The organism is Brevundimonas sp. FG8, from assembly GCF_057808845.1.
Window position 1 is genome coordinate 165486 of sequence record NZ_JBMDIU010000004.1, and the last position, 54055, is coordinate 219540.

A 54055-nucleotide genomic window follows, 5' to 3' on the forward strand; every position below is an offset into this window, starting at 1 on the left:
TCGGAAGAGACGCCCCTGACCGGCCGGCTGATGGCTGAGTGCTTCGAAGCGGCCGACCTGCCGCGCGGGGTCTTTAACATGATCCAGGGCGGTCGCGACAGCGGCGCGGACCTGCTGAACAACGGCATCGACGCCCTGATGTTCACCGGCTCGGGCGCGGCGGGCGCCCACTTCCGGCGCAAGTTCGCGGACGATCCACACGTCATTCTCGCGCTGGAGCTGGGCGGCAACAATCCGCTGGTCGTCTGGGACGCCGCTGACGCCGAAGCCGTCGCGGGCATCGCCGTCCAGTCCGCCTTCATCACCACCGGCCAGCGCTGCTCCTGCGCCCGTCGTCTGATCGTGCCGGAAGGCCCGCAGGGCGATGCCATCGTGGACGCCATCGCCGCCCTCAGCGACCGCCTGATCTTCGCCCCCTGGAACAGCCCGACCGAGCCCTACGCCGGGCCGCTGATCTCCGAGAAGGCCGCCGCCGCCGCCCTTGCCGCCCTTCAGGAGCGCATCGACGCGGGCGCTCGGGTGATCCGCGCCTCCGGTCCGGTCGGCAACCTTCCCGGCGCCTTCGTCAAGCCCGCCATCATCGACGTCACCGGCGTCAGCGTCCCCGACGAGGAGATGTTCGCCCCCTTCCTGTCGGTGACCCGCGTCTCGTCCTTCGACGCCGCCATCGCTGAAGCCAACGCCACCCGCTACGGCCTCAGCGCCGGTCTGGTCAGCGATGATCCCGCGAACTGGCAGACCTTCATCCGCCGCATCCGCGCGGGCGTGGTCAACTTCAACCGCCCGACCACCGGCGCCGCCGGCGACATGCCCTTCGGCGGCCTCGGCGCCAGCGGCAACCACCGACCCTCCGCCTGGTACGCCGCCGACTACTGCGCCTACCCGGTCGCCAGCTTCGAGGCCGATGCGGTGAAGAATATCGAAAGCGAGATCAAGGGGTTGAGCTGATGGAGTTTGATCGCTTCTCAAAAACGGAACGGATCAAGGCCGGGGGACGTGAACGCGCCCGTCGCCTGCGAAACGACCCAACCTGGACGGAAGCCAAACTCTGGGAACGCTTGCGGCTCCTGCCGATCCGCGTCCGACGACAGGCGCCCATCGGTCCCTACGTCGTGGACTTCGCTTGCCTTCCAGCAAAGCTGATCATTGAGGTCGATGGCGGCATCCATGGTCAGACAGGTGTCGCCCTGCGTGATCTCAAACGGGATGAATGGCTAAGCGGCCAAGACTACCGCGTCCTGAGGATCGACAGCCGCCGCATCCCGGATGACCTCGACGCCGTCGTTGCTGAAATCGTTATGGCGATCCGCCAGACTTCTCCCCTTCCCCTCGAGGGGGAAGGGGCCGGGGGATGGGGTGCGCGCTCAATGTATGACGGACTGGCGCAAAAGGCGGGATCGGGCCCTTCGCGCCGCACCGGCCAACAGCCTGCCTCCACCCCTCCCAACCCTCCCCCTCGAGGGGAGGGCTTTTAATGAGCGCCATCGAAGCCAACGCCGACGGTCTGATCGGGCCGACCCATTCCTACGCCGGGCTCAGCCCCGGCAACCTCGCCTCCAGCCGTAACGAGGGGCAGGCGTCCAACCCGCGCGCCGCCGTCCTGCAGGGCCTCGACAAGATGAAGCGGCTGGCCGACCTCGGCCTGCCCCAGTTCGTCCTGCCGCCGCACGAGCGGCCCAACCTGCCCTTCCTGCGCAGCCTGGGCTTCTCCGGCACGGACGCCCAAGTGCTCGAGCGCGCCTGGAAGGACGCCCCCACCTTCGCCGCCGCTGCCTGCTCGGCCTCGCCCATGTGGGCCGCCAACGCCGCGACGGTGACCCCGTCCGCCGACAGCGCCGACGGCCGGGTCCACTTCACCCCCGCCAACCTCGTCACCAACCTGCACCGCTCGCTGGAGCATCAGCAGACCAAGCGCGCGCTCGACGCCCTCTTCCCCGATCCCGCGCGCTTCGCCGTCCACGACGCCCTGCCCTCCGTCGCCCATCTGGCCGACGAGGGCGCCGCCAACCATGTCCGCCTGTGCGCCGAGCATGGCGCGGAGGGCATCAACCTGCTGGTCTGGGGCCGCGAGGCTTGGGAACCGTGGACCGGCCCCTTCCCCGCCCGCCAGACGCGCGAGGCCTCCGAAGCTCTCGCCCGCCGCCACGGGGCGTCCGGCGCGGTTCTGGCCCGCCAGTCGAAGGCCGCCATCGCCGGCGGGACCTTCCACAATGACGTCGTCTGCGTCGGCGCGCTCGACACCCTGTTCCACCATCAACTGGCCTTCGAGGACACCGCCGGAACCCACGCCGCCATCCGCGCGGCCGCGAAAGGCTTCGAGCCCATCTTCGTTGAGGTGTCCGAGGCCGACCTCCCCCTCGCTGACGCCATCTCCAGCTATTTGTTCAACTCCATGCTGGTGCAGATCCCGGGCGAGGATCGCCTGACCCTGATCTGCCCGACCGAGACCCGGGACAACGCCCGCGCCCATGCGGTCGCCGAGGCTGTCGCCTCGTCCAACGGTCCCATCGGTCGGGTCGAGTACGTCGACGTGCGCCAGTCGATGCGCAACGGCGGCGGCCCCGCCTGCTTGCGTCTGCGCGTGGTGCTGAACGAGGCCGAGCTGGCCGCCACCAATCCGGACATGCGCCTGACCGACGACCTCCACGGCGCCCTCAGCGTCTGGGGCGCGACCTGGTATCGGGACGAGCTGAAGGTCGCTGACCTCGCCGACCCGGCCCTGCTGGACGAAAGCCGGGGCGCCCTGGACGAACTCACTTCAATCCTCGGCCTGGGATCGGACTTCTATCCGTTCCAGCGGGACTGAGATGCGCGCGCTCGCTCTCGCCTGCGCGATCCTCAGCCTGCTGATCCTCGCCGGCGTCACCCTGGGCGCCGGGGCCGCCTATCCCGGCTACGACCACCTGCGCCAGTTCATCAGCGAGCTGGGCGCCGACGGCGCCCTGACCGGCCCGAATGTCAGCCTTGCCTTCATCGTCTCCGGGGCCCTGCTGACCGTCTTCTGGCTGCTGTGCGCGGTCCTGTTTCCCCGCACGCCCCTGTTCCTGATCGGCTTCGGGCTCAGCGCCCTGAACGGGCTGGGCCTGATGTTCGGCGGCGTCTTCCCCTGCGATTTCGAGTGCGTGCCGGGCGGCGTCACCCTGTCAGGCCTGTTGCACGAGATTCTGGGCGGCATCGGCTATCTGGCGGGGGTGGTCGGGGTCTTCCTGATCGGTCTGGCCGCCCGCAAGCATCCCGCCCTGCGCGGCCTGTTCACCCTCGGCCTGATCTGTGGCGTTCCGGCCCTCGCCGTGGTCTGGTTCGTCCAGCCGTGGTTCCACTGGCTGGGCGTGGCCCAGCGCATTCTCGAGACCGCCTTCGCCGTCTGGGCCGTGGGCGTCGCCCTCAGCCTTCGCCGCCTCCCGGAGACCGCCCGATGACCGCCATCCCGTCGACAGAGAGCATGTCCCCCGCCCGCCGCCTGCGGAACATCATCGGCGGCTCGGCGGGCAATCTGGTCGAGTGGTTCGACTGGTACGCCTATGCGGCCTTCACCCTGTATTTCGCCCCGGTCTTCTTCCCCAAGGGCGACACCACCGCCCAGCTGCTGTCCAGCGCCGCCATATTCGCCGTCGGCTTCCTCATGCGCCCGGTCGGGGCGTGGATCATGGGCGTCTATGCCGACCGCAAGGGTCGCAAGGCGGGCCTGACGCTGTCCGTCAGCCTGATGTGCGGCGGCAGCCTGATCATCGCCTGCACGCCCGGCTACGCTACCATCGGCCTCGCCGCCCCGGCGCTTCTGCTGCTCGCCCGCCTGATGCAGGGCCTCAGCGTCGGCGGCGAATACGGCTCCTCCGCCACCTACCTGTCCGAGATGGCGGCCAAGGCCCATCGGGGCTTCTGGTCCAGCTTCCAGTACGTGACCCTGATCTCGGGCCAGCTTCTGGCCCTGCTGCTGCTCATCGTGCTGCAGAACACCCTCAGCGAGGGCGACCTCGCCTCCTGGGGCTGGCGCATCCCCTTCTTCGTCGGCGCGGCGCTGGCGGTTATCGTCTTCTGGCTGCGCCGCCGTCTGGATGAGACCCGCGCCTTCATCGCCTCGGACACGCAGGAAGCCCCGAAATCCAGCGCCCTGCTGCTGTTCGTGAAGCATCCGAAGGAGGCGTTTCTGGTCATGGGCCTGACCGCCGGGGGCACGCTGGCCTTCTACACCTACACGACCTACCTCCAGAAATTCCTGGTCAACACCAGCGGCTTCTCCAAGGACTCCGCCACCGAGATCAGCGCCGCGGCCCTGTTCCTCTTCATGTGCCTCCAGCCCGCCGTCGGCGCCCTGTCGGACCGCATCGGCCGCAAGCCGGTGATGGTCGCGTTCGGCGTTCTGGGTCTGCTGTTCACCGTGCCGATCATGACCCTGCTGGCCTCGGTCGATAATCCGTTCGTCGCCTTCGCCCTGGCCCTCGCGGCTCTGGTGATCGTCAGCGGCTATACGGCCATCAACGCCGTGGTGAAGGCCGAGCTGTTCCCCGCCCACATCCGCGCACTGGGCGTCGCCCTGCCCTACGCCATCGCCAACGCGGCCTTCGGCGGCACGGCCGAATACGTCGCCCTGTGGCTCAAGGGCGCCGGGATCGAAAGCGTCTATTTCTGGTACGTCACCGCCATGATCGGCGTGTCCCTGCTGGTCTACCTCTTCATGCGCGACACCAGGCATCACAGCCTGATCTCGCACGAGGATTGAGCCATCTTCCTTCTCTCCTCCGGGGGAGAAGGATCATCACGCCGCGAACCGCCCGCCCTTGGCCGCATAGGCCTGCGTGCCCTCGGTGAAGACCTCGTCCGTCGGCAGGATGGTCTCGATCGGAATGGCGTCCGCGCCCTTCAGCCGCTCATAGATCGGGCCGAAGTCCTTCAGGGTCTCGCCCTTCAGCGCCTCGATCGAGTCGATCACGAAATAGACCTGCTGGAAGTCGTCGATCCGGTAGAGGGTCTTCATCACCCGCTCCAGATCAAAGCCGATCCGGTTCGGCGACGGGTCTTCCAGCGCGAACACGCTCTCGGTCGCCGAGGACACGATCCCCGCGCCGTAGATGCGCAGCTGGTCGGCCTCCTTCATCAGGCCGAACTCGACCGTGTACCAGTACAGCCGCGCCAGATTGGGCAGCATGCCCAGCGCCGCCGCCCGCTGCCCGCCCTTGCCGTAGGCCTCCATATAGGCGGCGAAGTCCGGGTCGGTCAGCATCGGCACATGGCCGAACACATCGTGGAAGATGTCCGGCTCCTGCAGGTAGTCCAGCTGGTCCGGCTTCCGGATGAACTGGCCCGAGGGGAAGCGCCGGTTGGCCAGATGATCGAAGAACACCTCGTCCGGCACCAGCCCGGGAACACACACCACGGTCCAGCCGGTCAGGGCCTGCAGCTTGGGGTTCATCAGCGAGAAGTCCGGGATGCCGCCCGTGTTCAGGTCCAGCGACTCCAGACCCTTGAAGAAGACGTCGGCGGCGCGGCCGGGCAGGATCTTCATCTGCCGGGCGTACAGGGTGTCCCAGGTCTTGTGCTCGGTCTCGGTATAGGCGCGCCAGTCCTGCGGAATCGTCCAGTCCTCGGCGGCCCCTTCGGGCGGCTTGTCAAAGACGTGCTCGAAATCAGACATGGCGGCGCTCCTGGCACTTCGGGCTCTGACGGCCCCTTGTCTGTCAATCTAGAACCGCCCGCCCGGCCACGCCAGCACCGTTCAGTGGATCGCCTGCGCGCGCGGGGCGTGGTGGCCCTCGCCGTCCATGGTGAAGTACCGGCGCTCGGCGTCGCGGGTCAGGGTGGACAGCTCCGGGTCATGCTCCAGCATGTCCTCGGGCGCATAGGCCATGAAGCCGCCGTCGGTCCCCATAGCCAGCACCTGATAGAAGGGCTGGTCGGGCGAAATGTCTCCGGTCGCGCCGACGGGACCGGCGAACACGGGGTCGACGTCGATCACCACGCCGCGGAAGCCGGCATGTCTGTGTCGAACGATCTGGCCGAGGCCGAAGCGGGCGAAGGTGGATCGGGTCATGCTCCACAGCTACGCCTGTCAACCTGAGCCGCATCACCGCCTTCCCGTTCATTTTCGCGACAGACACGCTTGGCGCGGATCAGTTTCGCGGTCTACGCTATCGGGGACGGGCGCCGTTCCGGACCGCCCACCTTGAAAGATTCGGCCCATGCCGGAGACCGCAGGCGCGTCCTCGCGCCAACGGTCCCAGCCCCGGCGGCCTGACGGCAAGCGCGCCCGCGGCGGCGCGCCCGTCGCGGCGGGGGCGCCAGGTCGCGAGGGTGTCCTTTACGGGGCCCTTGATCTGGGGACCAACAATTGCCGCCTGCTCATCGCCCGACCGGCGAAGGACGGCTTTCGCGTCGTCGACTCCTTCAGTCGGATCGTGCGTCTGGGCGAGGGCCTGTCCCGCACCGGCCGCCTCGATGACGCCGCCATGGAGCGCGCCTACGAGGCCCTGATGCTGTGCAGCGAGCGTCTGGTCCGTCGCGGCGTCGATCCGTCCCGCCTGATGGCCGTCGCGACCCAGGCCTGCCGTCAGGCCGAAAACGGCGCCGCCTTCATCGAGCGCGTCCGTCAGGGCACGGGCCTGAAGCTGCGGATCATCGACCCGGCCGAGGAAGCCCGCCTGGCGGTGGAAGGCTGCCTCAACCTGTTCGATCCGACCGCCGAGGCCATTCTGGTGGTCGACGTCGGCGGCGGCTCGACCGAGCTGAACTGGCTGCGTCGCAAGGACGGGGCCTTTGTCCTGGAGGGCTGGATGTCCGCCCCCATCGGGGTCGTCACCCTGGCCGAGCGTCATCCCGAGCCCCTCAGTGGAGACCTCCATCCCTGGTACGAGGCCATGGTCGCCGACATGGGCGCCGCCATCGCCGACTCTCCGGTCGATCCGGCCCTGCGCGAGCTGTTTGTCGCCGGTCGCGCCCACATGGTCGGCACCTCCGGCGCCATCACCAGTCTGGCGGGCATCCACCTGGGCCTGCGCCGCTATCAGCGCAATCTTGTCGACGGGCTCTGGATGACCCGCGCCGATTGCGAGGCGGCGGCGGAAAGGCTTCAGGCCCTCGGCCCTGACGGTCGCGCCGCGGAAAGCTGCATCGGCCCCGACCGCGCCGATCTGGTCCTCGCCGGCGCCGCCATCATGGAGGCGGTCCAGCGCGCCTGGCCGTCAGAGCGCGTCCGCGTCGCCGACCGCGGCCTGCGCGAGGGCCTGCTGCTGGAACGCATGCGCGAAGACCGCAAACCCGCCCGCCGGAAACGGCGGAGGCGGCGGGCCGGCTCCACGAAAGGCGCTGGTCAGCCCGTCACCTGAACCGGCAGGGTCACGTCGCACACCGAGAAGTCCGCGCCCCGCGCGGTCCGCGCCGCGCCGACGATGCTCATGAAGCGCTCGGAGTTAGGCGACAGCACCTGCACCGTCGGGCGTTCGGCCTCCGGAATGTCCGAACCCACCCGCACCCGGGTCATGCGATCCGGCTGGACCGAGGCCATCATGCCGTTCTCACCGTCCCCGACCTGCAACGCCCGCACGACATCGAGACCCGACACCGTCATGCCCCAGATGGTGTAGCGCTTGTCCAGCGCCGGATAGGCCTGTCGCATGATGAAGAACTGGCTGTTGGCGGTGTCATTGCCCTCGTCGCGGGCCATGCCGACCACGCCGGGGCAGTAGACGCCCCAGCCGTGCACCTTGCCGTCGCCGGTCTGGGCGAAGGCGGCGTCGGGCTGGGTCTGGACCGGCAATGATCCCAGGAAGCCCACACGCGCGCCGGTCGGCTCGGCCACCGGGGCGAACGGCATCGCGGGATCACGTCGGAAGGTGAACTCGGCCTTCAGGTCGGGCCAGGCGCTCTGGCCCTCGCCGTTGCCCAGCGGATCGCCGGTCTGGGCCATGAACCAGTCGATCACCCGGTGCCAGGTCAGGTTGTCGAAGAAGCCGTTGCGGGCCAGTTGGCGCATCCGCGCCACATGCAGCGGCGCGATCTCGGGCGTCAGTTCGACGATGATCCGGCCCTTGGTGGTGTCGATGACCAGCAGGTTCTCCGGCGCGACCGTGCGCCAGTCGGTGGACCCGATCGTGGTTTGGGGCGTCGGCGCGGGCGGCGGCGGCGGCGGACCGCCGACCTCCTGCGCCATCACCGGGCCGGCCATCAGGGCCGCCGCGGCGACCAGGGCGAACGTCAGCTTCATCATCCCCTCCCCTTGTCCCGGCTCAGCCGCCGGTGACTTCGGCCGTCGGCTGGATCTCACAGACATTGAACCGTCGGCCCAGCCGGGTGCGGGTCGACGCGAGCAATTCGGTGAAGGCCGGGCTGTTGGTTGTCATCACCCGCGCCGTCGGCCGTTCGCCTTCCGGCAGGGCCGAGGCCGTGCGGACACGCGTCATCAGGTCCGGGTCGGTCACCCGACCACCCTGGCTTTGATCACCGGCCTTCAGCGCCCGCGCCGCGTCCAGCCCCGACAGCACGCGGCCGAAGGGGGTGTAGAGGCTGTTCAGCGCATCATTGGGGGCGGTCATCACGAAGAACTGGCTATTGGCGCTGTTCGGATCGCCCGCCCGCGCCATACCCAGAACCCCGGTGCAGAACAGGGCCAGGGCGTCGGTCTTGAAGTCCGCGGTGATCATCATCTGGGCGTCCGGCTGGGTCTCGACAGCCATCGACCCGATCACGCCCAGTTGGCTCGCCCCCGTGGCGCCCGGACCGGTGCTGACGAAACCGTCAGCGCGTCCACGACGGAAGCTGAACTCACCCTGCAGATCAGGCAGTTCGCTGCCGCCCTCGCCCGTGCCCAGCGGATCGCCGCCCTGGGCCATGAAGCCCTCGATCACCCGGTGCCACTTCAGGCCGTCATAGAAGCCCCGGTTCGCCAGAGTGCGAACACGCTCGACCGACTGCGGCGCCAGGCGCGGGTCCATCTCGGCGATGATCCGGCCCTTCGACGTGTCGATGACCAGCAGGTTCTCGGGCGCGATCGTCCGCCATCCGGCGGCGGGCGCGGGCGCCGTCTGCGACCGGGCCTCCGGTGCGGCGGCGGTCATGAGAACGGCGGCGGCCGCCGCGGCGATGATCGTGTTGAAGCGCATTCTATCCCTTGACCCTGTCCAGCACCGCGGCCGCGACCGCCGGGCTGACAAAACTGCCTATATTCCCGCCCAGCCGGGCGATTTCCTTGACCAGCCGCGAGGCGATCGCCTGATGCCGCGGGTCCGCCATCAGGAAGACGGTCTCGATGTCCGCATTGAGGCGCTGGTTCATCGCCGTCATCTGGAATTCGTACTCAAAATCGGCCACGGCGCGCAGGCCGCGCACGATCACCGTCGCGTCCAGCTCTTCCGCGAAATGCATCAGCAGGCTGGAGAAGGGGCGAACCTCGACCTGATCGCCGAAGACGGCCACCTCGGCGCGCACCATCTCGACCCGTTCGGCGGTCGTGAACAGCGGACCCTTGTCATCATTCTGGGCCACGCCGATGACCAGCCGGTCCACCAGCTTCACCGCGCGCTTGATGATGTCCAGATGCCCGTTGGTGATCGGGTCGAAGGTGCCCGGATACAGGCCAATACGCATCGAAGTCCTCCCCGACTTTTCATCGGTTTAGCAGGTGCGAAACGAGCGGCCTAGATCGTCTGCGGCGCGTTCGACGCCCAGGCGGCCTGAAGGCGGTCGATCAGGGCCGGATCGACGTCCAGCGCCTGCCCGTCGATATGCGCCACCGGACAGGCCGGGGTCGCGCTGTTGCAGATGAAGGCCGACCGGAACCCGGCCAGCGCCGCCCGGTCGATCAGCCGGCTCTCGCTGTCCAGTCCGACCAGATCCAGCCCGTTCTCCAGCAACCTCTGGCCCACGCCGCGCAACATCGGCGCCCGGGGCCATATGATCCGGCCGTCCTCGACGAAGCCGATGTTCCAGATCGAGCCCTCGGACACCACGCCGTCCGGGCCGACGAACAGGGCATCATCAAACCCCGCCGCCTTCGCGTTTCGGCGTGCGAGGGTCAGGCCGAAGGTGGCGTTGTGCTTCAGCTCGGGCATTTCCCGCGCATAGTCCTGCGTCTGCAGACGCAGGGGGTCGCACACCGGATTCGCCGGAGCCGACACCACCGTCAGCACGCCCGGCTCGCCCTTCGCCCAGGCCGTCCGCATCGTAACGGTTTCAAGAAACAGCTGGACCCGCAGGCTGTGCCGCCCGTTCAGCCCCTCCAGCGCCGCCCGCATCCGCTCGCGCAGCCGCGCCTCGGGCACGGCCACGCCGAACAGCGCCAGCGCCTCGTCCCGCAAACGATCCAAATGCAGGTCCAGCCCACGCACCGCCCCATCCTCGACCTGCATCGAGGTGAAGGCGCCGTAGTTGGACACGATGACGGGCGCCAGCGCCTCGATGGTCGCCGGCTCCCCGTCGATGTGGATCGCGTAGCTTGACATTCGGCTATATAACTTTATATAACTTAACAGTGATCAAGTGGAGCACACCTATGACCGTCTACCAACCCCTTCAGAACTATCTCAAGGATCGCTCCGAGCCCGCGGTCGTCATGTCGTATGAACAGATCGAGAAAATCCTGGGCCGCCCGCTTCCTCCGACGGCCTACGGAGACAAGAAGCGGCAATGGTGGGCGAACACGGAAACGCACAGCCAGGCCCTCGCATGGCTTCGCGCCAACCGCAAAGCCAAGCTGGACGTTCGCACTCAGCACGTCACATTTATTCAGTCAGAAGATGCGCCTGCAGCGACCACAGCAGTTCCGACCCCGCCTATGGACGGCCTGTCTCCCAGTGCAGTGCGGATGCTTGAAGACCTCTCCGAGGAGAAAAACATCAGCATCGCGCAAGCCGCGGCGGAACTCCTTAACGAGGTCGCCCGCCGCCGCCGCGCCGCGATCCTCGACTGGTTCGCGGGGAAATCGACCTTCTCTGAGACATCAAGCGTCGATCTGATCCGCGAAGACCGCGATGCCCGCTGACCGCTGGGTTATCGACGCCTCGGTGCTGGCAGCCGCCTTCTTCGAGGAAGCCGGCACCTTGGCCGCGCGCCAGTTCCTCAGCAAGGATGCGGAACTGACAGCGCCTTCCCTGCTGGCATTGGAAATCGCGAGCATCGCAGCCAAAAAAAGCTGGAAAGGCTTGGCCTCGGCAGAGACATGCGAACGCGCCGTGCTCGACACGCGCCGGATCGTCGCCCTTGTCGAGCCCGGTGCGGATCTGACGTTCACAGCATTCCGACTGGCTCGGGACCATCGGTTCTCGGCATACGACGCAAGCTATCTGGCGCTGGCTGACGCCCTCTCCTGCACGATGGTGACGCTCGATGAGCGTCTCATTGACCGTGCAAAAGGCGCCGGCCTGTCCAGACTCGTTGCGCTGTTGCCCGGCTTCCAGCCCGGACAGCCTTGATCAGCTTTCGCCGGTCCCGCCCGCGTCCTCGCCTTCATCGGCGCCGCCGTCTTCATCGCCGCCGCTGTCCGGCAGGCGCTCGACCGAGACGACCTTTTCGTCCTTGCCGGTCTTGAAGATGGTGACGCCCTGGCTGGAGCGGCTGACGATGCGGACCTGATCCATCGGAGTGCGGATCATCTGTCCGCCCGAGGTGACCATCAGCAGATCGTCGCTGTCCTCGACCGGGAAGGCCGCCGCCAGACGCGTGCCCGCGCGACCGCCCAGACCGTGCGCCGTCAGACCCTGCCCGCCGCGACCCGTGCGACGATATTCATAGGCCGATGACCGCTTGCCGAAGCCCGTCTCGGTGACGGTCAGGATGAACTGCTCGGCGGCGCCCAGTTCGGCGATCCGCTCGACCGACAGGACAGCGTCGGCGACATCGTCTTCAGCTTCAGCCGGAGCCGCGTCCTCTTCCCCGTCCGCGCCCGCCAGCGCCTTGCGCATGGCGTTGGCGTGCTTGACGTAGGCGGCGCGCTCTTCCGGCGTCGCGTCCACCCGGCCCAGAATGGCCATCGAGATGACCTCGTCGCCATCCTGAAGGCGCACGCCGCGCACGCCGGTCGAATCCCGGCCCTTGAACACGCGCACATCGTCGGCCTTGAAGCGGATCGCCCGGCCCAGGGCCGTGGTCAGCAGGACGTCGTCCTCGGCGGTGCACAGGGCCACGCCGACCATCCGGTCGCCGTCTTCCAGCTTCATCGCGATCTTGCCGGCGCGGTTCACCGTGGCGAAGTCCGACAGCTTGTTGCGACGCACGTCGCCCGAGCTGGTGGCGAACATGATGTCGTAGTCGCCCCACTCCGCCTCGTTCTCCGGCAGCGGCAGCACGTTCATGATGCTGTCGCCCGGCTCGATCGGCAGCAGGTTCACGAACGCCTTGCCGCGCGACTGCGGATTGCCCAGCGGCAGACGCCAGGTCTTCAGCTTGTAGGCCTTGCCGTTGGTGGCGAAGAACAGCACCGGCGTGTGGGTCGACGCCGAGAACACGCCCGTGACGGCGTCGTCCTCCTTCATCGCCACGCCGCTGCGGCCCTTGCCGCCGCGATGCTGGGTCCGATAGGCGTTCAGCGCCACGCGCTTCACATAGCCGCCGTGGGTGACGGTCACGACCATGTCCTCGCGCGGGATCAGGTCCTCGTCCTCCATCTCGCCGTCGCCTTCCCCGATCAGGGTGCGACGCGGAACGGCGAACTCCTCCTTTACCGCCAGCAGGTCCTCGCGGATCACCGCCAGGATGTTGGCGCGGTCCGACAGCAGGGTCAGGTGCCCCTGGATGGTCCCGGCCAGCTCACGCGCCTCGCCGAAGATGTCGTCACGGCCCAAGCCGGTCAGGCGGCTCAGGGTCAGGGCCAGGATGGCGCGTGCCTGCTCATCCGTCAGACGCAGCTTGTCGCCGTCCACCAGCGCCGAGCGCGGGTCGGCGATCAGCTCGATCAGGGCCATCATGTCGCCCACCGGCCAGGCCTTGGCCTGCAGACGCTCGCGCGCCTCGGTCGGATCGGCCGACGATCGGATGATGTGGATCACCTCGTCGATGTTGGCGACGGCGACGGCCAGACCGACCAGCACGTGGCCGCGGTCACGGGCCTTGCCCAGCTCATACTTGATGCGGCGGACGACCACCTCTTCCCGGAACTCCAGGAAGGCTTCCAGCAGCTGGCGCAGGCCCATCTGCTCGGGGCGGCCGTGGTTCAGGGCCAGCATGTTGACGCCGAACGACGACTGCATGGCGGTGTAGCGCCACAGCTGGTTCAGGATCACATCGCCCGAGGCGTCGCGCTTCAGCTCGACCACCATCCGCATGCCGTCGCGGTCCGATTCGTCGCGGACGTCGGCGATGCCCTCGATGCGCTTCTCGCGAACCAGTTCCACGATGCGCTCGATCAGGGTCTGCTTGTTCACCTGGAACGGCAGTTCGGTGACGACGATCGCCTCGCGGTCCTTGCGGATCGTCTCGATCGTCGCCTTGCCGCGCACGATCACCGATCCACGGCCGTCGCGCAGGGCGTTGCGGGGCGCGGTGCGGCCCATGATCTCGCCGCCGGTCGGGAAGTCCGGGCCGGGCACGATGTCCAGCAGGGCCTCGTCGCCGATGTTCGGATCATCCAGCAGGGCCACCGCCGCGTCGATCACCTCACCGAGGTTGTGCGGCGGGATGTTGGTCGCCATGCCGACGGCGATGCCGCCCGCGCCGTTGACCAGCAGGTTCGGAATCCGGCTCGGCAGAACGACCGGCTCCAGCTCCTTCTCGTCGTAGTTCGGCTGGAAATCGACAGTGTCCTTGTCGATGTCGGCCAGCAGCGCCACGGCGGCCGGGGCCATCCGGGCCTCGGTGTAACGCATCGAGGCGGGCATATCGCCGTCGACCGAGCCGAAATTGCCCTGGCCGTCGACCAGCATCAGCCCCATCGAGAACGGCTGGGCCATGCGGACCAGCGCCATGTAGACGGAGGCGTCGCCGTGCGGGTGGAAACGACCCAGCACGTCACCGACCACGCGGGCGCACTTCGAATACGACTTCTCGGGCGACATCTTCAGGTCGTGCATCGAGTACAGGATGCGGCGGTGCACCGGCTTCAGGCCGTCGCGCGCGTCCGGCAGCGCCCGGCTCACGATCACGCTCATGGCGTAGTCGAGGTACGAGCGGCGCAGCTCGTTTTCGATGGTGATGGTGGAGATGTCGCCGCCAACCGGGGCTGCGGCGTTGTCGTAGGTGTCGTCGGTCAAGGAAATCGGGCTTTAAATGGCCGGAATCGGAACGTGATCCGCTATCCGGTTTTCTAGCATCCAGGGCGCCCTTAGGCAAAACCGACGCGCCCGTTCCAGGCTCGATACACAGGGATTTTCAACCATGCGCCAGCTCCTCCTCGCCGCCGCCCTCGCCGCTCCGCTGACGATGGGAGCCGCCGCCGCGTTCGCCCAGTCGGCCGCGCCCGCTCCCACCCCGCCCCCGGCCCCCGCGCCCGAGCCCATCGGCCGCGCCGTGTTGAAGACCGCCGACGGCTCCGACGCCGGGACCGTGACCGCCTTCCGCGGCCCGCGCGGCCTGCTGTTCCGGGTCGAGGGCCAGGGCTGGCCGGCGGGCTGGCACGGCGTCCACCTGCATCAGGTCGGCAAGTGCGAGGGGCCGGGCTTCACCTCCGCCGGCGCCCACGTGAACCATCCGGGCCACGCCATGCCGCACGGCCTGCTGAACAGCGCCGGACCGGATCTGGGCGACCTGCAGAACGTCCACGCCGCCGCCGACGGCTCGGCCCACGCCGAGGTCTATCTGGGCTCGACCGAGGTCACTTCGACCGACGGCCTGTCCTTCCTGGTCCACGCCAACGCCGACGACCACGTCAGCCAGCCCATCGGGGGCGCGGGCGCCCGCATCGCCTGCGGCGTGTTCGAATAAGCCTTCACGCTTGAAATTCCGGGGCCATGCCGTCCATCGTGCGGCATGGCTCTGCTTTTCGGCGATCCCGCGCCCACCTTCTCTGTCCAGGGGGCGACCAATCCCCGCTACGTCTTCGACACGGCGGCGGGGCGCTATCTGGTGCTGGCCATCGTGCCCGCAGGCCCTGCGGTCGAGCGCGCCGTCGCGACCATCGAGGCCGCCCGCGCCCCCTTCAACGACCTGCACGCCAGCGCCTTCGTCATGGTCGTCGGCAAGGACGAGGCCCGAGCGACGCGTCAGGACCGCCTGCCGGGCCTGCGCTTCCTGTTCGATGAGGATGCTTCCGCCGCCGCCCTCTACGGCGCGGTAGAAGCCGAGCGCTGGTTCCTGATCGACCCGGCCCTGCACATCATGGGCGCCGTCGGGGCCGAGGGCGCCCCCGCCCTCATCGACCGTATCGGCAAACTGCCCCCGCCGTCCCGGCACGGAGGTTTCACGGCCATGGCCCCGGTTCTGGTCACGCCCCGCATCTTCGAACCGGGCTTCTGCGAGCGGCTGATCGACCTCTATCGCAACACCGGCGGCGAGCCCTCTGGCTTCATGCGCGAGATCGACGGCGTCACCAAGCTGATGATGAACGACCAGCACAAGCGCCGCTCGGACGTCATCATCGAGGACGACCAGCTTCAGAAACAGGTCGTCGCCCGCCTGACCCGCCGACTGGTCCCCCAGATCGAAAAGGCGTTCAACTTCAAGCCGACGCGCATCGAGCGCTATCTGGTCGCCCGCTACGATTCAGAGACCGGCGGCTTCTTCCGCCCGCACCGCGACAACACCACCAGGGGCACCGCCCACCGCCGCTTCGCCGTCTCGATCAATCTGAACAGCGACTATGACGGCGGCGACCTGCGCTTCCCCGAGTTCGGCGACCGGACCTACCGCCCGCCCCCCGGCGGCGCCTGCGTCTTCTCCTGCTCGGTCCTGCACGAGGCCACCCCCGTCACCCGCGGCGAACGCTTCGCCTTCCTGCCCTTCCTCTACGACGAGGCGGCGGCGGCGATCCGCGCGGAGAACCTCCAATACCTGGACCCGGCGCTGACGGGGTGAGCGTCCACAACTTCACCTCTCCGTTCGCTCTCAAGCGAATGGAGAGGACAGATCGGCGCGTCAGCGTCGATCAGGAGAGGGCGGCTCGGTGTTAGCGGAAACTGGCTTGAACACCGGTATCGGCGGGCCAACAGCCGCCTTGAAGCGGGCGATGGGGAGGTGAGTCAGCCCCCTACGTCCAAATTTGACGCATCGCCCTGCTAGACTTCAGACTGTCGGGTCTTTGACAATCAAACGCCGCCGCACGGGTTGAGCCACCGCGCCCCATCCCCCGCCTCACGGGAAAAAGTGCACCTTTGTGCACTTCTTTTTATTTGGTGCGCTTTGCGGACGCCCTCACCCGCCCTTGAACTGCAGCTCCGCCAGATGCGCGTACAGCCCGCCCTTGGCGATCAGGGCGGCATGGGCGCCTTCCTCGACCACCCGGCCGTCTTCCATCACCACGATGCGGTCAGCGCGCAGGACGGTGGCCAGACGGTGGGCGATGACCAGCGTCGTGCGCGTCTCCATCGCCTGATCCAGCGCCGCCTGCACCAGCCGCTCGCTCTCGGCGTCCAGCGCCGAAGTCGCCTCGTCCAGCAGCAGGATCGGCGCCTCGCGGACCAACGCCCGCGCGATGGCCAGACGTTGCCGCTGGCCGCCCGACAGGCTCTTGCCGCGCTCGCCCAGAGGGGTGTCGAACTGCTCCGGCAGGGCCTCGATGAAGCCCAGCGCCTGCGCCTCTCCGGCGGCGGTGCGGACCTCTTCGTCCGTCGCGGCTTCGCGGCCGAAGCGGATGTTTTCGTTCGCGGAACCCGAGAACAGCGGAGCCTCCTGCGAGACCCAGGCGAAGCGGTTGCGCACCTCGGTCGGGTCCGCGTCGCGCACGTCCACGCCGTCCACCGACACCACGCCCGACTGCGGGTCATAGAAGCGCAGCAACAGGCGGAAGACCGTCGACTTGCCCGCGCCCGACGGCCCGACCAGAGCCACCGTCTCCCCCGGACGCACCGTCAGGCTGAAGCCCTTGAGGGCCGGCAGGTCCGGACGCCCCGGATAGGCGAACTCGACCGCCGACATCGACACCTCGCCGACCGGCGGCTGCGGCAGAACCTTGGGGGTCTCCGGCGCGGCGATGGCCGCCTGCGCCCGCATCAGCTCGTCGATCCGCTCCATGGCGCCCGCGGCCTTCTGCACATCGCCCCAGCTCTCGCCCAGAGCGCCGACCGCCCCTGCCGCGAACACCGACAGCAGCACGAACTGCAGCAGGGCCCCGGGGCTCATCCGCCCGCTGATCACGTCCTGCGCGCCCAGCCACAGCACCAGCGTCACGCCGCCGAACATCACCACGATGATCATGGCCGTCATCAGCGCCCGCGCCTTCATGCGGATCAGCGAGGCGTTGAACGCATCCTCGACCGCCGCGCCGAAGCGGGCGACCGCGCCGCCGACCCGGCCGAAGGCCTGCACCGTCTCTATGGCGTCCACGCTCTCGCCGGCGAAGCCGACGGCGTTGGCGAACCGGTCCTGCGTCGCCACGGTCAGCTTCCTCACCCGGCGTCCGAACAGGAAGATCGGCCCCAGCAGCAGCGGCACCACCAGCAGCACCAGACCGGTCAGCTTGGGGCTGACCACGAACAGCAGGATGATCCCGCCGATCAGGGTCAGGAAGTTGCGCAGGGCGAACGACACCGAGGTCGTCATCAGCGTCTCGACCAGGGCGATGTCCGTGGTCAGGCGGCTCAGCACCTCCCCCGTGCGGATGCGGGCATAGAAGGCCGGGTCCAGCGTCAGGATGCGGTCGAACAGCCCCTTGCGCAGGTCGGCCACGACCCGCTCGCCCGTCTTGGTCACATAGAAATAGCGCACCGCCGTCGCGACGCCGAGGAACAGGGCGTTGCCGCCGAGCAGCAGGAACCACAGGTTCAGCTGCGCCCCGCCATTCTCGAACCCGTGGTCGATGGCGCCGCGCGCCGCCGCCGTCAGGCTGAGCGAGGCCACGGTCGACAGGATCAGCCAGAAGGCCGCCATCGCCATATGGCCCTTGTGCTTCAGGGCGTAGGGCAACAGCCGGGCCAGCGGCCGGACGTCGCGCCGCTTCTCGCGCCGGTCGCCCGCCTCGCTCATCTGTTCGGCCAGCAGGGCGCCCGCGCCGGGGCGTCCGCGCAGGTCGGCGGTGGTGCTGGTCGAGGCGTTCAGATCGGTCATGGCCGCGCCTCTTGCCCCGGAACGCCCCCCGGTGTAAACGCCGCCGCTCACTCCCGCCGCTTCCGTGGCGGGTTTCTCATTTTACGCGCACGGACGGTCGGCATCGTCACCGCGCAGAGACCGGACGACGACCATGAAAGCGGACACGCACCCCGACTACCACTTCATCACTGTCGTGATGACCGATGGCACCTCGTATCAGACCCGTTCGACCTACGGGAAAGAGGGCGCGACCCTGAACCTGGATATCGATCCGACCACGCACCCGGCCTGGACCGGCGGCAACCAGCACATGCTGGACCGCGGCGGCCGCGTTTCGCGCTTCAACAACAAGTTCGCCGGCTTCATCAAGAAGTAAGTCTGGCTTTCCAGCCACACCGCTTCGGCAAGACGAAAAGAAGGCGTCGGTCCCCCGGACCGGCGCCTTTCTGTTTCTCCGGAACGCCGATAAGGTCACCGCGTTGGCTTTCGGGGCGTGGACGTTGTGTCCGTGCGGCGAAACGGACGAAGAGCGACGTGATGAATCGACGGCAATTGGGTCTGGGCGCGGCGGTTTCGGCGCTGGCGTCCTCGTTCGGCGCGAGTGCGCTGGCGCAGACCCGTGACCCGGGCGCGGTCGCCTTCTACGACAGCTTCAACGACCAGCTGGCCCGTCTCCCCGCGACCATCCAGCCGGACGTCCGCACCTTCTACGAGATGAACGGCTGGCGCCCGGTGTGGACCGCCGACCGCGTCCGCACCCTTCAGTCGTCGGCCGCCCGCGCTGAACGCCACGGTCTGTCGCCGGCCGACTTCTTCGATTTCAACGCCCTGGCCGCTGATCGCGCCGGCGGTGAGATGAAGACCACCGCCGCGGCCCTGACCTACGCCCGCGTCCTCGCCGAGGGCCGCGTCCGTCCCGAGACGGTCGAGGACCTGTGGGAGATGCAGAAGAACCGCGTCGATCTGCCCGCCGGGCTGAACGACGCGCTGGCGACCAATCGCCTGCTCGACTGGTTCGAGGGGCTGGCCCCGACCGACATCGGCTATTCCAACCTGTCGGCGGGCTATGTCCGCTATCGCCGCCTGATCAGCAGCGGCGGAGGCTGGCCCGCCTTCCGCGTCGGCGCCAACATCGAACCGGGCGGCAGCGACAGCCGCATCCCCGCCATCGTCCAGCGTCTCGTCGCCGAGGGCGATCTGTCCGCCGCCGACGGCGCGCGTATCTCGGCCATGGGCAATGTCTATGGCCCGGATCTCCAGACCGGCATTCGCAGCTTCCAGACCCGTCATGGCCTGGTCGCCGACGGCCGCATCGGAACCGGCACCCAACGCTCGCTCTCGGCCTCGGCCGAGGACCGCGCCCGCCAGATCGCCCTGAACCTGGAACGCCGCCGCTGGCTCAAGCGCGACCTGCAACCCGAGCGGATCGAGGTCAACACGGCCGCGGCCATCATGGTGTACTGGAAGGACAATCGTCCGGTGCACTCGAACCGGGTCGTCGTCGGCTCGGCCGAAAACCAGACCCCCAGCCTCGAAAAGCCGTTCGCTTCGGTCGTGGCCAACCCGCCCTGGTACGTCCCCGCCGGCATCGCCCGTCGCGAGATCCTGCCGCGCGGCCCGGCCTATCTGGCCAGCCAGAACATGTACATTCAGAACGGCACGGTCATCCAGCGTGCCGGTCCGACCGCCGCGCTCGGCTATGTGAAGTTCGAGCTGCGCGACAGCTACGCCATCTTCCTGCACGACACCCCGTCAAAGGCCGCCTTCAACCTGGCCATGCGCCAGCGCAGCCACGGCTGCGTGCGGGTTCAGAACGCGGTCGAGTTCGCCCGCCTGCTGCTGTCGCCCGACCCGACCCTGCTGGGCCAGTTCGATACGGCGCAGGACACCCGTGAGACCAAGCGTATCCAGGTCGGCCGCGAGATTGGCGTGCGCCTGCTCTACTGGACCGCCTTCGTCGACGGTCAGGGCCGCGTCGCCTTCCGCGAGGATGTCTATGAGCGTGACGCCAAGCTGGCCGAGGCCCTGGGCATCGGCGTCAGCCTGCCCCGCCCGGTCGATGACGGCCGCGGCCGCGACGCCAACGACGTCGGCCCGTAAGCCGTTTAGCTAGGGAAGCTGCTCGGCGCTGATCCGCACCGCGTCACATCCGGCGGCGACCACATCCACGCGATGTGGCCAGCCGGGCGTCACATAGCCGCCCGTGGTGCGGTGAATGCCGCCGTCATCCTCGCAAACGGCGCGCACCGCGCCGCTGGCGTTGAACTTGGCCAGCCGGAAGACCCGCTGCCCCGCAGACAGGTCGCCCTGCCAGCTGAAGTCGCCCGGAACGGTCGACACGACCTCCAGCGTCAGGGCCGTCTCGCCCCGATTGTCGATGATCACCAGCGACCGGCCGCTCAGAACCACGCCCGCCGACAGCAGGCCCAGAAGCACCACCGCCCCGGTGATGGCGATCAGCAGACGCCAGCCACCGCTCAGCTTCGCCTTCACTGGCGGAACGCCGCCGCCAGTCGATCCAGCTGGCTCTGCACCGGATTGACCGCCTCTTCCTCGGGCGCATCGAGATACATCTTGCGATCCAGATGCAGGACGCGGTCATACAGCCGCTCGGACCGGACCAGATACTCGACCAGAGCGATCGGCAGGTCGCCATGGCCCGGCTCGGTCTCCAGCTTGCGCTCGGCCAGACGGTAACGGGTTTCGCAGGCGGCCAGCGCGGTCATGTCCCCCTCCCGCACGGCCCGCTGCACCAGCAGCCACGACGCGATCTGCATCAGACGCGTCGTCAGCTTCATGCTCTCGCCCGCATAGGCCAGGGCGGCGGCGCGCGACAGCAGCTTGGATTCCCGACGTCCATCGCCGTCCAGATAGGCGGCGGTCTCCTCGACCAATTCCATCCCTTCACGGAAGGTGCGGTCAAACAGTTCCGAACGCGCGAAGTCGTCCACCACCGCTTCGCGGCTGCGGCCCGGGGGCGCCAGAATGACGGTGTCGTCGGTGGGCATGAACTCAACCAAACTCATGGAATGCGCGTATCCGTATCACGACCCGCGCGAATGCGCGCGGCTGGACATCGAACTGCAACGCCCGTGCCATGCACGTCGTGGGGGAAAACCGTTCAGCTACGGAAATTGAACAGCGCATCCGCGGCGTTACGCTGCGAGGACTTGCCGTCGATCGCGGCCCGCGACCGGGCGATCTCGGCCTCGAGGGTCTCGATCCGCTCCTTCAGGTCCTCGACCGAGTAGCCGTCCAGATCCTCGCGCGTCAGGGCGATCAGGGGCGCGCCGCGCGCGGGCCGAGGCTCAAGATCTTCAAACATCACCGCCTCCTTCGTGGTCATCGGGGACGCAAGCCCCTATCTCACGCCCGGACACGGACGATTGCAAGGATGACGGAATGCGGGTGATCGAGATCACGGGCGGCGCGGGCCCTGCGGAAGCCCTCGTTCTCGCCGAACGTCCCGATCCGGTCCCCGAAGCGGGACAGATCCGCATCCGCGTGCACGCCTCGGGCGTAAACCGTCCCGATTTGCTCCAGCGCAACGGCTTCTACGCTCCCCCTCCCGGCGCCTCCGACGTTCTGGGGCTGGAAGTGGCGGGCGAAGTCGAACAGGTCGGCGAAGGCGTCACCCGCTGGGCTGTCGATGACCGCGTCTGCGCCCTGCTGGGCGGTGGCGGCTATGCGGATCAGGTCGTGGTCGACGCCCGCCACGCCCTGCCCCTGCCCACCGATGTGGATTTCATCCAGGCGGCCGCCCTGCCCGAGACGGTCTGCACCGTCTTCGCCAATGTCTTCGAGGCCGGAGCCCTGAAGGCCGGCGAAACCCTGCTGATCCATGGGGCCACCAGCGGCATCGGCGTGACCGCCATCCAGATGGCGAAGGCGGCGGGCGCGAAGGTCATAGCCACCTCCAGAGGCGCGGCCAAGAGCGAGGCGGCGCGCGCGCTCGGCGCCGATCTCAGCTTGGACAGCACGGCGGGCGACGTGACCACCGCCATCCGCGACTTCGGCGGCGTCGATGTGGTGCTGGACATGCTGGGCGCCGACTACGCCGAACTCAATCAGGCGGTGCTCAAGCCGTTCGGCCGCTGGGTCATCATCGCCACCCTGACCGGCGCGTTGGCGCAGATCGATCTGCTCAAGCTGATGATGAAGCGGATCGTGCTGACCGGCTCGACCCTGCGCGCCCGTCCGGCGGACGAGAAGGCTCGCCTGATCGCGGCCGTGCAAGCCGCTGCCTGGCCCTGGCTGGTCTCGGGCGCGCTCAAGCCGCCCATCGACGCCGTTTTCCCGCTGGAACAGGCCGCGCGGGCCCATCAGCGCCTGGAACGCGGTGATCACATCGGCAAGATCGTCCTGACCGCCTGAGGCTCCGGCAGGGCGGGAGGCCTCTCTCCTTTCGGAAAGGAAGCCTCCCGACCGTCAGGAGTTCCTCAGCGACCGCCGCGCCGCACGGGGCGCAGCGACGAGATGCGATCGTTGATGCCCCACTGTTGCAGGTTGCGAACGTCGTCACGGAACGTCCGGCAGTTGCCGCGATAGTAGGCGTCCGTGCAGACCTCCCACTCGCCGCGCAGCTGCATTGAGCTGATGGCGTCGTTCAGGCCGGAGTTGGCCAGGTTCGGGATCGCGTCCGAGAAATTGTAGGAGGCTCCGCGGAAGTTGGCGTCCCGATAGACGGTGATCGAGGCGCGACCGCCCCAGCCACCACCGCCACCACCCCAGCCGCCGCCGCCCCCCGGACGATCTTCATACTCGCCACGCACCGGACCACAGACCAGCAGGCCGTCGTTGTTGCGAATTTCATAGTTTCCGCAGCGATTGAGCTCGATCGAGGTGCCGCGAATGTCGCCACGACGGGTGCGGCAGTCGGCGTACAGGCGACCGCGGTTCACATACTCCCCGCTGCAGGAGTCGCGGTAGTCACCACGGGGGGCGACGCGCTCCTGACCGCCGCCCAAGGCGGGCGCCCGCTCCTGGCCGTTTGCGGCCGACATCAACGCCACTGCGGCAAGTGTCTCGATAAACATGGGGTCCCTCCCAGTGCCAAGGTGACGCAGTAACGCGTCGATGAAGCCAGTGTTCAACAGCCAAGGTGAACCGTTGCTGTACGTCTTTGTTCGAGATCGTTTCTTTTTCCCGCGAATAGGCCTATATCCGTACCATCAGCGCCCGGCCGAAAGGTCGGGCGCCGTCGTATCCGGAACCCGCCGTGACGGGTCCAAAGCAGGAAGCGAATACGCTTATGACCGACATTCTGATGCCCAAGGCCACCGCGGTCTGGATGGTCGACAACACCTCGCTGACGTTCGAGCAGATCGCCGACTTCTGCGGCCTGCATCCGCTGGAAGTGCGCGGCATCGCCGACGGTGACGTGGCGCGCGACATCCGCGGCGTCGATCCGATCACCGGCGGACAGCTGACCCGCGAAGAGCTGGACAAGGCCCAGGACGATTCGAACTACCGCATGAAGGCCGTGGTCAGCCGCCACGCCGAACTGCTCAAGTCGGCCAAGCCGGCCCCGAAATACACCCCGGTCTCGCGTCGTCAGGATCGCCCGGACGCCATCGCATGGTTCGTCCGCAACCACCCGGAAGTGACCGACGCCCAGATCTCGAAGCTGCTCGGCACCACCAAGGCCACCATCGAGACCGTGCGGAACCGCACGCACTGGAACTCGGCCAACATCAAGCCGGTCGACCCGGTGACCCTGGGCCTCGTCGGCCAGCTGGCGCTGGACGAGCTGGTCAAAAAGGCCGCCGAGAAGAAGGCCAAGGACGACGCCAAGCGTGGCGGCGCCACCCTGCAGGCCGTCGATGCCCCGGTCGAGGATGCCGAACCGGAGTTCGTCCCCGAGGAGCGCGAGCGCCGCGGCGCCGAACCGACCGCCGAGTCGGTCTTCGGCTCGCGCGACTAACCTCCGTTTCTTCCCCATCGGGGAGGCGGACCGCGAAGCGGTGGAGGGGCGCGCATCCGCGCGCTCGGTCGACACCCCTCCGTCTCGCCGGCTTCGCCGACGATCCACTTCCCCCAGGTGGAAGGAGTAAAAACGGCCCCGGAGATTTCTCTCCGGGGCCGTCGTCATTTCGGGAGGCGTGAACCTAGTGGCTACGCGCCTCCAGACTGGTGATCTCTTCCTTGAGCCGAAGCTTCTGCTGCTTGAGCTCCCTTACGCGAAGCGAGTCCGTTGCCGGGTTCCGGATCTCGCGCTGGATGGTCTCATCCAGGTTGCGATGACGGTTTCCCAGTTCGCGGATACGAGCTTCGATGGTCATGGCTTGCGCCTCCATGTCTAAGGGACCACTAGAGTGAGCGCCCGGCTTGACCGCCTGTAGAATCACATTCCGGTGAGGCTGGCGGCCTGCCGGACATCCCGACCCTGGAGCCCGATTTGGCCGAAGATGTGAACGGAGCTGTACGGAACCCGCCCCGACGGCTCATCGTCGGAATTTCCGGCGCATCCGGAATAACTTACGGGATCCGCGCCCTCGAGGCCCTGCGGGAACTTGAGGTCGAAAGCCATCTGGTGGTCAGCCGCGCCGCCCTGCTCACTTTGTCGCAGGAGACAGACCTGTCTCCTGACGACCTGACCGGCCGCGCGGACGTGGTGCACAAGCTGAATGACGTCGGCGCCACCATCGCGTCGGGCTCCTTCCGGACCATGGGCATGCTGATCGCCCCCTGCTCCGTGCGGACGATGGGCGAGATCGCAACCGGGGTGACCTCCACCCTGTTGACCCGCGCCGCCGACGTAGCGCTGAAGGAGCGTCGTCCGCTGGTGCTGATGGTGCGCGAGACGCCCTTCCACCTCGGCCACCTGCGCACCATGACCGCCTTGGCCGAGATGGGCGCCACCATCGCCCCGCCCCTGCCCGCCTTCTATGCGAAGCCGACCACCATCGCCGAGATGGTCGATCAGTCCGTCGGACGGGCGCTGGACGTCTTCGGCCTCGACTGGACGGCGGTGAAGCGCTGGGACGGCCTGAAATGAGCGATACCGAAACCTTCGGCCTCTGGGACTGGTCGCTGCGGGCCTGGGCGGTCGCCGCTGTCCATACCGCCGCCCTCGATCTTCAGGACGCCCAGGGCCAGAACCTGCCCCTCATCCTGTGGGCCGCGTGGTGCGCCCGCACCGGCCGCGTCCCCGACGCCGATGACATCGAGGCGGCCTGCGATACCGCCCGTGTCTGGCAGGAAACCGCCGTCGCCCCCCTTCGCGCCGTCCGTCGCGCTCTCAAGAGCCGCATGCCTGACTTCGAGGATGCCGACCGCGAAGCCATCCGCGCCCAGGTGAAGGCCATAGAGCTGGACGCCGAAAAACGCCTGCTGGCCACGCTGGAAGCCCTTGCGCCCGCGCCCGCCGGAGCCGCGAAACCGGTTCTGCCCGCCCTGATCGCCGTGGCCCGCGAGTGGTCGCCGATCACCCCGCGCCGATCGCTTGAACTCTTCGCAGAACGCCTTCCGGCCTGACCGGCGGCACGTTATGATCGCCGGGTCCGGGGACTGAGTATGAACGACGACGAACCTTTCCTGTCCGAGGAAGAACTGGCGCTGCACGCCCGCCTCAAGGACCTCCAGCTCGAGCATGCCGATCTCGACGCCTCCATCGAGGCGCTCGGCCATATGCCGATTCCGGACCAGCTCATGATCGCCCGCCTGAAGCGCAAGAAGCTGACTCTCAAGGACGAGATCGTGAAGATCGAGGCCCGCATCCTGCCGGACATCATCGCCTAGACGAAACGGCTCAGCGAGCCGCCAAGTTGAAATTCCTCAACACCCGGTACTCAATGTACTCGTTGGTGGCATTGATGATTTCGATTTGAGCCCCCCGGTACCCGATGATCCGGGATTCGCTCAGATCATACTCAACATCGTTATTGAACGCGGGCCGCGCCATGTTCGCTGAAAATTCGCGGTATCCGATGTTGATTTTTGTGCCCACACGACCGCTATAAAGCAACGTTTGCTGAAACGAATTATCACTCTGGATCGGAATGCGCTCCAAAGTCGCGCTCGGAACGGGGCGGCACACTTTGAGATTCAGGACCGTCACACCGCAGATCTGTTTGGTCTCGGAATTGAATTCGATGACCTGGAACGGGTCAGCTAGCGGCGCCACCCGAACGATGCCGCTCCCGGGGACCGCGCTCTGCGTATAAAAGCCCACGGAGCCTTCACCGCCGACCTTCACATAGTGTCCGGGAGTGAAAGTATACGCCCCCAAAGAGCCAACGCGGACCTCTTCCGGCAGGCGGAATGCGTCTCTTTCTTCGAATCGCCCTTGTACGAGCATCTGCTCACCGACGCCCGCCCGGGACACGATATCAAGGGGAGGCCGACTAATCTCCTGAACGCTCGGCACGTAGCCATATCTCGGCGTTGCACACGCACCGACCAAGCTAAGCAGCAGGATGCCGCCGATAGAAGGCAACGTTCGATTTTTGATTGCAGACATGGACCCCTCCCGATTGCATGGGAGCAGTACAGTAAAAGAGAGCTGTCGCCAAAATGAGCGAGCCGAAACGGCTCAGGCCGCCTTGGCCAGCATTTCGATGACCGCCTTCGCGTCTTCACGGATCAGGCGCAGATAGGATTCCGTTGCCTTGTCGGGCTGTGTCCGCCCCTGCTCGAGATCGCGCAGTCGCCCGAGCGTGAACCCGAAGGCGTCCGCAAAGGCCTGCTGCGTCATCCCCGAACGCCAGCGCGCCGACCGCGCGATGGTGATCCGCTTCATCCGCGCCAGTTGCTCTTCGGTCAGCGGCGGGCAATCCGGATCGGACAGGGCGGCGGCGTACCGCTCTTCCTCGGTCATCGCCTCAAAGCGACGTCGATCTTCTTCGGTGATCCTGTAGCCCCCCGGGGGAGGCCTATAGCGCACCATATTGTCTTCGCTCATGACGCGAGGCTTCCCGGGCTGAGATGATGCGGATGACGTCGAGATGGCGTTCCGTAAAAACGACCAGCAAAATTCCCAGATCCGAGTAGCCAGTCACGGTCTGCCGGTACTCGCCTTGGGCGTAGGGATCGTCTTCGAAGACCGCATTCTCGTCGAAGAACACCTGCGTGGCGATTTCGAACGACACCCCATGCTTTCTGAGGTTCGCCGCAGCCTTGTCCGGGTCCCATTCGAACTCCACGCATACCTCCCATATATACGGAATCTCCGCAGTTGAGAACTACCGGCCCTTCTTCCTGACCCACATGGCGGCGTCGGCTTCGGCCAGCCAGATTTCCGGATCGGCCTGCCCGGCCCAGGCGCGCACGCCGAACGAGCCGCCCAGTCCGGTGGCCTGCCCTTCGAATTCGAACGGCTCTGACCGCAGCGTCTCCGCCAGACGCCGCGCCTTCTCGCGCCCCTCGTCCAGCCCGGCGTTCAGCATCAGCAGGCCGAACTCATCCCCGCCCAGACGGCCCAGGGCGTCCGACTCGCGCAGATTGGCCTTCATCATCGTGGCGACATGCACCAGCGCCGCGTCGCCCGCCGCGTGGCCCAGCCGGTCATTGACGCCCTTGAAGCCGTCCAGATCGAGATACAGCAGCACCGCCGGGGTCTCGTGACGCTGGCAGTAGGCCATGGCGCTCTTCATCGCCGCGACGAACCCGCGCCGGTTCAGGGCGGGCGTCAGGACGTCGTGATCCGCCGCCGCCTCGGCCGCCTCGGCGCGCGCGCGCAGGCTTTCGAGCTCGGCGCGCAGCCGCTCGATCTCGGCATAGGGGTCGATGACGGCCGCGTCGGTCACTGGGGAAAGGCGCTCTACGACCGGCGACTCAACACGTCCGGCCCGTCACGAGCCTAACGCGGTCGGTTGCGGGCGCAACGCGAGTCCTGTATCGCGCCGCTTTCCGCGAGAAAGGTGCGTCCATGGCGACCCAAACCCCGCCGGTGGCGATCATCATGGGCAGTCGTTCGGACTGGCCGACCATGAAACACGCCGCCGACGCCCTCGACGCACTCGGCGTGGCCTGGGAAGCGAAGGTCGTCAGCGCCCACCGCACGCCCCAACGCCTCGTCGAGTTCTCGACCGGCGCCCGCGCCGCGGGCTTCAAGGTCATCATCGCCGGCGCCGGCGGCGCGGCCCACCTGCCCGGCATGGCGGCCTCCATGACCGAGTTGCCGGTTCTCGGCGTGCCGGTTCAGTCCAGGGCGCTCAAGGGCCTCGATAGCCTGCTCTCCATCGTCCAGATGCCCGGCGGCGTGCCCGTCGCCACGCTCGCCATCGGGGAGGCGGGGGCGAAGAACGCGGGCCTGCTGGCCGGTCAGATTCTGGCGCTGAACGATCCGGCGCTGATGGAGCGGCTGACCGCCTACCGCGACGCCCAGACCGCCTCCGTGCTTGAAACGGTCGAGGACTGAGTGACCGGACTGCCCCTCCCCCCCGGTTCGACCCTCGGCATCCTCGGCGGCGGACAGCTGGGCCGCATGCTCAGCCAGGCCGCCTCGCGCCTTGGCTTCAATGTCGTCATCCTCGATCCCGAAGAGAACAGCCCCGCGGGCCGGGTCTCACAGAGGCAGGTCATCGCCGCCTATGACGATCCTACCGCCCTTCAGGTGCTGGGCCGCGTGGCGCAGGCCGTGACCTTCGAGTTCGAGAACGTCCCCGCCGCCTCGGTCCAGACCCTGATGGACAGCGGCGCCCGGGTCGCGCCGGGCGCCCGCGCCCTCGCCGTCGCCCAGGACCGGGTGGACGAAAAGACCTTCCTCAACAGCGTCGGCGCCACCACCGTCGATTTCGCCGCCGTGGACAGCGTCGATGATCTGGTCGCCGGTCTGGAGCGCCTCGGCGTCCCCGCCCTGCTGAAGACCCGCCGCGAGGGCTATGACGGAAAGGGCCAGGTCTGGGTCCGCGCCCTCTCCGAGGCCGCCGACGCCTGGAACGCCATCGACGGCAAGCCCGCCATCCTCGAGGCGAAAGCCGCCTTCACCCGCGAACTGTCGGTCATCGCCGCGCGCGGCCGTGAGGGTCAGCTCGCCGTCTATCCGCTGGGCGAGAACATTCACGAGGGCGGTGTCCTGCGCACCACCCTCGCACCGGCCGAGGTCGATACGAAGACCGACGCCCGCGCCCGCGAGATCGCCGCCGCCATCCTGAACGGCCTCGACTATGTCGGCGTGCTGGGGGTCGAGCTGTTCGACCTCGGCAAGGGCGTCCTGCTGGTCAACGAGATCGCGCCGCGCGTCCACAACACCGGCCACTGGACCCAGGACGGCTGCGTCTGCGACCAGTTCGAACAGCACATCCGCGCCGTCGCCGGCTGGCCTCTGGGCCCCACCGAGCCGCACGCCCGCGTCGAGATGACCAATCTGCTGGGCGACGAAGTCGATCAGTGGCAGGCGCTCGCCGCCGAACCCGACGCCCGCCTGCACCTCTACGGCAAGGCGGAAGCCCGCCCGGGCCGCAAGATGGCCCACGTGAACCGGGTCTCGAAGCTGTGACGACCTCCCTCTCCCGATGGGAGAGGGAGCCTACCCCGCCTTCGCCCCGTACCTCACCCGGCTCAGCGCCTCGGTCAGCTTCCGCAGCGGCGCGTCGAAATCCTTGCCGGCCTTCCACTTCTCGAAGGTCATGACGTTCTCGATGCGGGCGGCGACGAAGGCGTCGGCGCGCGCCTTGCCGTCGAAGAGACGCATCGTCAGGGCCGGGATCAGGATGCCCGACACGATCGTGCGCTTGGAATAGTGGTTCCAGTCCGTGGCCGTGTCCCCGGACCACTGCCAGATCTGATCGGCGCTTTCCCATGTCAGCTTCAGCCCCAGATCGGCGTTGACCGGCAGGGCCAGGAAGGCCGCGCACTTCTTCGCCGCCTCCAGATCAGCCGCCGCCGCCTCCAGCCGTTCCGACACCGCGCGGGCGATTCGTTCGCGAATCTTCAGCGACGCAGGCTCCACCGCCGACAGGGCCTCCAGCGCCCGGTCGTCATGGCGGCGCGAGAACAGGGCGGCCAGATCGCGCGCGCCGTTGGGCAGCAGCAGTTCCTCATCCCCGAGCGACAGGCCGTTGTCCTCGCAGGCCGCCCGCACCAGCCGCGCGTTCCAGCCCAAGACGGGCGCTCGGGCGATGGCCGCGTCCAGCACGGCCTGCTCCATTCGGTCGGCCCAATCCGGTTCTGGCGTCTGTGTCATGGACGCAGCATAGGCCTGTCCGGCAGGGGTTTCGAGCCTTCACAATGTGCCGCGACGATCTGGACAGACCGGGTGGGCTCGTGTATCTGCCCGCCTTCCCTCGCGAGCCCCTCGGTTCGGGAGCAAGAATTTTATTTGTCTGCCCGTCTCCCTCACAGGACGCGGCGGGCGGCCAAAGGAGAGTTTCACCTGGTTCAGATTTTCGTCCGCGACAACAACGTCGATCAGGCCCTCAAGGCCCTGAAGAAGAAGATGCAGCGCGAAGGCAGCTTCCGCGAAATGAAGCGTCACGTGCATTACGAAAAGCCGTCGGAAAAGCGCGCTCGCCAGAAGGCTGAAGCCGTCCGTCGCGCCCGCAAGCTGGCCCGCAAGCGCGCCCAGCGCGAAGGCCTGCTGCCGGCTCCGAAGCCCCGCGCTCCCCGGTAACACCGGGCCGCAAGGCTGAAAGATCAAAGGGCCGCTCCGGATCACCGGGGCGGCCCTTTTTCATGCGCTGTTTCGTCTTGTTGCGTCCCCGCCCCTGACCGCCTCAACCTTGGGACGCAAACAAGGAATTGGACGATGCAGGATCGCATGCTGAAGGCGCTGTTCGTGATCGGCGGGCTTGTCGTGGTCATATCGGCCGTCGGCATCCTGACCGCGCCCCTGCTGGTGAAGCTGCTGACCGGTTCCTTCCAGGGAGTCTGAGCCGCCGGCGCACCCCAGCAGGGACACCAGCCACAGACCGAAAAATCAAAGGGCCGCCCCGATGGAGCGGCCCTTTTCAATTGCGCTTCTCTACGGAGAGGGAAGCGGCCCTCAGTTGCCTCCCCCTCGGACCGCGCCGACGAAGCTCTTCCAGCTCAGCTTCACATCCGACAGGGCGCCGGCGCGGAAGGCCCGGCCCGAGACCCACACCATCAGCAGGGCGAAGGCGAACATCCCGGCCAGTGCGCCGATCAGTTCGACCAGCGGCACGTCCGAATGCAGCCGCGCCATCATCAGGAAGGGCGTGAAGAAGGGCACCCATGACAGGTACTGGATCAGCGGCGCATCCGGAGAACGCAGGGTCATGGTCATGATCATGATCGGCACGACCAGCACCATCATGATCGGGCCCATCAGGGTCTGGGCGTCACGCGGCGTCTCGCAGAAGGCGCCGATGGCCGCGAACAGCACCGCGTACATCAGATAGCCGCCGACCATGAAGGCGATGAACCAGGCCAGCATTCCACCCTGCCACAGGACGTCGCCCGCCATGACCGCATACTGGGGCTGGAAGGCGATCAGAACCCCCGCGCCCAGCCCGCCCCAGGCCAGCATCATGGTCAGGGTCAGCATCGCCACGCCCAGCACCTTGCCCGCCAGGATCTCCGTCGCGGACGCCGAGGACAGCAGGACCTCAAGGATCTTGTTCGACTTCTCCTCCATCACGCTGTTCAGCAGGATCGAGGCCCCGGTGATGATCAGCGACCACAGCAGGAAGCCCCCGGCCAGACCCATCAGCATCGGCAGACGGTCGCGGAACGACACCTCGCCGTCTCCGGCGGAGCGGGGCGAGAAGGCCTTCACGTCCGGGCGGAACTGCTCGGCGGCTTCAACGACGCCGGCGTCGATGCCCGCGCCCTCGAACACCGTCTTGCGGTTGGCCGAGCGCAGGGCGTCGCGGACGAAGTCCTCGACCGTGTCGTCGGTGGCGCGGGCGCTCCATACCCGGGCGGCGGGCTTGCCCTGCGCGTCCCGGGTCAGGAAGACCACGGCGTCCAGCCGTTCGTCCTTCGGCGTCTCGTCCGACAGGTGACGACGCACAGCCGCATCCTGCATCTGGCCCGGCGCGGCCGAGGCGATATCGGCCGGGGTGTCGACGATCTTCAGCGGCGGACGCGACAGGGCGGCCATCGCGCCTTGCGTCGCCGCCGGATTGCTGACCCCGCCGCTGGCGGCGGTCGCCTTCTTCACGGCTTCGTCGGCGCGTTCGCGCTGACGGTCCGCGTCCCGACGCAGGGCGTCCTGGATCGAGGCCGCCAGACCGGCGGCCTGCGGGCCTTCCTCGACGATGACGACCTCGCGCACCGGCTCGGACGATCGGATCAGGGCGGGCACCGCGCCGACCAGCACGGCGAACGCCGGGAAGGCCAGCAGCGACACCCAGAAGCCCACCGTCATGGCGTAGGCGGCGTATTCGCGCCGCGCGATCAGGAACATGCGGTTCATCGGGCGGCCTCCGCGCCGGTCGACTTCACGGACTGATCGACATCGGGCCGAACGCCCGTCAGATCGATAAAGGCGTCATGCAGGGTCGGTTCGCGCAGTTCGAAGCGGCGCACGTCCAGCCCGCCGATGAAGGCGGCCTTCAGCGCATCCTGCCCGTGCGCACCCTGCGCCATCGCGGCTTTCAGCACCCGCACGCCATCCGCGTCGGACAGCACCTCGATACCGGTCACCCCCGGCAGGCGGGCGGCCTGATCCGGGTCAATCGCGCCCTCCAGCTCGAGGAAGCGCCGCGAGGTCGCCCGCGCCTCCGCGACCGTGCCTTCGAAGGCCTTTCGGCCCCGCGCCAGCAGCACGACCTTGTCGCACAGCCGCTCGGCGTGCTGCATCACATGGGTCGAGAACAGGACAGTCGCCCCATCGGCGGCCAGCCCCCGGATCATCTGCTCCAGTCCCTGCTGGTTCACCGGGTCCAGCCCCGAGAAGGGCTCGTCCAGGATCACGAACTCGGGCCGGTGCACCACCGACGAGATCAGCTGAACCTTCTGGGCCATCCCTTTGGACAGCTCCTTCATCTTCTTGCGCTTGGAGGCGCCCAGCCCCTGCGCGTCCAGCATCTCCTTGGCCCGCTTGCGCCCCTCGCCCAGCGGCAGGCCCTTCAGCGAGCCGAAGAAGGCGATGGCGTCCACCGGCGTCATCTTCTTGTAGAGTCCGCGTTCTTCCGGGAGGAAGCCGATCCGGTCGCGCACCCGGCGGCCGTCGTCGGCGCCCAGAATGCTGATCCGGCCCGACGTCGCGGGCTGAAGTCCAAGGATCATCCGCAAGGTCGAGGTCTTGCCCGCCCCGTTCGGTCCCAGGAACCCGCAGATGGAGCCCTTGGGCACCTCAAAGCTGAGGTCGCGCACGGCCTGAAACTCGCCGTACCGCTTGCTCACATTCTCCAGCGTCAATGCCGCCGTCATTCGGGCCCCTCCATTACAACTTGAGCGAAGCCTATGAGTGTAAAGGAAGTTTGACAACCCGCCTCAGGATGGTTCGCGGGTCGATTGTCATGAATTCCGTGTCATGTTCGGTGCATACGACTCACCGTCGCCCTGCCCCGCCTCGCTCCATCCCGGATGGCAATGCCCTACGAAGCCGCACAGTCCCCCGTCGCCCCGTCCTCGGCCTCGCGCCTATGGACCGTGGGGGCCAGCGCCGGGGTGTCGGTCGTCGTGCTGCTTTTGCTCGCGATCTTCCAGCCCACGCTCGCGCCATGGCTGATCGGCGCGGCGCTTCTGGTGTCCGTGTCGACCTGGGCGATCAACCGTCGACCGCGCTCCGCCGCCGTCGCGGACGCCGAGGCGGAAGCCGCGCCGGATCTCACCGACGTGGCCGACCCTCGCCTTCTGGACAGCGCCTTCGAGGCCTTGGGCGACCCGGTTCTGGTCATCTCGGGCGGCGAGGCGGACGATATCGCGGGCCGGCGGGTGATGCTGGCCAACGCCGCCGCGCGCGAGCTTTTCCGCATCCAGCGCGAAGGCGCCCTGCTGGTCTCGGCGGTGCGCGAACCCTCGGTGCTCGAAGCGGTGGACGAAGCCCTGTTCGGCGGACTGGACCGCACCACCGACTACTCCGGCGTCGGCGCCCAGACGCGCCACTGGCGCGCTCTCACCCGTCCCCTGACCACCGCGACCGGCGATGGACGGCTGGCCCTGCTGGTCCTGCGCGACGAGACCGACGTGCGGCGCATGGAGCTGATGCGGGTCGACTTCCTGGCCAACGCCTCGCACGAACTGAAGACCCCGCTGGCCTCGCTGTCGGGCTTTATCGAAACGCTCAAGGGCCACGCCAAGGACGACCCAAAGGCCCGCGACCGCTTCCTCGACATCATGGCGGTTCAGGCCGACCGCATGAGCCGCCTCGTGGCCGATCTGCTGTCGCTCAGCCGGATCGAGCTGAACGAGCACGTCCCGCCCGCGGGCCGCGTCGATCTGGCCCGCGCCACCGTCGATGTCATGGACGCCGTCAGCATCCTGTCGGCTGAACGCGCCGTCACCGTGCGGCTGGACGACCGCGAGGTCTCGGCCCCCGTCCACGGCGACCGCGACGAGATCGTTCAGGTCGTCCAGAACCTCGTCGACAACGCAATCAAATATTCGCCCTCCGGCGACACGGTGGAGATCATCATTCGCCCTGACGTCACGCTGGATGAAGCCTCCGCCCCCTGGTCGGGCGGCAATCGCGAAGGCGGGATCACCCGTCTGCCGCTGGTCACCCCGGACCGTGAGGCGGGCAAGCGCTACGCCGCCATCACCGTGCGCGACCATGGCCCCGGCATGGCCCGCGAACACCTGCCCCGCCTGACCGAGCGCTTCTACCGGGTCGAGGGCCAGAAAAGCGGCGAACGCTCCGGCACGGGCCTCGGCCTCGCCATCGTCAAACACATCGTCAATCGCCATCGCGGCGGCCTGACGGTCGAAAGCGCGCCGGGTCAGGGCGCGGTCTTCACCGCCTACTTCCCCGTGGCCCACAAGGCCGCCGGGCGGATCGACGCGACCGCCGCGTGACGGCCCTGCGACAAGGGGCCCGACAGCGTAACAGAACTGTCATGCAGCCGTCTTAATCCGCTGACCATTCCCGGGCAGTTTCCGCCGCGGGGCGAACCGGGCGACCGGACCCTTCCGATTCTCCCTCCCGGATCACCATGACCTGGCTCTTTCTGCCGATCCTGATCGCCGCAGCCGTCGCCGCCTATTTCGGCGCGCGGGCGCTCGCGGCGCGCCGCGCGAAGACCGGTCGCGCCCATTCGCGCCCGGCCCAGCACGGCGCCTATGCGCTGATCTGGACGGCCGTCCCGGCCCTGATCGTGCTGCTCGCCGCCTCGGTCTTCTCCGGCCCGGTTGAGCATCAGCTGATGGCCTCCGGCGCGCCCGAGGCCGTGCAGCAGCTCGAACCCTTCCGTCGTCAGGCCTTCTACGCCGACGCCCAGGCCGTCGGCGCCGGGCGCGAGGCGATGCAGATCTGGCCCGCCCCCTATTCCGAACTTCTGCCGTCCGAGGGCCAGCGCGCCGCCCGCATCCACCTGATGCTGGGCCTGTCGGGCGTCGTGGCCGCCGCCCTCGCCGCCCTGCTGGGCGCCCTGTTCGTCTTCAGCCAGATCCGCCCCGAGATGCGCGCCCGCAACCGGGTCGAGGGGTGGATCGTCGGCGCCCTGTTCGCCTGTTCGGCCGTCGCGGTCCTGACCACGGTCGGCATCGTCGCCTCGCTGGTCTACGACTCCTTCCGCTTCTTCAGCTCGGTGCCGATCACCGAGTTCCTGTTCGGCGCCCAGTGGAGCCCGCAGACCGCGATCCGCGCCGATCAGGTCGGCTCGTCGGGCGCCTTCGGCGCCCTGCCGCTGTTCGCCGGCACCTTCCTGATCATGATCATCGCCATGATCGTCGCCGGGCCGGTCGGCCTGTTCTCGGCCATCTACCTGTCGGAGTACGCCGGCCCGACCTTCCGGGCGACGGTGAAACCGGTCCTTGAAATCCTCGCGGGCGTTCCGACCGTCGTTTACGGCTTCTTCGCCGCCCTGACCGTCGGCCCGGCCATGCGGGTCTTCTTCAACACCATCGGCAGCTGGATGGTCGGCGGTCCGCTGGACGGCCTGGGCCAGTATCTGATGCTGGTCCAGAACCAGATGGCCCTCGTCGCCGGGGGCGTCATGGGCATCATGCTGATCCCCTTCGTCAGCTCGCTGTCCGACGACATCATCAACGCCGTGCCCCAGTCGCTGCGCGACGGCTCCTACGCCATGGGCGCGACCAAATCCGAGACGGTGAAGCGCGTGCTTCTGCCCGCCGCCCTGCCCGGCGTCGCCGGCGCCATGCTGCTGGCCATGTCGCGCGCCATCGGCGAGACCATGATCGTGACCATGGCCGCCGGTCTGGCCGCCAAGCTGACGCTCAACCCGCTGGAGACCGTGACAACCGTCACCGTCCAGATCGTCACCCTTCTGACCGGCGACCAGGAGTTCAACAGCCCCAAGACGCTGTCGGCCTTCGGTCTCGGCCTGACCCTGTTCCTCGTGACCCTGCTGCTGAACATCGTCGCTCAGCGCATCGTCCAGACCTACCGGCAGCAATATGACTGACGCAGCCGACCACGCCCCCGTGACCCCGACCGCCCCGCCCGCCGACGCCCGCGTCGACCGCCTGCGCGCCGGGTTGAAGAAGCGCTATGCGCGCGAGACCCGGTTCCGGCTGTACGGCCTGCTGGCCATCGGCGTCGCCGTGGGCTTCCTGCTGCTCCTGCTCGGCCGGATCATTGATCAGGGCCACACGGCCTTCTACGCCCACACCGTGACCGTGCCGGTCTACATGGACCCGGCCCGCGTGGATCGCGGCTATCCGCAGGGCACGAACTTCGAACTGCTGGTGGCCGAACAACAGCTGGCGCGTTTCGGCGAGACCGACGATCCGGCGGGGACCAAGGCCCGGGCCATGCGCGGCCTGTTCTCGTCGGAGCTGAAGTTCGTCGCCGCCGAGCGCGTCCAGAAGCAGCCGAACCTCATCGGTCAGACGGTGATGATCGCCGCCCCGGCCTCTGACGACGCCGACCTCTATTTCAAGGGCGAGATTTCAAAGGACATCCCGTCGGACCAGCGCCGGCTGACGGATCAGCAGCTCGTCTGGCTGGACCGGATGAAGGCCGAGGGCCACGTCTCGGCGCACTTCAACACGGCGATCTTCAGCAAGGGCGACTCGACCGAGCCCGAACTGGCGGGCGTGCTGGGCGCCGTCATCGGCTCGGCCCTGATGCTGCTGGTCACCGCCGTCATCGCCATCCCGCTGGGCGTCGGCGCGGCCCTGTACCTTGAAGAGTTCGCGCCGAAGAACCGGATCACGGACATCATCGAGGTCAACATCAACAACCTCGCCGCCGTGCCGTCGATCATCTACGGCCTCCTGGGTCTGGCTCTGTTCATCAACTGGATGCACCTGCCCCGCGCCAGCCCGCTGGTCGGCGGTCTGGTGCTGGCCCTGATGGCCCTGCCGACCATCATCATCGCCACCCGGTCGTCGCTGAAGGCCGTCCCGCCCTCGATCCGCGAGGCGGCCCTGGCCATGGGGGCGTCGAAGACCCAGACAGTCTTCCAGCACACCCTGCCGCTGGCCATGCCCGGCGTGATGACCGGCGCCATCATCTCGATGGCCCACGCGCTCGGCGAGACCGCCCCCCTGCTGCTGATCGGCATGGTCAGCTTCGTGCCGGGCCTGCCGCACAGCATCGTCGAGCCGTCGGGCGCCCTGCCCTCCCTCGTCTATATCTGGGAGAACGCGTCCGAACGCGCCTTCCACGAGCGGACCGCCGCCGCGATCCTGGTCCTGCTCGTCTTCATGATCGTCATGAACGCCGCCGCCATCCTGCTGCGCCGGCGCTTCGAACGCCGGTGGTAGTCCCCATGTTCTCGAAGATTTTCCGCGCCGCCGACGGCGCCGAAGGCCCCGCGGCCTCCCAAGACACCGTCATCGCCGCCCCGACCGTGACCCACGGCGACGCCCCCGTCGGCCCGACCAAGATCGCCGCGCGCGACGTGTCGGTCTTCTACGGCGGCAAACAGGCCCTGTACGACGTCTCGCTGGATATCCCCGACAAGACCGTCACCGCCCTGATCGGCCCGTCGGGTTGCGGCAAGTCGACCTTCCTGCGGACCATGAACCGCATGAACGACACCATCTCGCACGCCAAGGTCACCGGCCGGATCGAGATGGACGGCGAGGACATCAACGCGAAGGCCGTCGATCCCGTCCTGCTGCGCGCCCGCGTCGGCATGGTCTTCCAGAAGCCCAACCCCTTCCCCAAGTCGATCTACGAGAACGTGGCCTACGGCCCGCGTATCCACGGCCTGGCGTCGTCGAAGGCCGATCTGGACGTCATCGTCGAGGCCTCGCTGAAGCGCGCCGGCCTGTGGACCGAGGTGGCCGACCGCCTGCACTCGCCGGGCACCGGCCTGTCGGGCGGCCAGCAGCAGCGTCTGGTCATCGCCCGCGCCATCGCGGTCGAGCCTGAAGTCATCCTGATGGACGAGCCCTGCTCGGCCCTGGACCCGATCGCCACCGCCAAGATCGAGGAACTGATCGACGAACTGCGCGAGCGCTACTGCATCGTCATCGTCACCCACTCGATGGCCCAGGCCGCCCGCGTCTCGCAACGCACCGCCTTCTTCCACATGGGCCGTCTGGTCGAGACCGGCCCGACCGAGGAAATCTTCACGAATCCGCGTGAGCGGCGCACCCTCGACTACATCACGGGGCGCTTCGGCTGATGAACCAGCACACCGTCAAGGCCTATGGCGACGAACTGAACCAGCTGACCGCCGAAGTCGCCCGCATGGGCGGCCTCGCGGAGGCCCAGGTCGCCGACGCCGTCGAATCCGTCGCCCGCCGCGACGTGGCCCTCGCCAAGGCCGTGGTCGAACGCGACGCGCGCCTCGACGCCATGCACCGCGACATCGAGAAGAAGGCCATCCGCCTGATGGCCCTGCGCCAGCCGGTCGCCTCCGACCTGCGCAAGACCCTGTCGGCGATGAAGCTGGCGGTCGATCTGGAGCGCACCGGCGACCTGGCCAAGAACATCGCCAAGCGGGCCCTGATCCTCGCCGAGGGCGAGCCGATGCAGCCCCTCACCCGCTCCATCGAGCGGATGGGCAAGCTGGTCTCCATGCGCCTGCGCGACGTGCTCGACGCCTATGCGGTCGGTGAAGTGGATCGCGCCATCGCCGTCTGGAACACCGACGACGAGGTCGATGAGCACTACAACGCCCTGTTCCGCGAACTGCTGACCTACATGATGGGCGACCCGCGCACGATCAGCGCCTGCACCCATCTGCTGTTCATGGCCAAGAACCTTGAGCGGATCGGCGACCACGCGACCAACATCGCCGAAACCATCCACTACGAAATCACCGGTCTGGAGTTCACGGGCGAACGCCCGCGCTGGAACCCCGAGACCGACGGCGACCAGCCGACCCCCGCCTGAGACTGACCGGAGAGTCTGACGTGCAGCCCTATGTTCTGGTGATGGAAGACGAGGACGCGCTGGCGACGCTGCTGTCCTACAACCTCGAAAAAGAGGGCTACAAGGTCGTCGTCGCCTCGGACGGGGAGGAAGGCATGCTCCAGATCGACGAGCGCCTCCCTGACCTGGTCCTGCTCGACTGGATGCTGCCCAAGCTGTCGGGCATCGAGGTCTGCCGCCGCATCCGCGGCCGCTCGGAGACCCGCAACCTGCCGATCATCATGCTGACGGCGCGCGGCGAGGAATCCGATCGCATCCGCGGCCTCGATACCGGCGCCGACGACTATCTGACCAAGCCCTTCTCGATGACCGAGCTGACGGCCCGCATCCGCGCCGTCCTGCGCCGCATCCGTCCGGGTCTGGCTGACGACCGCATCAACCACGGCGACATCGTCATCGACCGCGTCGCCCACCGTGTCCGCCGCGCCGGTCTGGAGATCCACCTGGGGCCGACCGAGTTCCGCCTGCTCGACCACTTCATGCAGCACCCGGGACGGGTGTTCAGCCGCGAACAGCTGCTGGACGCCGTCTGGGGCTCGGACGTCTACGTCGAGGCCCGCACCGTCGACGTCCACGTCGGCCGCCTGCGCAAGGCCCTCAACGTCGAAGGCACCGTCAACCCGATCCGCACCGTCCGCTCGGCCGGCTACTCGCTGGATCTGGGGGGCTAAGCCCCCTGGTGTCCGCGCCGGGTCACCGGCAGGGACATAGGGCTCGCCTCGGCCGTCGGCGGCGCCGAAAGCTGTTCGGCCACATCCAGCAGGAATGTCCGGTGGCGCTTCTGGGCGCCCGCCGGATCGGCGTACTTCTGAAGCATACGGGGATTGAACCGCTCGGCCTCATCGCGAAGTCGGGTGATGACGGCGGCCAGATGGTCGGCGCCCTTGCGCACCTGCATCAGGTCGGCGTGTCGGCGCAGATCGTCCATCCGCCGTCGCAGCGGCTCCTGAACCAGTTGGCCGATCTCGCTGCGCCAGGCCATCTGGACGAAATCGTGCGCGTACAGTCTTACGAAGCTTTCCTCGATCACCATGACCTCACCCACCCTATTCCATCGACGCGGAGCGCCGCGCCTGTTCCTGGTCAACGGATCTCTGCCGGGCCTGGTCGATGGCCTCCGCTTGAGCCGCGTAGCTGTTGGACTGTTCGGCGAGCGCCGCCCGACCCGTCTGGTCCCGGATCACAGTCGCGGCGACGAGGCCGACGACCAGCACCAAGAGCGACATCAGTATGATCCAGGAGATCAGCGGCCTTCGCACAAAAGGCTCCTGGGTCGGCTGTTCAAAGCGGCTCACACGCCGCGCTCCAAACTGACACGAGGAGCCAGACGCCAGCCGACCCGCTCGTGAGGGGTCAGCTCGATGCGCACCAGATCACCGGGCTCCGATCTCGCCGCACAGCCTTCTGCGGGCAACACCATCATCCGATGGCCGTTGGCCAGGATCACCGAACGACCTCCGTTCGGAAACGCCTTTGTTACATGCGCGGCGAAGACAATGGCCTGCGCGTCCTCAGGCCGCACCTCGTTGTCGGCCGGGGGCTCTGCTCAAGATGTGGCGTTCAACTGTTCCGATCGACATGACGAGACCTTCCATAGACGGATACCCGCGGCGGTATCGCGCGCGGCTGGTCAGTCTGCTCCTGATCGGCTGGGGTCTCGGGCGCTACGCGGGAAACCAGCGTTACGCGGTGAGATTGACCGGCGCATCCTGCACGCTGGAAGGGGCGAAAGAAAGGCGCGAACGGCCGTCAGCCCGGCGCTGCCGCCTTCTTACCGCGTGTAATCAGCACCCCGAACGCCGCCGCCAGCGGGAACATCAGCACGCCATAAACCGCGGCCGGCAGCGACATCTCCGGGTTCTGCAACACCGAGCGGGCGATCACGATGGCCAGCGTCGCATTGTGCAGCCCGACCTCGAAGGCGCTGGCGACCGCCTGCGGCCGCTCGATCTTCAGCAGGCTCGGGACCACGAACCCGATCCCCAGGCTCAGCACGCAGAAGGTCACCACGATCCCGGCCACCGCGCCGATATTGGCCATCAGCACATCGAACTGGGCGACCGCCGCGCCGATGATCACCAGCGTCAGGATCACCACCGAGGCCAGCCGCACCGGCTTGTCCATCGCGGCCGCGAAGCCGGGCTTCAGCCCCCGCACCAGCATCCCCAGCCCGACCGGCGCCAGCACGATCATGAAGACCTCGACGGTCTTGGCCAGTTGCAGTCCGACCTGCCCCCCGTCCGGGTGCAGAACCGCCAGCGACAGGTTCACCACGATCGGCAGGGTCACCACAGCGATCACCGAATTGATCGCCGTCAGGCTGATGTTCAGAGCCACGTCGCCCCGGAACAGATGGCTGTAGAGATTGGCCGTGGTGCCGCCCGGCGAGGCCGCCAGCAACATCATCCCGACCGCCAGCACCGGCGGCAGCCGGAACAGCAGCACCAGCCCGAAACACACCAGCGGCAACAGGATCAGCTGACAGACCAACGCCACGGCCACGGCCTTCGGCCGCCGCCCGATCCGCACGAAATCCCCGGGCGTCAGGCTGAGCCCCAGCCCGAACATGATGATCCCCAGCGCGATCGGCAGACCGATGACGGTGATGGCTGAACCCATGATCCTGATCCCCCACGACGCTGTCCCGCGCCTCTTCGGGGATCAGCGTGTCACGTCCCGCGAAGCCCGCCAAGCGACGGCGCGTCGCACGCAAGCTTCCTTCTCCCCCTCAGGAAGGAGGAAGGCGTGATCCAGTCCGCGAGCACATCTACCCCCGACGAACGCCCTTCACAGCCGCGCTAGACCCGCTACGGTCCCCCGCAGATTTCGTGGAGTTCGCCCATGCGTCGTCGCACCTTCCTGTCGTCCCTGCCCGCCGGGGCGCTGTTGGCCGGGAGCGGAATCGCCAACGCCCGGACCCCGCAGGCGACGCCGCAGGCTCCAGCCGGCTCCCCGCCCCGCCCCGCCCCGCGCCCTGATCCTTACGCCGGCATTGGCCCCGGCGACCGGATCACCGGACCGAAATTCGTGGGCCGCTCGACCGTCTGGGGCGCCAACGGCGCCGCCGCCACAGCCCATCCCCGCGCGACCCTGATCGGTATCGACACCCTGCGGCGCGGCGGTTCGGCCATCGACGCCGCCATCGCCATCAACGCCGCGCTGGGCTTCCTCGAGCCCGTGGCCAACGGCATCGGCGGCGACGCCTTCTGCATGCTGTGGGACCCGGCCCAGCGGAAGGTCGTCGGTTTCAACGGCTCGGGCAACAGCCCGCGCGGTCTGTCACTGGAGACCGCGCGGTCGAAGGCTCGCCAAAATGGCCACCTGCCCTCCTACGGCGCGGTCACCGTCAACGTCCCCGGCACGGTCGACGCCTGGTGGAGCGCCCACCAACGCTACGGCAAGCTGCCCTGGAAAGACGTCCTGCTGCCGGTGGCCGAGCTGTGCGAGGAGGGCGTGCCGGTCCCGCAGGTCATCGCCTATTACCTTGAGCGCAACATGGCCTCGTTCGACAGGTCGGCGGCGTTGATCGAGGAGAACGACAACCGCAAGAAGGTCTATGCCCCCGGCGGCGAGACCCCCAAGGTCGGCCAGATGTTCGCCAACCCGGATCTTGGCCGGACCTATCGCCTGATCGCCGAGCACGGCCGCGACGCCTTCTATGACGGCCCCATCGCCGATGCGATCCAGGGCTATTTCCGCCGCATCGGCGGCTGGATGACCCGCGTCGATCTCGCCGCGCACCGCACGGAATGGGTCGAGCCGATCCAGACCAACTATCGCGGCGTCGACGTCTATGGCCTGGGGCCCAACACACAGGGCCTGTCGACCAACCAGATCCTCAACATCTGCGAACAGTTCGACCTCAAGGGCATGGGTTTCCAGTCCGCCGCCTCGATCCACCATCAGGCCGAGGCCAAGCGTCTGGCGTTCGAGGACCGGGCCAGATGGTTCGCTGACGACCGCTTCAGCCGCACCCCGGTCGAGTGGCTGAACTCCAAGGAATACGCCCGCCGGCGCGCCGCCCTGATCCGGCCGGACCGGGTCATGGACCGCGTCTTCCCCGGCGATGCGCCGACCCAGGGCGACACCACCTATTTCAGCGTCGCCGACAAGTACGGCATGATGGTCAGCTGGATCCAGTCCAACTACCGCGGCATGGGCTCGGGTCTGGTGGCCGACGACGGCGCGGGCCATACGCTGGGCTTCATGTTCCAGGATCGGGGCGAGCTGTTCGCCCTGACCGACGGCCACCCGAACGTCTATGCGCCCGGCAAGCGGCCCTTCCACACCATCATCCCCGGCTTCGCCTGCAAGGACGGAAAGCCGTGGATGGCCATGGGCGTCATGGGCGGCGGAATGCAGCCTCAGGGACAGGCCCAGATCATCATCAACATGGTCGACTACGGCCTCGACCCGCAGGAGGCCGGCGACGCCCCCCGCTGGCAGCACTACGGCTCATCCGAGCCCACCGGCGAACTGGCCGAGGGCGTCGGGCGCCTGCATCTGGAAAGCGGCGTCCCCGCCGCCACCAAGGCGCAACTGGAGGCCATGGGCTGGACCCTCGGCCCGCCCGACGGCGGCTTCGGCGGCTACCAGAACGTGGTCATGCAGCAGAACCCCAATGGACCTTCAGCGGGCCGCTGGACCTACGGCGCGGCCACGGAGATGCGCAAGGACGGCATCGCGCTGGCCTACTGATGAGCAACGCTGTCGATCTCAGCGGCCGCTGGACGGGGGTTTACTTCTACCCTCACGATCCGGACTGGAACGCCAACGACAACATGCCCGCCACGCCCTTCACCGCCGAACTGACGGACACGGCGGGCGTGGTCATCGGCACGACGATGGAGCCCGACCTGCTGTTCTCGGACGGGGTCGATGTCCGGGCCGTGCTGGAGGGACGCCATGACGGAATCCGCCTGACCTTCACCAAGACCCCTGACGGCCGTGATCGGGATCACGTCATCCTCTACGACGGGGAAATCTCCGCCGACGGCCAGAGCATATCCGGCCGCTGGACCATCCCCGGAAGTTGGTCGGGCGACTTCCGCATGCAACGCCGTTCGGTCTCCGAAGCCGTGGCCGACATCATGGGGGCGCAGGCTGGGGGCTGATCGCCTTACCGCGATTTCATCTTCCGCCGCGCATCCACGGCGACGCTTCGCCGCCTCTCCCCCGAACAACTCTCGGAGGGCGGATGATGCCGGATGCGATCATGGCTTTGGTCGGGTGGCTCGGCGCGACGGCGGTCCTGGGGCTGATCGCGGCTGTGGCCCTGCGCGGCAAGGTGAAGTGGGGCTGGTTCCTCGGCGCCCTCGCGCTGATGGCCGCCTACGACGCCCTGCTGACCCGGGGCTACGGCCATATCCCGATCCATTTCTGGCCCTCGGACTGGAACTGGGAGGGCAAGGCCATGGCCCTGATCCTGTCACTGGTCGTCGCCGTGGCCTTGGGCGCCCGCCGCTGCGGCCTGACGCTGAAACAGGACCGCAAGGGGCTGAAGGGCGCCCTGATCCTGAGCGGCGCGCTGGTCGCCCTCTTCCTCGGCCTGGCCCTGTACTTCCCCGGTCAGGGGACCGACCCCGACACACTCGCCTTCCAGCTGACCATGCCGGGGCTGGACGAGGAGTTGTTCTATCGCGGCGTCCTGCTGCTGATGCTGAACGAGGCCTTCGCCCGCCCCCTGTGCATCCTCGGCGCGCCCATGGGCTGGGGCGCCCTGATCAGCTCCGTCGCCTTCGGCCTGGCCCACGCGCTCGGCTACAGCGACGGCGCCTTCACATTCGACGCCATGACGATGCTCTTCACCGGCGGTCCGGCCCTGCTTCTGGTCTGGGTGCGCGAAAAGACCGGCAGCCTGCTGCTCCCTGTGGTCATGCACAATTTCGCCAACGCTATCTCCCTGCTGGTCTGACCGGCCACAGCGTCGCCATATTGGCCCCCGAGCGTACACACGCGCCGGTAGGGCGGCGCGATGACCGGAGGTTCCATGATCGCGCTTCTCGCCGCCGCCGGCTTGCTGGCGACACCCCCGGCCTGCGCCCCGGTCGACGGCGTCGAGGCCCTGTGGCGCGAGGACCTCCGTTTCGTCGCAGTCGGCGAGATGCACGGCACGGCCGAAGCGCCCGCCGCCTTCGCCGATCTGGTCTGTCTGGCGCTGGAGAAGGGCCCGGTCACGGTGGCGCTGGAGTATCCGGCGGCGATGCAGCCCACCTTCGACGCCTTCATGGCCGAGCCGGACGCCGACGCCGCCCGCGCCATCCTGCTGGCCTACCCGCACGGCCCCTTCCGCTATCACGACGGGCGCGGCAGCGAGGCGATGATGGCCATGTTCCAGCGCTTCCGGGCCCTGCATCAGGCAGGCGCCGACCTGAAGCTGTTGGCCTCCGTCCCCGACAGCCCCCGCGTCGAGGGCTTCACCCAGTCCCACGCCGAACTGGACCGCGCCCAGCTCTGGTCCGCCGCCGCCCGCGCGACGCCCGAGCGCCGGATGATGATCTTCGTCGGCTCGATCCATGCCGGAAAGGCCCGCCGCGTCGGATCGGCCATCGGCCTGCCCGCCGCCGCCCATTTTCGCCCGGAGGAGGTTCTGTCCCTCTACGTCGCCTCAGACGGCGGCGAGGCGTGGAACTGCCGGGACGAGTGCGGTCCGCACGCCATCACCTCGCTCGGTCTCGGCGACCGCCGCGGCGTCGTCATCGCGCCCGAGGCGGACGGGGCCTTCGACGGCTATCTCGCCGTCGGCCCGGCCACCGCCTCCCCGCCTGTCTCCCGTCCCTGATGCAAGGCTGAACCATGCTCGAACTGCTCGCCGCCGCCGCCCTGTTCACAGCCCAGCCCACCGACCAGCCGAACACCCAACCCGACTGCGCCGCCCCAACCGGGACCGACGCCCTGCTGGCCCGGCCCGAGCGCATCCTCGTCATCCCCGACTGGCACGGCGCGGTCGAAATCCCCGCCGCCTTCCTCGGCATCGTCTGCGAGGCGGCGAAACAGGGGCCCGTGACCATCGCGCTGGAAATGCCGGAGACCGAGCGTGTCCTGTTCCGCAACGCCCTGTCGGCCCCGACCGAGGAGGCCGCGCGGAACACCTTCCTCTACGGCGATTTCGGCAATTCGCGCAGCACCGACGGCCGCAACAGCGTGGCCATGCTGGACATGATGGTCGGCTTCTGGCGGCTGAAGGCGGCCGGGCATGACGTGGCCATCCATCCCTTCATGCCCGTCGAGTCGGTCATCCGGGGCCGGGATCAGGCCTGGTGGGAGCTGGAGATGGCCTACGGCATCAGCCGCGCCCTCGCGAACCGCCCGGAGGCCCGGGTTCTGGTCTTCGTCGGCGACCTGCACGCGCGCAAGACGGGCTATGAGCGCTTCCCGGACATCGGCACGCCCGCCGCGGGCCACCTGTACGCCTCGGACACCTTCACCCTGACCATCGCCAATCAGGGCGGCGAGACCTGGGGCTGCGACCCGAACGGCTGCGGTCCTCAAAGCCGCCGGGGCCGCTACGACCCCGAGGCGCGCGGCATCATCCTCGGCCCGGTCGAGGACGGCGCCTATGACGGCTTGCTGGCGGTGGGGCCGACCACGGCCTCACCGCCCGCCGCGCTGCAGGATCAGCCCGCCGTCACCTCGTCCGGCTCCAGCTCATAGACCGTCGCGCAGTATTCGCAGGTCACGCGGATCTTGCCGTCAGGCTCGATCATGTCCGCCCGCTCGTCCGGTCCGAACGAGGCCAGCACCGAGCTGATCCGGTCCTTTGAGCACCGGCACTGGGCCTGAAGCGCCTTGGCGCCCTCCAGCCGCACCCCATCCTCGTGGAACAGGCGGAACAGAAGGATGTCCGGCGTGATGGTCGGGTCGATCAGTTCATCGTCCGCCAGCGTCTGGAACAGCGCCCGCGTGCGGTCCCAGACCTCCTCGGTCGAGCCGCGCGTCTCGTCACCCGCGATCAGCTGGATCAGCGCCCCGCCCGCGCGCCATTGCGACCCGGCCTCGGTCTCCACCGAGCCGACGGCCAGACGCACCTTGGTCGGGATCTGCTCCGACTGCTGGAAATAGTGTTCGGCGGCCAGCGACAGGCTTTCACCCTCGATCGGGGTGATGCCCTGGGTGCGCTCGAAGTCCGGACCGCGATCCAGCGTCATCACGAACACGCCTTCGCCCAGCAGGGTTTTGGCGCCCGGACGCGCGAAGCCCTGCGACGCCGCCGCGACCTCCTCCGGATCGAACCGGCAATAGCCGCGCAGATGCCCGTCGGTGCCGTAATCGGCCACGACGTAGCGCACCGGGCCGTTGCCCTGCGCCTGCACCAGCAGTCGCCCCTCGAACTTCAGGCTCGACCCGATCAGGGCCGCCAGCGCGCAGGCCTCGCCCAGCAGGGCCGCCACGGGCTCCGGATAGGCGTGGGCCGACAGGATGGTGTCGATGGTCTCGCCCAGACGCACCAGACGACCGCGCACGGGCCAGCCCTCGATCTGGAAGGCGGCCGCCAGATCGTCAGAAGGCACGGAATGGGTATGCGCGTGATCGGTCACGGCGGTCCTCGGTCATGAATACGAAGGCGGCTAGATAGGGGGCCGAAGGGGCGATGATAAGGCCCCCTCCCGCGCCCGGCGTCTGCGGGTATAGTCGATGACAAACTCCAGGCGGTGATTTGATGTCCAGAGCCCACCTCAAACCGTTGAACAAGCAGACGATTGTGATCACGGGGGCGACCTCGGGAATCGGTCTGGCGGTGTCCCGTCGGGCGGCCCGGGCCGGGGCCTGCGTCTTTCTGATCGCGCGCGGCGAAAAGGATCTGGCCGCCCTGTGCGAGGAGCTTCAGGCCACCGGCGCCCGCGCCGCCTTCGCCGTCGCCGATGTCGCCGACCCCGACGCCCTGGCCGAGGCCGCCGACAAATGCCGCCGCCTGTTCGGCGGTTTCGACACCTGGATCAACAATGCGGGCGTCTCCATCTTCGGCCCGATCCGCGAGACGACCCTGGCCGACCAGCGCCGCCTGTTCGAGACCAACTACTGGGGCGTGGTGAACGGCTCCATCCTCGCCGCCGAGCGCCTGCGCGACCGGCCGTGGGGCGGGGCGATCATCAACGTTGGTTCCATCCTGTCCGACGCCCCCCTGCCCGTCCAGGGCGTCTATTCGGCGTCCAAACATGCCGTGAAGGGCTTCACCAACGCCCTGCGGATGGAGCTGATCCGTGATGACGCCCCGGTCAGCCTGACGCTGGTCAAGCCCGCCGCGCTGGACACGCCCTACAGCAAGCACGCCCGCAACCTGACCGGCTATGCGGTCCATAACCCCCAGCCGGTCTATGCGACCCGGGTGGCGGCCGACACCATCCTGTACTGCGCCACCCACCCGATCCGCGAGATCACTTTCGGCGGCGGAGGCCGTCTCATCGCTGGCCTGTACAGCCTCCTGCCCGGCGTGGCGGAACCTCTTCTCGCGCGGTTCGCTCCTTCCCTGATGCGGGACAGGGGTTCCGCCTATGCGCCGGACGACGACGGGCTCTACGACCCGACCGAAGACGGCCTCGATGAAGAGGTTCATTATCCGATGGTTCGCCAGTTCTCCGCCCTCGCCGAAGTCCGCAAACATCCCGGCATCGCCGCCGGTGTCGTGGCGGTTCTGGCCGGCGTCGGTCTCGCCACCCTGCTGCTGAACCAGCGCACCGGACCCACCCGCCTCGAGGCCTTCCGCGGGCGCTTCAAGTCGCGCGGCGGCGCGGACTTCGACGGCCTGCGCGGTCGCTTCGACGACATCGCCGAAACCGTCCGTCACAGCCTCAGCGACGCCGGCGCCCGCGCCCAGCACTTCACCGATGACGCCCGCGACAAGGGCGGCCGCTGGTGGGACAAGACTCAAAAATCCTCGCGCAAGGCCCTGAAAAAGCAAGGCAAGGCCGCGCGCCGCTATGCCGAGGACGTGGGGGACTACGCCAGGACCCATGCGAAGGAAGGCGGCGCCCTGCTGGCGCTGGCCACGATCGCCGCCGCCGTCGGCGCCGCCGCCCTCGACGCCCGCCGTCCCGACAGCCGCTTGCGCAACATCGGGCGGTTCTAGGGGCGCTACGCACGAGCCTACGACCGAACTCTCACCTCCCCATCGCCCTCTTCAAGGCGATGGGGAGGACAGATCGGCGTCTTCGCCGATCAGGAGGGGGCGACGCAGGCGTTCGAAAATGGCCCGCCTATACCGATTTTGAGGCGTCTTCTTCCGATACCGAGCCGCCCTATCCTGATCGACGCTGGCGCGCCGATCTGTCCTCTCCATTCGCTTGAGGGCGAATGGAGAGGTGAACGGTCACTGCCTCCATACGTCCAATACTGACGCATCGGCATGCGATCCTGTCCGACATGGACCTCGCCGCCCGCCTTTGTGACGAACGCGCCGACCTGCGGGCGATACACCGCCATGCCCTGACGCAGCAGGCCATGGCCCGCCGTGAACGCAACGCCCGTCGCCTGCGCCGATGGCGCCGCCTCATCATCAAATGCCTGCGCGCCCTGCGCTATATCGCCCGGATCGAGGCCGGTCGGGCGCAGGACGATCCGTCCTGTTCGCACCCGCTTTTTTCTGACTCACCGGCAAAAAGTCACCCGCCGCCCGCGCCTGTCATCAACCCGGATTTAAACCGCCGCCGCACCTTGCGCGAACACCGCCGACGACGATGAAGCGGCTCCGAAACCCCGAATTCCCCCACCAGTTCACCTCCCCATCGTCCCTTCGAGGCGATGCACGCTCCCCCTTTGCTTTCGTTATCCTCCGGCAAGCCGCGCAGCGGCGCAGACCGGGGGATGACGAATGCGGGGGTCGGCTCCACACCCTACGTCACACCAATTACACTCTTCGCACCCGGTTTTTCGCGCCCACGCCGCCGCGTCCGTTGCTGCAACTGCGAAGGTGGGCCAAGGTCTTCGAATGGCTGACGCGACCTATGTTTTCGACTTCGATTCGACCCTCGTGCGGGTCGAGACGCTTGAGGCGCTGGCCGACATTGCGCTCGAAGGTTCGCCAGAGGCGGCGTCCGTGCGCGCCGAGATCGCGCGTCTGACGGATCAGGCCATGGCCGGGGAGCTCGGCTTCGGCGAGGCGCTGCGTCGCCGTCTGGCCCTGCTGCCCCTGACCCGCGCCCATGTCCAGGTCCTCGCCGACCGCATCCTCGACGAGGGCACGCCCTCGGTCCGCAAGAACCTCGCCTTCTTCAAGGCCAACGCCCACCGCATCGTCATCCTGTCCGGCGGTTTCCGCGAGGTCATCGCCCCCGTCGCCGAGCGTCTCGGCGTCGCGCCTGACCGGGTGCTGTGCAACGACTTGACCTATGACGCCGATGGCCGCGTCACCGGCGTGGACAGCGCCAATCCCCTGTCCGAGGCGGGCGGCAAGCCCACGGTCATCAAGGCCCTGAACCTGCCCTCGCCCGTCGTCATGGTCGGTGACGGCTGGAATGACGCCGAGGTCAAGCTGGCGGGCGCGGCGGACCGCTTCTACGCCTTCACCGAGATCGTCCGCCGCCCCGCCGTGGTTCAGGCCGCCGACGCCGAGGCCGCCTCCATCGACGAACTGCTCCATGCCGAGCACGAGACCGGCCGCTGGTCCTATCCGCGCAGCCGCATGCGCATCATGCTGCTGGAGAACATCCACCCCGCCGCCGTCGAGCGGCTGGAGGACGCCGGCTATGCCGTCGAGACCGCCAGCGGCGCGCTGGGCGAGGACGAGCTGATCGAGCGGATCAGGGGCGTCCACGTTCTGGGCATCCGCTCCAAGACCATGGTCACCGAGCGGGTGCTACAGGCCGCCGACCGCCTCATGGCTGTCGCCGCCTTCTGCATCGGCACCAACCAGATCGACCTGCCCGCCGCCTCGGACCACGGAGTCGCCGTCTTCAACGCCCCCTACTCCAACACCCGCTCGGTGGTGGAGCTGGCTATAGGCGTGATGATCAACCTCATGCGTGATGTGCCGGACAAGTCCGCCGCCATGCACCGGGGCGAATGGAACAAGTCGGCCACCGGCTCGCGCGAGCTGCGCGGCAAGACCCTCGGCATCGTCGGCTACGGCGCCATCGGCAGCCAGCTGTCCGTGCTGGCCGAAAACCTCGGCATGCGGGTCATCTTCCATGACCTGACCGAGCGCTTGGCGTTGGGCAACGCCCGCCGCATGCCCTCGCTCGACGCCCTGCTTGCGGAAAGCGACGTCGTCACCCTTCACGTCGACGGCCGCTCCGACAACGCCAATGTCATGGGCGCCGCCCAGTTCGCGAAGATGAAGCCGGGCGCCCTGCTGCTGAACCTGTCGCGCGGCCACATTGTCGATGTCGGCGCCCTCGCCCAGGCGCTGGGCTCCGGCCGCATCGGCGGCGCGGCGGTGGACGTCTTCCCGGATGAGCCCGCCACCAACGCCGACCCGTTCGACAGCCCCCTCCGCGGCCTGAAGAACGTCATCCTGACCCCTCACATCGGCGGCTCCACCGAGGAGGCCCAGGAGGCCATCGGCGCGTTCGCCGCCGACCGTCTGCTGGCCTATCTGAACCGGGGCGACACCACCTTCTGCGTCAACCTGCCGAACGTACAGCTGGCCGAGGTCTCGGGCGCCCACCGCATCCTGCACATCCACCGCAACCAGCCCGGGGTTCTGGCCGACCTCAACCGCGCGATCGCCGGGGCGGGACTGAACATCCTCGGTCAGCATCTGAAGACGGACGAACGCACCGGCTACGTCATCACCGACGTCGACCGGAACTATGATCCGGAGGCGGTGCAAACCCTGCGGGGTGTGTCCGGAACGCTGCGCTTCCGCATGTTGTACTGAGTACGGACGAAAAGCTTACCTCGCGGCATCTTGCATACCCGGAGAACGGGCGCAGAGTGCGGTTAACGGTCGCATCATGACGACCGAGGGAGGAACATCGATGTCTCGTTTTCTGCGTAACGCGGCCGCCGCCGCGTTGGCGGTCGCCGCTGTGGGTGCTGTCGCCTCGACGGCCAGCGCCCAGACCTACAACCGCCTCGTCGTCTTCGGCGACAGCCTCAGTGACAACGGCAACCTGTACGCCGTCTCCGGCCAGCCCACCTCGCCGCCCTACTATCAGGGCCGCTTCTCCAACGGACCGGTCTTCACCGAACTGCTGGGCTTCAACGCCGGCCGATATACCGCCGGGGCTCCGGTGACCGGCAGCGTCAACTACGCCTTCGGCGGCGCCCGCACCGACCTGTCCGTCAGCCCTCCGGGCATGCGCGCCCAGCTCGCCGCCTACACCGGGGCCGGCGGCACCTTCGGCCGCAACGACCTCGTCAGCATCCTTGGCGGGGCCAACAACATCTTCCAGGCCTTCCCGGCCGCCGCCGTGTCCAGCAACCCGACCGGCGCCATGCAGTCCACGGCCAACGCCGCCGCCACCGACATCAACCTGATCGTCAACAGCGTGGCCACCGCCGGCGCCGGGACCATTCTGGTCACCAACCTGCCCCGCCTCGGCATCACGCCCCAGTTCGCGGCCACCGGCGTCAACGGCGCGGCTCTGGCCGACTACGCGGGCCAGACCTTCAACAGCGCCCTGCTGTCCCGGCTGATGACCACCGCCGCGGCCCAGCCGAACACCAACATCATCCTGATGGACCTGTACAAGATCAGCGACCCGCTGGCGGCCAACCCGGGGCGCTTCGGCCTGACGAACGCCACCCAGTCCTGCTTCAACGGCGTGACGGTCTGCGCCACGCCGGACACCTACCTGTACTGGGACGGCGTCCACCCGACGGCGGCGGGCCACCGCCTGATCTCGCAGTTGGCGGTCGACTACCTCTACTACGGCGACATCGGCGCCCAATCGACGATTCAGGCCGAGACCGCCTTCCGCCAGCGTGAGGACCTGCTGGACCTGTCCACCGAGACCTTCGCCGGTCGCGGTCCGTGGGAGCCCGGCACCCACATGACCTTCGGCGTTCTGGCCGACAGCGTCGACGGCGATGCGCGCGGCGTAGTGGCCGAGACCAAGGCCACCGGCTGGGGCGGTCGCGTCGGCCTCGATCACGTCATGTCCGACAGCCTGCGCTTCGGTCTGGCGGCCGCCTTCCGCACGGCCGACGTCGAGGCCGGGCCGATGGCCTTCGATCTGGAGACCTACGCCATCGACGCCTGGGCCGGCTGGCGCTCGGGCAACATGTTCATGGGCGCCGCCGTCGGCGGGTCGATCGACAACTACGACGACATCACCCGCCAGACCTCGCTGGCCCCCATCGTCCACACCGGCGAGACCAACGGCGGCAGCGTCGGCGTCCGGGTGCAGGGCGGGATGTGGTTCGACATGGGCGGCATCGCCCTGTCGCCACGCGCTGCGGTCACCTGGGGTTCGACCGATGTGAACGGCTACTCCGAGTACGGCTTCGCGGCCCAGTACGACTACCACGACCGCACCGTTCAGGCCGCCGCCGCCGAAATCTCCCTGCGCGCCGAAGGCGGTGGCGACGGCATGAGCTTCTTCGTCGAGGGCGGCTACCGCGACTCGTTCGGCGACAGCTCGGACCCCGTCGCCGTCGGCATCCTGGGCAACCCCGCCCAGGTGCTGGAGCGTGAGGTCGAGGATCCCTTCGGCG

The 54055-nt window shown here is 68.1% G+C and carries 61 protein-coding genes (2 of these 61 only partly in view); 36 read left to right on the forward strand and 25 right to left on the reverse strand.

Annotation, left to right across the window (positions count from 1 at the left end; genetic code table 11):
* The 5 genes in view from astD to ACODRV_RS09775 are tightly spaced (at most 1 nt apart) and all read left to right on the forward strand, a layout consistent with a single transcriptional unit that may run on beyond the window.
* Positions 1-948, forward strand: the 3' portion of a protein-coding gene (gene astD, locus ACODRV_RS09755) for a succinylglutamate-semialdehyde dehydrogenase (protein ID WP_488908186.1). The gene continues 507 nt to the left of window position 1, outside the view; only the last 948 of its 1455 coding nucleotides appear in the window; its start codon lies off the left edge, out of view; the stop codon is at positions 946-948.
* On the forward strand, positions 948-1475 hold the full coding sequence (locus tag ACODRV_RS09760) for an endonuclease domain-containing protein (RefSeq protein ID WP_488908187.1): 528 nt from the start codon (positions 948-950) through the stop codon (positions 1473-1475). The genes astD and ACODRV_RS09760 overlap by 1 nt, the downstream gene beginning before the upstream one ends.
* Entirely contained in the window at positions 1475-2806 is a 1332-nt protein-coding gene (astB, locus tag ACODRV_RS09765; RefSeq protein WP_488908188.1) for an N-succinylarginine dihydrolase, read from the forward strand. Before ACODRV_RS09760 ends, astB begins: the two co-directional genes overlap by 1 nt.
* A gap of 1 nt (position 2807) precedes the next feature.
* Positions 2808-3419 (forward strand): DUF998 domain-containing protein, encoded by a 612-nt coding sequence (locus ACODRV_RS09770; protein WP_488908189.1) that lies wholly within the window; start codon positions 2808-2810, stop codon positions 3417-3419.
* Positions 3416-4720: an MFS transporter gene (locus ACODRV_RS09775; RefSeq protein ID WP_488908190.1), complete on the forward strand. Its 1305-nt coding sequence runs from the start codon at positions 3416-3418 to the stop codon at positions 4718-4720. Before ACODRV_RS09770 ends, ACODRV_RS09775 begins: the two co-directional genes overlap by 4 nt.
* A gap of 36 nt (positions 4721-4756) precedes the next feature.
* Here the strand turns inward: ACODRV_RS09775 and phhA are convergent, their stop codons facing one another.
* Positions 4757-5632, reverse strand: a complete 876-nt coding sequence (phhA, locus tag ACODRV_RS09780; RefSeq protein WP_488908191.1) for a phenylalanine 4-monooxygenase — start codon at positions 5630-5632, stop codon at positions 4757-4759.
* 81 nt (positions 5633-5713) lie between these two features.
* Positions 5714-6028 (reverse strand): heat shock protein HspQ, encoded by a 315-nt coding sequence (gene hspQ, locus ACODRV_RS09785; RefSeq protein WP_141627140.1) that lies wholly within the window; start codon positions 6026-6028, stop codon positions 5714-5716.
* Positions 6029-6176: 148 nt separating this feature from the next.
* Here hspQ and ACODRV_RS09790 point away from each other — a divergent pair, with 148 nt between their 5' ends.
* The gene (locus tag ACODRV_RS09790; RefSeq protein WP_488908192.1) at positions 6177-7319 is read left to right on the forward strand and encodes a Ppx/GppA phosphatase family protein; all 1143 of its coding nucleotides are present in this window, start codon (positions 6177-6179) and stop codon (positions 7317-7319) included.
* Here ACODRV_RS09790 and ACODRV_RS09795 read toward each other — a convergent pair.
* Genes ACODRV_RS09795 through ACODRV_RS09810 form a run of 4 tightly spaced genes read right to left on the reverse strand, consistent with a single transcriptional unit; the run spans position 7304 to position 10430 of the window.
* Complete coding sequence (locus ACODRV_RS09795) at positions 7304-8197, reverse strand: peptidylprolyl isomerase (RefSeq protein ID WP_488908193.1); 894 nt, start codon at positions 8195-8197, stop codon at positions 7304-7306. The genes ACODRV_RS09790 and ACODRV_RS09795 overlap by 16 nt on opposite strands.
* Before the next feature lie 22 nt (positions 8198-8219).
* Complete coding sequence (locus ACODRV_RS09800; RefSeq protein ID WP_488908194.1) at positions 8220-9092, reverse strand: peptidylprolyl isomerase; 873 nt, start codon at positions 9090-9092, stop codon at positions 8220-8222.
* 1 nt (position 9093) lies between these two features.
* Positions 9094-9576 (reverse strand): pantetheine-phosphate adenylyltransferase, encoded by a 483-nt coding sequence (gene coaD, locus ACODRV_RS09805; protein WP_141627144.1) that lies wholly within the window; start codon positions 9574-9576, stop codon positions 9094-9096.
* A 50-nt stretch (positions 9577-9626) separates the two neighbouring features.
* Positions 9627-10430: an aminotransferase class IV gene (locus tag ACODRV_RS09810; protein WP_488908195.1), complete on the reverse strand. Its 804-nt coding sequence runs from the start codon at positions 10428-10430 to the stop codon at positions 9627-9629.
* A gap of 50 nt (positions 10431-10480) precedes the next feature.
* On the opposite strand from ACODRV_RS09810, the gene ACODRV_RS09815 reads away from it, so the two are divergent.
* Positions 10481-10969, forward strand: a complete 489-nt coding sequence (locus tag ACODRV_RS09815; RefSeq protein WP_488908196.1) for a DUF7662 domain-containing protein — start codon at positions 10481-10483, stop codon at positions 10967-10969.
* Entirely contained in the window at positions 10959-11399 is a 441-nt protein-coding gene (locus ACODRV_RS09820) for a type II toxin-antitoxin system VapC family toxin (RefSeq protein ID WP_488908197.1), read from the forward strand. The genes ACODRV_RS09815 and ACODRV_RS09820 overlap by 11 nt, the downstream gene beginning before the upstream one ends.
* Here ACODRV_RS09820 and gyrA read toward each other — a convergent pair whose 3' ends face one another.
* Complete coding sequence (gyrA, locus tag ACODRV_RS09825) at positions 11400-14171, reverse strand: DNA gyrase subunit A (RefSeq protein WP_488908198.1); 2772 nt, start codon at positions 14169-14171, stop codon at positions 11400-11402.
* 124 nt (positions 14172-14295) lie between these two features.
* Between gyrA and ACODRV_RS09830 the strand changes: the two genes are divergently transcribed.
* Positions 14296-14841, forward strand: coding sequence for a superoxide dismutase family protein (locus ACODRV_RS09830; RefSeq protein WP_141627149.1), 546 nt, complete (start codon positions 14296-14298; stop codon positions 14839-14841).
* Positions 14842-14886: 45 nt separating this feature from the next.
* Positions 14887-15930 (forward strand): 2OG-Fe(II) oxygenase, encoded by a 1044-nt coding sequence (locus ACODRV_RS09835; protein WP_141627150.1) that lies wholly within the window; start codon positions 14887-14889, stop codon positions 15928-15930.
* Between the two features lie 336 nt (positions 15931-16266).
* On the opposite strand, the gene ACODRV_RS09840 is transcribed toward ACODRV_RS09835, so the two are convergent.
* Positions 16267-18117 carry an ABC transporter transmembrane domain-containing protein gene (locus ACODRV_RS09840; protein WP_488908199.1) on the reverse strand — a complete coding sequence of 617 codons (1851 nt, stop codon included), beginning with the start codon at positions 18115-18117 and terminating at the stop codon, positions 16267-16269.
* Positions 18118-18250: 133 nt separating this feature from the next.
* Here ACODRV_RS09840 and rpmE point away from each other — a divergent pair, with 133 nt between their 5' ends.
* Together rpmE and ACODRV_RS09850 are read left to right on the forward strand one after the other, a co-directional pair.
* Positions 18251-18475 (forward strand): 50S ribosomal protein L31, encoded by a 225-nt coding sequence (rpmE, locus tag ACODRV_RS09845; protein ID WP_141627152.1) that lies wholly within the window; start codon positions 18251-18253, stop codon positions 18473-18475.
* Positions 18476-18636: 161 nt separating this feature from the next.
* On the forward strand, positions 18637-20199 hold the full coding sequence (locus ACODRV_RS09850) for a L,D-transpeptidase family protein (RefSeq protein ID WP_141628325.1): 1563 nt from the start codon (positions 18637-18639) through the stop codon (positions 20197-20199).
* 9 nt (positions 20200-20208) lie between these two features.
* Here the strand turns inward: ACODRV_RS09850 and ACODRV_RS09855 are convergent, their stop codons facing one another.
* From ACODRV_RS09855 to ACODRV_RS09865, 3 genes are all read right to left on the reverse strand, one after another.
* Positions 20209-20592 (reverse strand): hypothetical protein, encoded by a 384-nt coding sequence (locus tag ACODRV_RS09855; RefSeq protein WP_141627153.1) that lies wholly within the window; start codon positions 20590-20592, stop codon positions 20209-20211.
* Entirely contained in the window at positions 20589-21107 is a 519-nt protein-coding gene (rcdA, locus tag ACODRV_RS09860) for a protease adaptor protein RcdA (protein WP_240811810.1), read from the reverse strand. Before rcdA ends, ACODRV_RS09855 begins: the two co-directional genes overlap by 4 nt.
* A gap of 113 nt (positions 21108-21220) precedes the next feature.
* Positions 21221-21424 carry a DUF1192 domain-containing protein gene (locus ACODRV_RS09865; RefSeq protein WP_488908200.1) on the reverse strand — a complete coding sequence of 68 codons (204 nt, stop codon included), beginning with the start codon at positions 21422-21424 and terminating at the stop codon, positions 21221-21223.
* A gap of 77 nt (positions 21425-21501) precedes the next feature.
* Between ACODRV_RS09865 and ACODRV_RS09870 the strand changes: the two genes are divergently transcribed.
* Positions 21502-22473, forward strand: coding sequence for an NAD(P)H-quinone oxidoreductase (locus ACODRV_RS09870; RefSeq protein WP_488908201.1), 972 nt, complete (start codon positions 21502-21504; stop codon positions 22471-22473).
* A 65-nt stretch (positions 22474-22538) separates the two neighbouring features.
* Here ACODRV_RS09870 and ACODRV_RS09875 read toward each other — a convergent pair whose 3' ends face one another.
* Entirely contained in the window at positions 22539-23135 is a 597-nt protein-coding gene (locus ACODRV_RS09875; protein WP_488908202.1) for a beta/gamma crystallin-related protein, read from the reverse strand.
* A 215-nt stretch (positions 23136-23350) separates the two neighbouring features.
* Between ACODRV_RS09875 and ACODRV_RS09880 the strand changes: the two genes are divergently transcribed.
* Positions 23351-24022, forward strand: coding sequence for a DUF1013 domain-containing protein (locus tag ACODRV_RS09880; RefSeq protein ID WP_488908203.1), 672 nt, complete (start codon positions 23351-23353; stop codon positions 24020-24022).
* A gap of 184 nt (positions 24023-24206) precedes the next feature.
* On the opposite strand, the gene ACODRV_RS09885 is transcribed toward ACODRV_RS09880, so the two are convergent.
* Positions 24207-24380, reverse strand: coding sequence for a YdcH family protein (locus ACODRV_RS09885; protein WP_141627158.1), 174 nt, complete (start codon positions 24378-24380; stop codon positions 24207-24209).
* 128 nt (positions 24381-24508) lie between these two features.
* Between ACODRV_RS09885 and ACODRV_RS09890 the strand changes: the two genes are divergently transcribed.
* Genes ACODRV_RS09890 through ACODRV_RS09900 form a run of 3 tightly spaced genes read left to right on the forward strand, consistent with a single transcriptional unit; the run spans position 24509 to position 25839 of the window.
* A complete protein-coding gene (locus tag ACODRV_RS09890; protein ID WP_141628327.1) occupies positions 24509-25096 on the forward strand; it encodes a UbiX family flavin prenyltransferase in 588 nt (195 codons plus the stop codon).
* On the forward strand, positions 25093-25575 hold the full coding sequence (locus ACODRV_RS09895) for a TIGR02444 family protein (RefSeq protein ID WP_141627159.1): 483 nt from the start codon (positions 25093-25095) through the stop codon (positions 25573-25575). Before ACODRV_RS09890 ends, ACODRV_RS09895 begins: the two co-directional genes overlap by 4 nt.
* A gap of 39 nt (positions 25576-25614) precedes the next feature.
* Positions 25615-25839, forward strand: coding sequence for a YdcH family protein (locus tag ACODRV_RS09900; RefSeq protein WP_141627160.1), 225 nt, complete (start codon positions 25615-25617; stop codon positions 25837-25839).
* A gap of 10 nt (positions 25840-25849) precedes the next feature.
* On the opposite strand, the gene ACODRV_RS09905 is transcribed toward ACODRV_RS09900, so the two are convergent.
* The 4 genes from ACODRV_RS09905 to ACODRV_RS09920 all read right to left on the reverse strand — a co-directional run bounded on the left by ACODRV_RS09905 (position 25850) and on the right by ACODRV_RS09920 (position 27845).
* Positions 25850-26560 (reverse strand): hypothetical protein, encoded by a 711-nt coding sequence (locus ACODRV_RS09905; RefSeq protein WP_488908204.1) that lies wholly within the window; start codon positions 26558-26560, stop codon positions 25850-25852.
* Positions 26561-26632: 72 nt separating this feature from the next.
* Positions 26633-27001 carry a helix-turn-helix domain-containing protein gene (locus ACODRV_RS09910; protein WP_205750741.1) on the reverse strand — a complete coding sequence of 123 codons (369 nt, stop codon included), beginning with the start codon at positions 26999-27001 and terminating at the stop codon, positions 26633-26635.
* A complete protein-coding gene (locus ACODRV_RS09915) occupies positions 26973-27242 on the reverse strand; it encodes a BrnT family toxin (protein ID WP_141627163.1) in 270 nt (89 codons plus the stop codon). The genes ACODRV_RS09910 and ACODRV_RS09915 overlap by 29 nt, the downstream gene beginning before the upstream one ends.
* Positions 27243-27281: 39 nt before the next feature.
* Positions 27282-27845, reverse strand: coding sequence for a GGDEF domain-containing protein (locus ACODRV_RS09920; protein WP_141627164.1), 564 nt, complete (start codon positions 27843-27845; stop codon positions 27282-27284).
* Between the two features lie 122 nt (positions 27846-27967).
* Here ACODRV_RS09920 and purE point away from each other — a divergent pair, with 122 nt between their 5' ends.
* Both purE and ACODRV_RS09930 read left to right on the forward strand, forming a co-directional pair.
* A complete protein-coding gene (gene purE, locus ACODRV_RS09925) occupies positions 27968-28459 on the forward strand; it encodes a 5-(carboxyamino)imidazole ribonucleotide mutase (protein ID WP_488908205.1) in 492 nt (163 codons plus the stop codon).
* Positions 28460-29539, forward strand: a complete 1080-nt coding sequence (locus ACODRV_RS09930) for a 5-(carboxyamino)imidazole ribonucleotide synthase (protein ID WP_488908206.1) — start codon at positions 28460-28462, stop codon at positions 29537-29539. It abuts the gene before it with no gap.
* A gap of 30 nt (positions 29540-29569) precedes the next feature.
* Here ACODRV_RS09930 and ACODRV_RS09935 read toward each other — a convergent pair whose 3' ends face one another.
* Complete coding sequence (locus ACODRV_RS09935; protein WP_488908207.1) at positions 29570-30226, reverse strand: COQ9 family protein; 657 nt, start codon at positions 30224-30226, stop codon at positions 29570-29572.
* A 189-nt stretch (positions 30227-30415) separates the two neighbouring features.
* On the opposite strand from ACODRV_RS09935, the gene rpsU reads away from it, so the two are divergent.
* On the forward strand, positions 30416-30652 hold the full coding sequence (rpsU, locus tag ACODRV_RS09940; protein WP_141628328.1) for a 30S ribosomal protein S21: 237 nt from the start codon (positions 30416-30418) through the stop codon (positions 30650-30652).
* A 135-nt stretch (positions 30653-30787) separates the two neighbouring features.
* On the forward strand, positions 30788-30913 hold the full coding sequence (locus tag ACODRV_RS09945; RefSeq protein WP_488908208.1) for a hypothetical protein: 126 nt from the start codon (positions 30788-30790) through the stop codon (positions 30911-30913).
* A 111-nt stretch (positions 30914-31024) separates the two neighbouring features.
* Here ACODRV_RS09945 and ACODRV_RS09950 read toward each other — a convergent pair whose 3' ends face one another.
* Both ACODRV_RS09950 and ACODRV_RS09955 read right to left on the reverse strand, forming a co-directional pair.
* Positions 31025-32419 carry an ABC transporter permease gene (locus tag ACODRV_RS09950; RefSeq protein WP_488908209.1) on the reverse strand — a complete coding sequence of 465 codons (1395 nt, stop codon included), beginning with the start codon at positions 32417-32419 and terminating at the stop codon, positions 31025-31027.
* Entirely contained in the window at positions 32416-33378 is a 963-nt protein-coding gene (locus tag ACODRV_RS09955; RefSeq protein ID WP_141627169.1) for an ABC transporter ATP-binding protein, read from the reverse strand. The genes ACODRV_RS09950 and ACODRV_RS09955 overlap by 4 nt, the downstream gene beginning before the upstream one ends.
* A gap of 162 nt (positions 33379-33540) precedes the next feature.
* Between ACODRV_RS09955 and ACODRV_RS09960 the strand changes: the two genes are divergently transcribed.
* The 6 genes from ACODRV_RS09960 to phoB all read left to right on the forward strand — a co-directional run bounded on the left by ACODRV_RS09960 (position 33541) and on the right by phoB (position 40131).
* Positions 33541-34965, forward strand: a complete 1425-nt coding sequence (locus ACODRV_RS09960; protein WP_488908210.1) for a sensor histidine kinase — start codon at positions 33541-33543, stop codon at positions 34963-34965.
* 137 nt (positions 34966-35102) lie between these two features.
* Positions 35103-36533, forward strand: coding sequence for a phosphate ABC transporter permease subunit PstC (gene pstC, locus ACODRV_RS09965; RefSeq protein ID WP_488908211.1), 1431 nt, complete (start codon positions 35103-35105; stop codon positions 36531-36533).
* Positions 36526-37839 carry a phosphate ABC transporter permease PstA gene (gene pstA, locus ACODRV_RS09970; RefSeq protein WP_488908212.1) on the forward strand — a complete coding sequence of 438 codons (1314 nt, stop codon included), beginning with the start codon at positions 36526-36528 and terminating at the stop codon, positions 37837-37839. The genes pstC and pstA overlap by 8 nt, the downstream gene beginning before the upstream one ends.
* 5 nt (positions 37840-37844) lie before the next feature.
* The gene (gene pstB, locus ACODRV_RS09975; RefSeq protein WP_141627173.1) at positions 37845-38708 is read left to right on the forward strand and encodes a phosphate ABC transporter ATP-binding protein PstB; all 864 of its coding nucleotides are present in this window, start codon (positions 37845-37847) and stop codon (positions 38706-38708) included.
* Positions 38708-39421, forward strand: coding sequence for a phosphate signaling complex protein PhoU (phoU, locus tag ACODRV_RS09980; protein ID WP_141627174.1), 714 nt, complete (start codon positions 38708-38710; stop codon positions 39419-39421). Before pstB ends, phoU begins: the two co-directional genes overlap by 1 nt.
* A gap of 20 nt (positions 39422-39441) precedes the next feature.
* Positions 39442-40131, forward strand: coding sequence for a phosphate regulon transcriptional regulator PhoB (phoB, locus tag ACODRV_RS09985; protein ID WP_141627175.1), 690 nt, complete (start codon positions 39442-39444; stop codon positions 40129-40131).
* Here the strand turns inward: phoB and ACODRV_RS09990 are convergent.
* The 4 genes from ACODRV_RS09990 to ACODRV_RS10005 all read right to left on the reverse strand — a co-directional run bounded on the left by ACODRV_RS09990 (position 40128) and on the right by ACODRV_RS10005 (position 42079).
* The gene (locus ACODRV_RS09990) at positions 40128-40493 is read right to left on the reverse strand and encodes a hypothetical protein (protein ID WP_488908213.1); all 366 of its coding nucleotides are present in this window, start codon (positions 40491-40493) and stop codon (positions 40128-40130) included. The two genes, phoB and ACODRV_RS09990, sit on opposite strands and share 4 nt — an antisense overlap.
* Before the next feature lie 13 nt (positions 40494-40506).
* The gene (locus tag ACODRV_RS09995; RefSeq protein ID WP_488908214.1) at positions 40507-40755 is read right to left on the reverse strand and encodes a hypothetical protein; all 249 of its coding nucleotides are present in this window, start codon (positions 40753-40755) and stop codon (positions 40507-40509) included.
* Positions 40752-40907 (reverse strand): hypothetical protein, encoded by a 156-nt coding sequence (locus tag ACODRV_RS10000; protein ID WP_168196833.1) that lies wholly within the window; start codon positions 40905-40907, stop codon positions 40752-40754. Before ACODRV_RS10000 ends, ACODRV_RS09995 begins: the two co-directional genes overlap by 4 nt.
* A 302-nt stretch (positions 40908-41209) precedes the next feature.
* The gene (locus ACODRV_RS10005; protein WP_141627178.1) at positions 41210-42079 is read right to left on the reverse strand and encodes a bile acid:sodium symporter family protein; all 870 of its coding nucleotides are present in this window, start codon (positions 42077-42079) and stop codon (positions 41210-41212) included.
* Between the two features lie 222 nt (positions 42080-42301).
* Between ACODRV_RS10005 and ACODRV_RS10010 the strand changes: the two genes are divergently transcribed.
* The 5 genes from ACODRV_RS10010 (at position 42302) to ACODRV_RS10030 (ending at position 47113) form a co-directional block, all read left to right on the forward strand.
* Positions 42302-44158: a gamma-glutamyltransferase family protein gene (locus tag ACODRV_RS10010; RefSeq protein ID WP_488908215.1), complete on the forward strand. Its 1857-nt coding sequence runs from the start codon at positions 42302-42304 to the stop codon at positions 44156-44158.
* A complete protein-coding gene (locus ACODRV_RS10015; RefSeq protein WP_488908216.1) occupies positions 44158-44574 on the forward strand; it encodes a hypothetical protein in 417 nt (138 codons plus the stop codon). The genes ACODRV_RS10010 and ACODRV_RS10015 overlap by 1 nt, the downstream gene beginning before the upstream one ends.
* A gap of 101 nt (positions 44575-44675) precedes the next feature.
* Positions 44676-45374, forward strand: a complete 699-nt coding sequence (locus ACODRV_RS10020; protein WP_488908217.1) for a CPBP family intramembrane glutamic endopeptidase, BDIM_20840 family — start codon at positions 44676-44678, stop codon at positions 45372-45374.
* 75 nt (positions 45375-45449) lie between these two features.
* Positions 45450-46241, forward strand: coding sequence for a hypothetical protein (locus tag ACODRV_RS10025; protein WP_488908218.1), 792 nt, complete (start codon positions 45450-45452; stop codon positions 46239-46241).
* Between the two features lie 14 nt (positions 46242-46255).
* Positions 46256-47113 (forward strand): hypothetical protein, encoded by an 858-nt coding sequence (locus tag ACODRV_RS10030; RefSeq protein ID WP_488908219.1) that lies wholly within the window; start codon positions 46256-46258, stop codon positions 47111-47113.
* Here the strand turns inward: ACODRV_RS10030 and ACODRV_RS10035 are convergent.
* Complete coding sequence (locus ACODRV_RS10035) at positions 47077-47997, reverse strand: Hsp33 family molecular chaperone (RefSeq protein WP_141627184.1); 921 nt, start codon at positions 47995-47997, stop codon at positions 47077-47079. The two genes, ACODRV_RS10030 and ACODRV_RS10035, sit on opposite strands and share 37 nt — an antisense overlap.
* A gap of 122 nt (positions 47998-48119) precedes the next feature.
* Here ACODRV_RS10035 and ACODRV_RS10040 point away from each other — a divergent pair, with 122 nt between their 5' ends.
* The 4 genes from ACODRV_RS10040 to ACODRV_RS10055 all read left to right on the forward strand — a co-directional run.
* Positions 48120-49526, forward strand: a complete 1407-nt coding sequence (locus tag ACODRV_RS10040; RefSeq protein ID WP_488908220.1) for an SDR family oxidoreductase — start codon at positions 48120-48122, stop codon at positions 49524-49526.
* Positions 49527-49819: 293 nt separating this feature from the next.
* Positions 49820-50137 (forward strand): hypothetical protein, encoded by a 318-nt coding sequence (locus ACODRV_RS10045; RefSeq protein WP_488908221.1) that lies wholly within the window; start codon positions 49820-49822, stop codon positions 50135-50137.
* Between the two features lie 247 nt (positions 50138-50384).
* Positions 50385-52274, forward strand: a complete 1890-nt coding sequence (serA, locus tag ACODRV_RS10050) for a phosphoglycerate dehydrogenase (RefSeq protein ID WP_488908222.1) — start codon at positions 50385-50387, stop codon at positions 52272-52274.
* 100 nt (positions 52275-52374) lie between these two features.
* Positions 52375-54055: the 5' portion of an autotransporter domain-containing protein gene (locus tag ACODRV_RS10055; RefSeq protein ID WP_488908223.1), read on the forward strand. 134 nt of this gene lie beyond the right edge of the window; the window shows 1681 of its 1815 coding nt (coding positions 1-1681); it begins with the start codon at positions 52375-52377; the stop codon falls past the right edge of the window.

Bases quoted from the DNA above. Each gene is read 5' to 3' on its own strand.
- ACODRV_RS09770 (WP_488908189.1), top strand. From the start codon at position 2,808: ATGCGCGCGCTCGCTCTCGCCTGCGCGATCCTCAGCCTGCTGATCCTC.
- hspQ (WP_141627140.1), bottom strand. From the start codon at position 6,028: ATGACCCGATCCACCTTCGCCCGCTTCGGCCTCGGCCAGATCGTTCGA.
- ACODRV_RS10045 (WP_488908221.1), top strand. From the start codon at position 49,820: ATGGACCTCGCCGCCCGCCTTTGTGACGAACGCGCCGACCTGCGGGCG.
- ACODRV_RS09835 (WP_141627150.1), top strand. From the start codon at position 14,887: ATGGCTCTGCTTTTCGGCGATCCCGCGCCCACCTTCTCTGTCCAGGGG.
- ACODRV_RS09790 (WP_488908192.1), top strand. From the start codon at position 6,177: ATGCCGGAGACCGCAGGCGCGTCCTCGCGCCAACGGTCCCAGCCCCGG.
- purE (WP_488908205.1), top strand. From the start codon at position 27,968: ATGGCGACCCAAACCCCGCCGGTGGCGATCATCATGGGCAGTCGTTCG.
- ACODRV_RS09865 (WP_488908200.1), bottom strand. From the start codon at position 21,424: ATGTTTGAAGATCTTGAGCCTCGGCCCGCGCGCGGCGCGCCCCTGATC.
- rcdA (WP_240811810.1), bottom strand. From the start codon at position 21,107: ATGCCCACCGACGACACCGTCATTCTGGCGCCCCCGGGCCGCAGCCGC.
- ACODRV_RS09905 (WP_488908204.1), bottom strand. From the start codon at position 26,560: ATGTCTGCAATCAAAAATCGAACGTTGCCTTCTATCGGCGGCATCCTG.
- ACODRV_RS09815 (WP_488908196.1), top strand. From the start codon at position 10,481: ATGACCGTCTACCAACCCCTTCAGAACTATCTCAAGGATCGCTCCGAG.
- astB (WP_488908188.1), top strand. From the start codon at position 1,475: ATGAGCGCCATCGAAGCCAACGCCGACGGTCTGATCGGGCCGACCCAT.
- ACODRV_RS09840 (WP_488908199.1), bottom strand. From the start codon at position 18,117: ATGACCGATCTGAACGCCTCGACCAGCACCACCGCCGACCTGCGCGGA.
- ACODRV_RS10010 (WP_488908215.1), top strand. From the start codon at position 42,302: ATGCGTCGTCGCACCTTCCTGTCGTCCCTGCCCGCCGGGGCGCTGTTG.
- ACODRV_RS10005 (WP_141627178.1), bottom strand. From the start codon at position 42,079: ATGGGTTCAGCCATCACCGTCATCGGTCTGCCGATCGCGCTGGGGATC.
- pstA (WP_488908212.1), top strand. From the start codon at position 36,526: ATGACTGACGCAGCCGACCACGCCCCCGTGACCCCGACCGCCCCGCCC.
- ACODRV_RS09955 (WP_141627169.1), bottom strand. From the start codon at position 33,378: ATGACGGCGGCATTGACGCTGGAGAATGTGAGCAAGCGGTACGGCGAG.
- ACODRV_RS09945 (WP_488908208.1), top strand. From the start codon at position 30,788: ATGCAGGATCGCATGCTGAAGGCGCTGTTCGTGATCGGCGGGCTTGTC.
- serA (WP_488908222.1), top strand. From the start codon at position 50,385: ATGGCTGACGCGACCTATGTTTTCGACTTCGATTCGACCCTCGTGCGG.
- ACODRV_RS09875 (WP_488908202.1), bottom strand. From the start codon at position 23,135: ATGTTTATCGAGACACTTGCCGCAGTGGCGTTGATGTCGGCCGCAAAC.
- ACODRV_RS09800 (WP_488908194.1), bottom strand. From the start codon at position 9,092: ATGCGCTTCAACACGATCATCGCCGCGGCGGCCGCCGCCGTTCTCATG.
- ACODRV_RS09850 (WP_141628325.1), top strand. From the start codon at position 18,637: ATGAATCGACGGCAATTGGGTCTGGGCGCGGCGGTTTCGGCGCTGGCG.
- pstC (WP_488908211.1), top strand. From the start codon at position 35,103: ATGACCTGGCTCTTTCTGCCGATCCTGATCGCCGCAGCCGTCGCCGCC.
- ACODRV_RS10040 (WP_488908220.1), top strand. From the start codon at position 48,120: ATGTCCAGAGCCCACCTCAAACCGTTGAACAAGCAGACGATTGTGATC.
- ACODRV_RS09760 (WP_488908187.1), top strand. From the start codon at position 948: ATGGAGTTTGATCGCTTCTCAAAAACGGAACGGATCAAGGCCGGGGGA.
- ACODRV_RS10030 (WP_488908219.1), top strand. From the start codon at position 46,256: ATGCTCGAACTGCTCGCCGCCGCCGCCCTGTTCACAGCCCAGCCCACC.
- coaD (WP_141627144.1), bottom strand. From the start codon at position 9,576: ATGCGTATTGGCCTGTATCCGGGCACCTTCGACCCGATCACCAACGGG.
- ACODRV_RS09810 (WP_488908195.1), bottom strand. From the start codon at position 10,430: ATGTCAAGCTACGCGATCCACATCGACGGGGAGCCGGCGACCATCGAG.
- ACODRV_RS09870 (WP_488908201.1), top strand. From the start codon at position 21,502: ATGCGGGTGATCGAGATCACGGGCGGCGCGGGCCCTGCGGAAGCCCTC.
- ACODRV_RS09775 (WP_488908190.1), top strand. From the start codon at position 3,416: ATGACCGCCATCCCGTCGACAGAGAGCATGTCCCCCGCCCGCCGCCTG.
- pstB (WP_141627173.1), top strand. From the start codon at position 37,845: ATGTTCTCGAAGATTTTCCGCGCCGCCGACGGCGCCGAAGGCCCCGCG.
- phoU (WP_141627174.1), top strand. From the start codon at position 38,708: ATGAACCAGCACACCGTCAAGGCCTATGGCGACGAACTGAACCAGCTG.
- ACODRV_RS10025 (WP_488908218.1), top strand. From the start codon at position 45,450: ATGATCGCGCTTCTCGCCGCCGCCGGCTTGCTGGCGACACCCCCGGCC.
- ACODRV_RS09895 (WP_141627159.1), top strand. From the start codon at position 25,093: ATGAGCGATACCGAAACCTTCGGCCTCTGGGACTGGTCGCTGCGGGCC.
- ACODRV_RS09935 (WP_488908207.1), bottom strand. From the start codon at position 30,226: ATGACACAGACGCCAGAACCGGATTGGGCCGACCGAATGGAGCAGGCC.
- rpmE (WP_141627152.1), top strand. From the start codon at position 18,251: ATGAAAGCGGACACGCACCCCGACTACCACTTCATCACTGTCGTGATG.
- ACODRV_RS10020 (WP_488908217.1), top strand. From the start codon at position 44,676: ATGGCTTTGGTCGGGTGGCTCGGCGCGACGGCGGTCCTGGGGCTGATC.
- ACODRV_RS09990 (WP_488908213.1), bottom strand. From the start codon at position 40,493: ATGGTGATCGAGGAAAGCTTCGTAAGACTGTACGCGCACGATTTCGTC.
- ACODRV_RS09830 (WP_141627149.1), top strand. From the start codon at position 14,296: ATGCGCCAGCTCCTCCTCGCCGCCGCCCTCGCCGCTCCGCTGACGATG.
- ACODRV_RS09885 (WP_141627158.1), bottom strand. From the start codon at position 24,380: ATGACCATCGAAGCTCGTATCCGCGAACTGGGAAACCGTCATCGCAAC.
- ACODRV_RS09910 (WP_205750741.1), bottom strand. From the start codon at position 27,001: ATGAGCGAAGACAATATGGTGCGCTATAGGCCTCCCCCGGGGGGCTAC.
- ACODRV_RS09880 (WP_488908203.1), top strand. From the start codon at position 23,351: ATGACCGACATTCTGATGCCCAAGGCCACCGCGGTCTGGATGGTCGAC.
- ACODRV_RS09900 (WP_141627160.1), top strand. From the start codon at position 25,615: ATGAACGACGACGAACCTTTCCTGTCCGAGGAAGAACTGGCGCTGCAC.
- phhA (WP_488908191.1), bottom strand. From the start codon at position 5,632: ATGTCTGATTTCGAGCACGTCTTTGACAAGCCGCCCGAAGGGGCCGCC.
- ACODRV_RS09950 (WP_488908209.1), bottom strand. From the start codon at position 32,419: ATGAACCGCATGTTCCTGATCGCGCGGCGCGAATACGCCGCCTACGCC.
- ACODRV_RS09820 (WP_488908197.1), top strand. From the start codon at position 10,959: ATGCCCGCTGACCGCTGGGTTATCGACGCCTCGGTGCTGGCAGCCGCC.
- ACODRV_RS10015 (WP_488908216.1), top strand. From the start codon at position 44,158: ATGAGCAACGCTGTCGATCTCAGCGGCCGCTGGACGGGGGTTTACTTC.
- ACODRV_RS09795 (WP_488908193.1), bottom strand. From the start codon at position 8,197: ATGAAGCTGACGTTCGCCCTGGTCGCCGCGGCGGCCCTGATGGCCGGC.
- ACODRV_RS09960 (WP_488908210.1), top strand. From the start codon at position 33,541: ATGCCCTACGAAGCCGCACAGTCCCCCGTCGCCCCGTCCTCGGCCTCG.